We start from the raw sequence: 57,120 nt of genomic DNA, 5'->3' as shown, positions 1-57,120 counted from the left end.
CAGCGCGAAGCCCAGCTCGGTGGGGAACTCCGGCGCGGTCACCGCCCGGGGCAGTTCACCCCAGGCCCGCGCCGAGATGGCGAAGAGCACGGCCACCACGATGAAGAGCAGCACCAGCCCGACCTTGACGAACTCGACCCGTTCGAGGGCGGTGTAGACCACCGGCGCCAGGGTGAGCACCGCGCCGATCACCAGCAGCATGCCGACCGCGATCCAGGTGGCGTTCCCGCCGAACAGGTACGTCACCATGGTCGCCGAGCTGGACGCCCATCCGGGCCAGAGGTTGGCGAAGTAGACCATGACGGCGAAGACCAGTCCCCAGTGGCGCCAGAAACGGGAGAACCCGGTCAGCGCGGTCTCCCCGGTGGCCAGGGTGTACCGCTCGATCTCCATGTTGAGGAACCACTGGGTGACGATGCCGACGGCGGCGGCCCAGAGGAAGACCAGCCCCACCTGCGAGGCGATGTACGGGAAGAGGATGAACTCACCCGACGCCAGCCCCACCCCGGCGGCGATCACCCCGGGTCCGGTGATCCGCCACGCGGAGCCGGGCGGTGGCGGCAGTTCCCGGACGGTGACCCCGGGCAGATGTCTGGTGGGAAAGCGGTCGGCGGCGGTCGGCGACATCGTGGCCTCCTCGGACGGGGGGTGCGGAGGGCTGCGCTCCTGACCTGTTTCCCTGCGGTGACGATGGTGAATCCGGTTCTGTCACCATGGACGGCGTGGGGAGCGACGACGAGTTGACGGTGCGGTCGGGTGGGCCCGGAGACGTCCCGGCGGTGCTCGCCCTGCTCGACGGGGCGACCCGGTGGCTGGTCGCCCGGGGCCGGGTCGACCAGTGGGGCAGCGCGCCGCATTCGACCAACCCGCGCCGGCTCGCCCAGGTGCGCCGCTGGGCCGCGGACGGCGAGCTGTACCTTGCCGAATTGGCCGGCACCCCGGTCGGCGCGCTGGTGGTCGGCGGGGCCGTGCCGCACGTCCCTCCGGCGGACGAGCCCGAACTGTACGTGAACCTGCTGGTCACCCACCGGGCCCACGCCGGGCGTCGGATCGGCGCCGGACTGCTCGCGTACGCCGAGCGGCTCGCCCGGGAACGCGGCCTCGACCTGCTCCGGGTCGACTGCTACGCGGGCGGCGACGGCGCGCTGATCCGCTACTACGAGAGCCAGGGCTTCACCAGGACCGCGCCCTTCACGGTCCAGCTGCCGGACCGACGCTGGCCCGGTCAGCTGCTGGAGCGCCGGTTGAGCTGACGCCGGACCCGGTCGTGACCATGGCGGCTCCGGCTCCGGTCGGGCCGCCGAGCCGGCCGGATGACATGACGCCGTCGGGATCGGACGCCAGGAGCGGAGAATCGTCTCGTACCGGTCCCTCCGGTTCGGCCGGAAAGGTCGACTGCGGCCGCGGATCCGCTCCGACGACGAGGTCCACGACCTGTGCGCGGCGGCCCGCCGGCTCTGAGCGGGCGTCAGCGACGCAGCTCCGGCAGGACCTTGGCGCCGAACGTGTCCACGAAGGCGTCCTGTTCCTGGCCGACGTGGTGCAGGTAGATCTCGTCGAAGCCGAGTTCGACGTACTCCCGCAGCCAGGCCGCCTGCCGACCCAGGTCGGCGGAGATGTTCACCACCTCGGCGACCTGCTCCGCCGGCACGTTCGCGGAGACCGCGTCGAAGTGTTCGGCCGTCTCCAGGTCCCAGCAGACCGGCGGGGCGAAGACGTTGCTGCGCCACTGTTCGTACGCGATCCGCGCCGCCTCCCCCTCGGTGGCCGCCCAGCTCAGGTGGACCTGGAGACACAGCCGTCCACGCCCACCGGCCTCCCGGTACGCGTCGATCATCCGACGCAGTCGGTCGACCGGGGCGTTGACCGTGATGAGCCCGTCCGCCCACTCGGCGCACCACCGTGCGGTCGCCTCCGAGACGGCCGCTCCGACCAGCGGGGGTGACTGCTCCGGCCGGGTCCAGAGCCGGGCCCGGTCCACGGTGACCAGCCCGTCGTGGCTGACCTCCTCGCCGGCCAGCAGTGCCCGGATCACGTCGACGCACTCCCGCAGCCGGGCGGTCCGGACCTCCTTGCGCGGCCAACCGTCCCCGGTGATGTGCTCGTTGCTCGCCTCGCCGGTGCCGAGCGCCGCCCAGAACCGGCCCGGATACATCGCGGCGAGGGTGCCGACCGCCTGCGCGATGATCGCCGGGTGGTACCGCTGGCCGGGCGCGTTCACCACCCCGAGCGGCAGCGACGTCGCCTGCAACGCGGCGCCGAGCCAGGACCAGGCGAAGCCGGAGTGCCCCTGCCGGGCGCTCCACGGCGAGAAGTGGTCCGACGACATGGCCGCGTCGAAACCCGCCTCCTCGGCCCGTACGACGGCCCGGAGCAGCGCGGCGGGATGGATCTGTTCGTGGGACGCGTGGATACCGAAGACCGTCATGGCGGTCATCCGTACCCAGTCCGCGCCCTCGTCAATACCGGGCGGCCACCCGGGAAGGATCCGGCGAGCGGGTCACTCGCTGTGCGAGCCGGCACCGGCGCCGGCGCTTCCCTCGCCGATCCAGACCGCCTTCAGGTCGCAGAACTCCCGGATGCCCTGGGCGGAGAGTTCCCGGCCGTAGCCGGAGTTGCGTACCCCGCCGAACGGCAGTTCCGGATAGGAGGTGGTCATCCCGTTGATGAAGACGAGTCCGGCGTCGAGGTCGGCGACGAACCGCTCCTGTTCCGCCGGGTCCCGGGTCCAGGCGTTCGAGCCCAGCCCGTAGTTGGTGCCGTTGGCCAGCGCGATCGCCTCCTCGTACGAGGAGACCCGGTAGAGTCCCGCCACCGGTCCGAAGACCTCCTCGGCGTACATCCGCATCTCCGGGGTGAGGTCGGCGACCACGGTCGGCGGGTACCACCAGCCGGCCCGGTCGGGGCGCTGCCCGCCGCAGAGCACACTGGCTCCCTTGTCGGCGGCGTCCCGCACCTGCTCCTCGACCTCGGCGCGGCCGCGTTCGGTGGCCAGCGGGCCGATGTCGGTCCCGTCCGCCATCGGGTCGCCGACGGTCAACGCCGCCATCCGGGCCACGAACGCGTCGGCGAACGCGTCGTAGACGTCGGCGTGCACGATGAACCGCTTGGCGGCGATGCAGGACTGGCCGTTGTTCTGGCAGCGGGCGACGGTGGCGACCTCGGCGGCCTGTTCGACGTCGGCGGAGGGCATCACCACGAACGGGTCGCTGCCGCCCAGTTCGAGGACGGTCTTCTTCAGGTACCTGCCGGCGCTGGCCCCGATCGACCGTCCGGCGCCCTCACTGCCGGTCAGCGTGGCGGCCCGGACCCGGGGGTCGGCGAGCACCCGGTCGACCTGTGCGGATCCGATCAGCAGGGTCTGGAAGGCGCCGGCCGGGAAGCCCGCGCGCCGGAACAACTCGTCCAGGTAGAGGGCGGTCTGCGGCACGTTGGAGGCGTGCTTGAGCAGGCCGACGTTGCCGGCCATCAGCGCCGGCGCGGCGAACCGCATGACCTGCCAGAGCGGGAAGTTCCACGGCATCACCGCAAGCACCGGTCCCATCGGCTGGTACCGGCCGTACGCCCGGGTGGCGCCGACCGCCGCCGCGTCCGCCGGCTCGTCGGCGAGGAAACCCTCGGCGTGCGCGGCGTAGTAGCGGCAGGCGGCGGCGCACTTGACCACCTCGGCCTTTGCCGACGCGTACGTCTTGCCCATCTCCGTCGTCATCGTCCGGGCCACGTCGTCGCGCTCGGCGTCGAGCAGGTCCGCCGCCGCGGTCATCCACCTGGCCCGCTCGGCGAAACCCGTGGTACGCAGCCGCGCGAAGCCGTCCGCCGCCCGGGTGAGCGCGGCCTCCAGCTGCTGATCGGTCATCTCGTCGAAGGTCTTGAGCACCTGCCCGTTGGTCGGGTCGATGGTGGCGATCGACATGACGTCGTACCCCCTGTGGTCGGCGGGAAGGGCGGCCGCGCCGGACGCCGACCCGGGGCGCGGCCACCGTGTGGATCACTCGAACATCGAATGGCGGGTGCCCGGAGGTTCCTCCCGCCGCCGCGCGGCCCGGCGGCGCTGCACCACCACCAGGTCGACCACGGCCACCGCGGCGAGCACGAAGAGGATCACCGCCAGCACCAGGAGGTCGGCCCGTAACGCCAGCACCCCCAGCACCACGCAGACCACCAGGCCGAAGGAGGCCAGCAGTAGGCGTAGGTTCAGTGCGCTGTAGGCGTGCCCGACCGTCCCTTTTCGCCCGCGGGGCTGCGATCTCGTGGCCATTTCGGCGAACTACCCGTTACCCGGCTCCGTTAACCTGCCCGCCCTCGCCGGGCGCGCGGGACGGCGGGCGGTGACGACCCGCCGCCCACCCTGCTGGATGCCCGGCCGGCTGGCGGGTAGGAAAGAGGAATGACAGCTGAGCATGTGCCGCCAGAGAGCCACGCCGACCTGCTGACCCGTCCGCTCTTCGCCAACCTGGCCACCCTGCGCCCGGACGGCGCGCCGCAGAGCAACGTGATGTGGTTCGACTGGGACGGCGAGCGGATCAGGATGACCCACACCAGGACCCGGCAGAAGTTCCGCAACCTCCAGCGTGATCCCCGGGTGGCCCTGTCGATCACCGACCCGGACGACCCGTACCGGTTCCTGGAGGTCCGGGGCGTGGTGGAGAAGGTCGAGGACGACGACGCGCAGGCTTCGTTCTACCGGTCACTGCAGGAGCGTTACGACAACGTGTACGACATCAAGGACGCCCCGGTCCGGGTCGTCGTCACCATCCGGCCGCAGGTCTTCGTGGCGGTCACCGGCGGCCAGCCGGCGCCCCGGCGCTGATCGACGACGCCTGTCGGCGGCCCGACAGTGGCGGTGCGAGGGTTCCTGGCCGACTCCGACACCCCGTAGAGTGACGAGGCGATTTCTTTCCGCTCCGCTTGTCCGGGGAGAAGCATTGGCCAGTCGATGGACCGCCACTGTCACCGCCGTCCTCGCCGCTCTCGCCCTGGCCTGCGAGGGCGGAGCCGAGGGAGGTCAACCCCCTGCCCCACCCGGTTCGCCCCGCCCCGGGCTGCCGAGCTCGATGGCCGCCCTCGGCGACTCGATCACCGCCGGTTTCGGCTCCTGCCTGACCCTGGCCGCCTGCCAGCGCAACTCCTGGGCCACCGGAAGTTCGAGCCGGGTGGACAGTCTCTACCGACGCCTGTTGGAGGCCAACCCCGCGATCCGTGGCAACGCCCGCAACGAGGCGTCGGGCGGGGCCCGGGTGGGCGGCCTGGCCGACCAGGCGGCCGACGCGGTACGACGCAAGGCCGACTACGTGACGGTGCTGATCGGCGCGAACGACGCCTGCCGGAGCCGGATCGAGGACATGACGGAGGTCGAGACCTTCCGGGCGGGTCTCGACCGGGCACTGCGGGTGGTGAAGGAGGGCCGCCCCCGGGCCCAGATTCTGGTGGTCAGCATTCCGGACCTGTACCGGCTGTGGGAGATCGGGCACGGCGACAGTCGGGCGGTCCGGGCCTGGGGCAACCGGATCTGCCCCGCCCTGTTGGCGAATCCGACGTCGACGGCGGAGGCCGACCGGACCCGGCGTTCGACGTTCCGGGCCCGGATCGACGCCTACAACAAGGAACTCTCCGCCGCCTGCCGGGCGTACGGGTCACGCTGCCGCTACGACGGCGGGGCGGTGCACCGGGTGCGGTTCAGCCTGGACATGGTCAACCGGTTGGACTACTTCCACCCCAATGTGGACGGCCAGAACAAGCTGGCCGAGGTGGCGTGGCGGGCGTCGGGCCTGGCCCGGCGAGCCGACTGAGCGACTGGCCCGACGGGCCGACCGAGCGACCGGGTCGGTCCCGAGCCGGCCGGGCGACCACGGCCGTACCCGGTCGGCGGGGCGGCGGCTGTCTCACCGGGTCAGCGGGGGCGGCGGCATGATGGCCCGGGGCCGGTAGAGCTCCTGGGTGCGGGCCGCCAGATCCGTGGTGGCCGACGAGTTCGCCCAGGTGCCGAGGATGATCGCGGCACCCGGCACGGCCTTGGCGAAAAGCCGCTTCGCAGCCCGGATCCCCGCCATCTGGGCCAGTTTCAGCCCCAGCTTCAGCATCGCCTGCCGCATCGGTGTGTTCGACCGGCCCAGCAGGGCACCGGCCCGCTCGTGGCCGGCCGCCACGCCGAGTGCCAGCCGCGCCGTCTGGGCGATCTTGTGGACACGCTGCAGGACCAGCAGGTCGGTCGCCCGGTCCGGGTGCGTCGGATCATGGCCGTACGCGGCGGCGACGTGCAGCACCATCCGGGCCTGGGTCCAGGCCAGCACGCCGACGTCGGCCACCGCGCCGGGCAGACCGGCCGCCCCGGAGATGGCCCCGGAGAGCCGGGCCCGGATCACGAACTTCCGGATCGCGAGCTGCGCGATCTCGTCCGGGGAGAGCTGCGGGTACCAGGTCCGAATCCGTTCGACCCAGTCCCGGGCCTGCGGGCCGAGTCGGCGGACCGCCTCCAGCGCGAGATGCTCCGGGGCGTACTGCGGGTCCGCCTTCATCCGGTCCCAGAGCCCGCCCGGCGGCATCGCCGAGGCATCCGTGTCCTCCGGCTCCACCGGAAGGCCGTCCGGCCCCACCTCGGCAGCCGTGGCCAGCCGGCCCGACGGGCCGGCCGGCGCCGAGGCGCCCACCGAGCCACCGACCGGGGCGACGCCCGGACCGGAGCTGGGTCCCGACGCGGCGGCTCCGCCAGCGTCGGGAGGCGGCACCGGCGGGGTCGCCCGGCCGGTGGCCGGCGGCGGGGTGACCCGGGCAGCCTCGGGTGGGGCGGCCCGCCCGGCGGCTGACTGCGGCGTCGTCACCTCCGTCGACAGGTTGGCGTCGTCATCGGCGGGGAACGGTGCGGACTCCGTCAAGAGACACTCCGAATGCGTGGGATGGGGACGAGGTTCGGAGGCGGACAGCGGGACGGGTTCGGCTCAGCGTCGGCCGCGAAGCCGGCCGACGATCCGTTGCAACCGCTGCCTGTTGGCGGGCTTGGCCATCTCGCGCTGCCCGCGGGCGATGAACTGCCGCCCCTGGGGCGATCTGAGGAACATCTGGATCCGGTGCATCAGCGACGCCATCTTGGTCCTCCTGTGGTGGTCGTGCCCCAGGTTTACCCGATCCCGGGTCCCGCCACACCGATCAGCGCCGATCCGGGTCACGGAGTTCCATCATGGCGCGTCGGGACAAGGCACCGCCCCTCGGCCACCGGGTACGCGTCGGGACACCCTGTCGGATCTCTAGTGGAGCCTGGGCACCAGCGCGTCGACCACCTCGGTCGCGTTGCCCTCGTGCTTGGCGTAGTGCTCCGGATAGGCGGAGACCTGCACCGCCTGGGCCGCCTCGGTGAGCCGCATCCGCTGCCAACCGGGTACCCGCCGAAGCGCCTCGAAGAACCGCGCCGTGGCGTACGCCGGGTCCATCAGCCGGTTCACCGGGCCCCAGCCGCTGCTGCTGCGCTGCTGGAACAGTCCGACGGAGTCGTGGTCCCAGCCGGTCCCCTGGTGCGGGTACCGCTTGGACTCCGGCACCACCTCGCTGGCCCGGTTGAGCAGGTTGCTCTCCTGCATCGCGGTGGCCACCCCGATGACCAGCGCGCGGCGCGGCATGCCCATGTCCCGTCCGGTCCGGACGATCGCCCGCGCGTTGTCCATCTGGACCTGGGTCAGGCCGGCCACCGGCCCCGAGTCGACCAGCGGCGGCGACTGACCCGGGTCGTCGGCCTCCGGCGTCGCCGAACCGGCACCGGTACCGGCCCGCTTCTCCGCCTTGCCGCCGGCCGCCGCACCGCCGTTCGACTGGTCCGGCCGGGAGAGCGCGACCCGGTCGTCCGGGTTCGGCGCGGTCGCGGCGGTCGGATCCGCCGTCGGATCCGCCGACCCGGCGCCACTGGTGACGGCGGCCACCAGGCCGAGGCAGCAGAGCACACCGGCCGCCGCCGCGTACCAGGCCGGGTGGCCGCCGCGCCGCTGTCCCAGACCCGCCCGGGCCGCGAGGACGGCCGTCCGGGCGCCGAACCGCCGAGCGTGCACCGCCGCCGGGGCCGCCCAACGACGTACCAGGGCCTCGCAGGTGCGGAAGGTGGCCCAGCGTCGTGCCCAGGCCAGCAGCGCCGCGGCTGCGCGCCGCAGTCGTGGCGCGTGGGCGCGTACCCGGATCACCGCCGCGCGGAGCCGGGCCGCTCCGGGCCGGGCCGCCGCCCGCAGCGGGTCGAGGCCGCGCCGGGCCGGTGGACCGAGCAGGGCCCGGCCGCGTCCGGCGGCACTGCCCAGCCAGGCCAGGACGCCCAGGACCACCGCCCACGGCGTGGCCCGGCCCGGTCGGCCGGTCTCCGCCAACCCGTTGGACGGTACGGACGAGGGGACATCATCCGATCGGACAGTGCGCCGTACGGCGTCGTTCTCGAACTCAGGAAGGTCGTCGTCACGCATCCGACGAGGCTAGGCAGGCGAAATGCCAACTACGGGCAGTGACCGAGTGGCCCTGGCCACATCTGGTGACTGAGTAACCGGTCAGCGGTCGGCAGGCGTGAACGGCAATGGTCAACCCGGACAAACATGGCAAGTCAGGCTCAGCACTCGATGCGTCTCAATTGCCTAGTTACCGCCCATCGTTCGGCACCGACGGTGATCGGAAACCACTCCACCGATCGGCCGATCCGGCCCATGGCCGACCGGCCCACCACCCGATCCCGTTCGGAGCCGGAGCGTGAGACTGTGGGTCATGACCCAGGTCACCGGCGGCCGGGCCCGACCCGATCTCCGCCGCCTCCCCAAGGCGAACCTGCACCTGCACCTCACCGGTTCGATGCGCCCGGGCACCCTCGCCGAGCTGACGGACCGCTACGGGTTGCCGGTGCCCGATCCGCTGCCGACCGGCGCCGTGCACGGCTGGTCGGCGTTCCAGAGCCGCTACGACCTGGCCCGGGCGGCGCTGCGTACCGCCGACGACCTCGGTCGGGTGGTTGCCGAAGCCGTCGCGGACACCGCCGTCGACGGGGGCGGCTGGCTGGAGATCCAGGTTGACCCGACGACGTACGCCGCCCGGCTCGGCGGGCTGGAACCGGTGGTGGAGGCGGTCCTCGCCGGAGCCGCCGGTGGCCGTACCGGGGTGGTGCTGGCCGCGAGTTGGGCCGGACCGCCGGACCAGGCACTCCGGGTGGCCCGGCTCGCCGCCCGGTACGCCGACCGTGGCGTCGTCGGCTTCGGGCTCTCCAACGACGAGCGACGGGGCCGGATCGCCGACTTCGTCCCGGCGTTCCGGGTCGCGACCGGGGCCGGGCTGCTCGCGGTGCCGCACGGCGGCTTCTACGAGGGCGCCTGGCACGTCCGGGACTGCGTGACCCTGCTCGGTGCGCACCGGGTCGGTCACGGACTCACCGCCACCGCCGACCCGGCGACCCTCGACCTGCTGGCCGCCCGCGGGGTGGCGCTCGAGGTGTGCCCCAGCTCATACCCGCCGTTCGGGGTCACCGCCGACCTGGCCTCGACACCGCTGCGTGCCCTGCTGACGGCCGGCGTGCCGGTGGCGTTGGGCACCGACGACCCGCTGCTGTTCGGCACCGGCCTGCTCGACCAGTACCTGCTGGCCCGGGACGTGCTGGGCTGCACCGACGCCGAGCTGGCGGCGCTCGCCACCGGCTCCATCGACGCCTCTGCCGCTCCCCCGGCGGTCAAGACCACGATGCGGGCGGGCGTCGCCGGATGGCTCGGCGGAATGGACCAAGATAGCGGCAGCGTTTGCTACATCGGGGCGCCGTTCGACACGAACGCGTCCCGGCGTACCCCGTTGAGGAGGTCCTGACCGGTGCTCGATCCGAACGAGCTCTACCAACTCGCCGACGATCTGCCCGAACTGGGGCAGCCGGTGCTGATTCAGGCGCTTTCCGGCTTCGTCGACGCCGGGAACGCGACCCGGCTCGCCCGGGAACACCTGATGTCGACGCTCGACTGCCGGACGATCGCGACCTTCGACGTCGACCAGTTGCTCGACTACCGCTCCCGCCGCCCGACGATGATCTTCGTTGAGGACCACTGGGAGCACTACGAGCAACCGAAACTGGAGCTGCACCTGCTCCACGACGACGCGGGTACGCCGTTCCTGATGCTCTCCGGCCCGGAGCCCGACTTCCAGTGGGAACGGTTCATCACGGCGCTGACCGGGCTGATCGAGCGCCTGGGCGTACGGCTCACCGTGGGGCTCAACGCGATTCCGATGGCGGTACCGCACACCCGCCCGACCGGGGTGACCGCGCACGCCACCCGACCGGAGCTGATCATCGGTTACGAGTCCTGGCTGCAGCGCATCCAGGTTCCGGGTGGTGCCGGCAACCTGCTGGAGTTCCGCCTCGGGCAGCGCGGGCGGGACGCGGCCGGGTTCGCGGTGCACGTACCGCACTACGTGGCGCAGTCCGAGTACCCCGGGGCGGCCGAGGTCCTGCTGACCTCCATCTCCCGGGCGACCGGCCTGCTGCTTCCGACCGACCAGCTCCGGTCGGCCGCCGAGGCGGTACGCGTCGAGATCGACCAGCAGGTGACCCAGACCGACGAGGCCGCCTCGCTGGTACGCGCCCTGGAGGAGCAGTACGACGCGTTCACCCGGGGCCGGACCGGTCCCAACCTGCTCGCCAACCCCTCCGGCCCGTTGCCCACCGCCGACGAACTCGGCGCCGAACTGGAACGCTTCCTCGCCGAGCACGGACGCCCCGGGGAGACACCCGGCACCTGAACCACCGCACCGGCCGACACGCCCTCGGGCCGGGTGTCCGACGCGCGTACCGCCGGGCCATCCGGCAGGCTGGGCGTATGCGTCTGGCTACCTGGAACGTCAACTCGGTCAAGGCCCGGCTGCCCCGGCTGCTCGGCTGGCTCGCCGACACCCGGCCCGATGTCGTCTGCCTGCAGGAGACCAAGTGCCCGGACGGGGCTTTTCCGGTTCCCGAGGTCGGTGAGCTGGGCTACACGGTGGCCAGCCACAGCGACGGCCGGTGGAACGGGGTGGCGATCCTGTCCCGGGTCGGGCTGGCGGACGTGACGGTGGGGTTCGCCGACGAACCCGGGTTCCCGGAACCGGAGGCGAGGGCGATCTCGGCGACCTGCGCCGGTCTGCGGGTCTGGTCGATCTACGTGCCCAACGGCCGCACCCCGGACTCGCCGCACTACGAGTACAAGCTGGCCTGGCTGTCGGTGCTACGCGACGCGCTCGCCGTCGAGGTGCGGACCGGGCGTCCCCTGGCGGTCTGCGGCGACTACAACGTCGCGCCGACCGACGCGGACGTGTGGGATCCGACGCTGTTCGTCGGCTCGACCCACGTGACACCGCCCGAACGGCAGGCCCTGGCCGATTTTCGGGCCCTGGGCCTGGTCGACGTGGTACCGACGCCGATGAAGGGGCCGCACCCGTTCACCTACTGGGACTACCGCGCCGGGATGTTCCACCAGAACAAGGGCATGCGGATCGACCTGGTGTACGCCACGGAGTCCTTTGCCGGCACGGTCCGCTCGGCGTACGTCGACCGGGAGGCCCGCAAGGGCAAGGGTCCCTCGGACCACGCCCCGATCGTGGTGGACGCGGACCTCGGGTCCGGTCCGGCCGCCGCCGGACAACCGTAAGGTGGAGCCATGGCAGTGGTGAAGATCAACGCGATCGAGGTGCCGCCCGGTGCCGGCGCCGACCTGGAACGCCGGTTCGCCGCCCGACAGGGCGCGGTCGAGAACGCGCCCGGGTTCCTGGGTTTTGAACTGCTCCGGCCGGTGGGCGGCGAATCCCGGTACTTCGTGTACACGAGGTGGGAGAACGAGGAGGCCTACCAGGCGTGGGCGGCCGGACCGGCCCGGGAGGCGCACGCGCGTACCGGAGCCGAGGGCGAACGACCGAAACCGGTCGCCACCGGGGCCACCCTGCTGGAGTTCGAGGTGGTGCAGCAGGCCGGGCCGACCGGGTAGCTGGCGGCCAGCGCGACGTCGACCACCGTGGCCCGGAGGGGCCCGGGACTCCCGGCGTCGGGAACGCCGGTTTCAGGGTTTGCGGGAGTCGACAAGCGAGGCGAACGCGACGATGTTGTCCGCGTAGCCGGTGCTGCCGCCCACCCAGCGGCCGCCACAGGTGATCAACCGCAGCCAGGGGCGCTGGTAGTCGCCGTACACCCGTTCGACCGGGAGGGCGTCCTTGTCGAACCGCTCGACCGAGTTGACCTCGAAGATCGCCACCGAGCGGTCCTGCCGGACCACCTCGATGCGCGCACCCGCGCGGAGTTTCCCCAGGTCGTGGAAGACCGACGGACCGGTCCGGGTGTCGGCGTGACCGACGATGATCGCCGGCCCGAACTGGCCGGGCGTCGGCCCCCGGTCATACCAGCCGGCCTCGTTGTGCCGGTCCAGGTCGGGGACGGCGATCGAGCCGTCCCCGGCCAGACCCACCCGGTGCACCGGAGCCTCCACCCCGATCGAGGGAATCTCCAGACGCACCGGTCGGCTCGGGGCCAGCACCGGAAACTCCCGGGGCGGCTCCCGGCTGCCGCTGTTCAGGAACCACCACGGTCCGTCCGCCGACCGGCCGAGCCCGGCGCCGGTGGCGAAGACCCCGATCAGGACGAGCAGTACCGCGAGCGGGCCGACCGCACTCCGGCGCTGTCGACCGGCGGGTCCGCCCCGGGCGGCAGGGTGCAGCAGGTGTGCCGCCGGGCGTCGACCGCCGAGGCGCGGTCGGCGGGGGGCGGCGGTGCGGGACATCGGATGCCGGCTCAGATCCCGCCGGGTGCCGCCGGGCGGCGCCGGCGGCGTACCGCGACCAGGCCGAGCAGCGCGCCGAGAGTGGTGGTGACCAGTCCACCGACGACCAGCAGCCGCCCCGGGTCGTCCCCGGCGGTGCCGCCGAACCCGGTCGCCGGGCCCCGACTCGGGCGGGTCGCCCCCACCACCATGAGCCGGGTCGAGGCGCTGCCACCGTCGGGGCAGCTCAACCGGACCCGGTAGGTGTCGGCGCTGGTCTTCTCCGGCACGGTCACCACCGCGGTGAGGAATCCGGCCTGCGGCTGCACGGTGACGCTGCCGAACGCGGGCGACTCGACCGTCGCCGGCTGGGTGTTGGTCCGGCAGCTGGCCTTGATCCCGACCATGAACCCGGCCTCCACCGTGCTCGGGTTCACCTGCACGAAGACGTCGGCGGCGCGGGCCGGGGCGGCGCCGAGGAGTATCCCGGCGAGCGCGACCGACGCGGCGGACACCACGGCCGACAGCGCGACCCGGAGTCGACGGCTGGACACGATCCCCCTTCCCGGCGCCTCGGGCAGGGCCGGACGCGGGGGGCCACCGGGCCTGCCGTACGGAGAAATCCTCTCATCTGACGGCCTCGGGCACACCCGGTCGCGGGTTATCGGTCAAGATCAGCTGTGCCGGCCGGCCATCGCGTAGGCTCAGGTACCCGTGACCGTCACCAGCCAGGACCAGACCAGCCGGAATCCCGCGGAACGCCCCGACCGGGCCACCGCGACACCCGGCGACCAGCCGGCGGCCGGCCACCGCGCCCAGATCCGCACCTTCCATCCGCGTCGTGGGCGGCTCGGCACCCGGCAACACGACGCGCTCGACCGGCTGTGGCCGACGTACGGGCTGGTTGTCCCGCCGGGACCGACCACCGCGCCGCCGCCCGCCGAGCCACCCACCCCGCTCGACCTGGGCACACTGTTCGGCCGCCGGGCGCCGGTGGTGCTGGAGATCGGGTTCGGGATGGGCGACGCCACGGCGGAGATGGCCGCAGCCGACCCGGGCCGGGACTACCTCGGCGTCGAGGTGCACACGCCGGGCATCGCCAACCTGCTCTCCCTCGTCGAGCGGCTCGGGCTGACCAACGTCCGGATCGCCCGGGGGGACGCCCTCGATCTTCTCCGGCACCAGCTCCCGCCGGACCGGCTCGACGCGATCCACGTGTTCTTTCCCGATCCGTGGCCGAAGCCCCGGCACCACAAGCGCCGGTTGATCCAGCCCGCGCACGTCGCGCTGCTCCGGTCCCGGCTGGCTCCCGGCGGGGTCCTGCACTGCGCCACCGACTGGGCCGAGTACGCCGAGGCGATGCTGAGCACACTGACCGCCGATCCGGGCCTGGTCAACATGTTTCCCGACTACGCGCCCCGGCCGGCGGGCAGGCCGGTCACCAAGTTCGAGCGCCGGGCGACCCGCGCCGACCGGCCCGCCTTCGACCTGATCTTCCGCCGCCGCTGACCGTACGCGCCGAGGGTGCCACCCACCGGCGCGACGGTGGGCCCTGTACCGGGACCGGCGTCGGGCCGAACGTGGAATCGGTGCCGCGCCGGGAAAGGGACCGTGGTCGGACCGGGAGCGGGATGGGAGTGGAATGGGCGCGGGCCGGGGGCGGATTGGCGTTGCCGTGATCGGCCAGGCACCATGGACCGGCCATGACGCTCACTGACCAGCTGCCGGGCAGCGCCGAACCCGACGTCCTCTTCGACGCGTTCGCCGGTTGGGCGCTGGAGCGCGGACTCGCCCTCTATCCCCACCAGGAAGAGGCGCTGATCGAGATCGTCTCGGGCGCCAACCTGATCCTGAGCACCCCGACCGGTTCCGGCAAGAGTTTGGTCGCCACCGGTGCCCACTTCGCCGCCCTCGCCGACAACCGGGTGAGTTTCTACACCGCGCCGATCAAGGCGCTGGTGTCGGAGAAGTTCTTCGCGCTCTGCGAGATCTTCGGCGCGGAGAACGTCGGCATGCTGACCGGGGACGCCAGCGTCAACGAGGACGCCCCGATCATCTGCTGCACCGCCGAGATCCTGGCCAACATCGCGCTGCGGGACGGCGCCCGGGCCGACGTCGGCCTGGTGATCATGGACGAGTTCCACTTCTACTCCGAGCCGGACCGCGGCTGGGCCTGGCAGGTGCCACTGATCGAGCTGCCCCAGGCGCAGTTCCTGCTGATGTCCGCCACGCTGGGCGACGTGACCCGGTTCGTCGACGACCTGGCCCGGCGTACCGGGCGGCCGACCGCGGTGGTGAAGAACGCGGAACGGCCGGTGCCGCTGATGTTCTCGTACGCCATGACGCCGCTGCACGAGACACTGGAGGAACTGCTCGGTACGAAGCAGGCGCCGATCTACGTCGTGCACTTCACCCAGGCCGCCGCGCTGGAACGGGCCCAGGCGCTGATGAGCGTCAACGTCGCCACCCGGGCCGAGAAGGACATGATCGCCGAGGCGATCGGCAACTTCCGGTTCACCTCCGGCTTCGGGCGTACGCTGTCCCGCCTGGTCCGGCACGGCATCGGCGTACACCACGCCGGGATGCTGCCGAAGTACCGGCGCCTCGTGGAGACCCTGGCCCAGGCCGGCCTGCTCAAGGTCATCTGTGGCACCGACACCCTCGGCGTCGGGATCAACGTGCCGATCCGGACCGTGCTCTTCACCGGCCTGTCGAAGTACGACGGGGTCCGGACCCGACTGCTCAAGGCGCGGGAGTTCCACCAGATCGCCGGCCGGGCCGGCCGGGCCGGCTTCGACACCCTCGGCCGGGTGGTGGTGCAGGCGCCGGAGCACGTGATCGAGAACGAGAAGGCCCTGGCGAAGGCGGGCGACGACCCGAAGAAGCGCCGCAAGGTGGTCCGGAAGAAGCCGCCGGAGGGGTCGATCGGCTGGGGGCAGCCCACCTTCGACCGTCTCGTCGAGGCCGAGCCGGAACCGCTCACCTCCAGCTTCCACGTCAGCCACGCGATGCTGCTCAACGTCATCGCCCGGCCCGGTGACGCGTTCGCCGCGATGCGGCACCTGCTCACCGACAACCACGAGGATCCGGCCGCGCAGCGCCGGCACATCCGCCGGGCCATCGCGATCTACCGGGCGCTGCTGGCCGGCGGCGTGGTCGAACAACTGCCGGAGCCGGACGAGACCGGTCGGCGGGTACGCCTCACCGTCGACCTGCAGCTCGACTTCGCGCTCAACCAGCCACTGTCGCCGTTCGCGCTGGCCGCGATCGAACTGCTGGACGCGGAGTCCCCGACCTACGCCCTGGACGTGCTGTCGGTGATCGAGTCCACGCTGGACGATCCCCGGCAGATCCTGTCGGCCCAGCAGTTCAAGGCACGTGGCGAGGCGATCGCCGCGATGAAGGCCGAAGGCATCGAGTACGAGGCCCGGCTCGAACTGCTCGACGAGGTCACCCACCCGAAGCCGCTGGCCGAACTGCTGGACGCCGCGTACGAGATGTACCGCCGGGGGCACCCGTGGGTCGCCGACTACGAGCTGCGCCCGAAGGCCGTGGTCCGGGACATGTACGAACGGGCGATGACCTTCACCGAGTACGTCAGCTTCTACGGGCTGTCCCGCTCTGAGGGGCTGGTGCTGCGCTACCTGGCGGACGCGTACCGGACGCTGCGGCAGACCGTTCCGGAGAACGCCAAGACCGAGGAACTCGTCGACCTGATCGAGTGGCTCGGCGAACTGGTCCGCCAGGTCGACTCCAGCCTGATCGACGAGTGGGAGCGGCTGCGCAACCCCGGCGCGGTGGCGGAGAAGGTGCTCGACGAGCGTCCTCCGGCGGTCACCGGCAACGTGCGGGCGTTCCGGGTGCTGGTCCGCAACGCCCTGTTCCGCCGGGTCGAGTTGGCGGCCCTGCGCCGCTGGGACGAGCTCGGCGAACTCGACAGCGCCGACGGTTGGGACGCCGACGCCTGGGCGGACGCGTTGCAGCCGTACTTCGAGGCGTACGACGAGATCGGCACCGGCCCGGCGGCCCGGGGTCCGGCGTTGCTCATGATCGACCAGGGCCGGGAACGCTGGACGGTCCGGCAGATCTTCGATGACCCGGACGGCGACCACGACTGGGGGATCAGCGCGGAGGTCGACCTGGCGGCCTCCGACGCGGCCGGTGCCGCGGTACTGCGGATCACCGAGGTCGGCCAGCTCTAGCCGGTCCCTCTCCCGAGTAGACGGTCGGGTACGTGGTCCCGCCGGAGAGCCATCCTGACCTGCTGCGGCGGTGTGCTGCCGTCGGCGGGGAGCGAGCCGTGATCGTCTGGTCTCCCAGGTGCTGCTCGTGGCTTCCGACAGACGGTGGGTACAGGCGTCAGTGTCGGGCGACCACGTCGGGCAGGGCGGGTTCGCGCAGCGGGCGCAGGAGGAGCCAGCCGACCGCGGGTAACACGATCAACGGGACGAGAGCCGCCCGCAGCGAGGTGGCGTCGGCGAGTGCCCCGATCGCGGGACTGACCAGGCCGCCGATGCTCACCGCGAGTCCCAGGGTGACGCCGCTGGCCGCGCCGACATGGCGGGGCAGGTAGTCCTGGCCCAGGGTGATGTGCAGCGAGAACGGCGCGTAGAGCGCGCCCGAGGCGAGGACGACGAAGACGAACAGCAGCGGCCCGGGCACCAGAACGACCCCCGCGACAGCAACGACGCTCAACGCGTACGACCACCGCGTCACGGGGAGCCGGCCGTGGCGGGCGGCGAGGCTGCCGCCGACGACGGTCCCGACCGCACCACCGATGTAGAGCATGAACAACGCGGCCGTACCAACCGTCTCGCCGCCGCCCACCCGCTGGACGGCGAACAGCGACACGAACGAACTCAGCGCGACGAAGACGATCGACCGGCAGACGACGGCCCCGGACAGCAGCAGGAACGAGCGACGGTCGTCGCGGCCCGCGGGTGCCGCGGCGGCCGGGGAGACCGCGGCGGCGATTCTCACCGAACGCAGCGCCGCGACGCACAACGCGGCACCCACCAGCGCCGGGACGACCAGCAGCGGTGACGCGTGCAACCCGCCGGTGGCAACGACCCCGGCGACGAGTAGCGGCGCGGTCGCGAAGCCGAGGTTGCCACCGAGGGAGAACCAGCCCATCGCCTGGTGGCTGTGCCCGGCGGCCAGGCGCGCGACGCGTGCGGCCTCCGGGTGGTACGCGGCGACGCCGATCCCGGACACCGCGACGACCACGAGAGTGAGCGTGTAGCTGCCGGTCACCCCGGCCAGGGCCACGCCTGTCCCGCCCACGACAGTGCTCACCGGCAGCAGCCACGGCATCGCCCACCGATCGGTGAGCGCGCCGAACAACGGCTGCACGATCGAGGACAGCAGCGACGCGGCGAGCACGATGCCCCCGGCAGCGGCGTAGCCGTAGCCGTGCTCCGTGACGAAGAACGGCACCAGCGCGGCCACCGCGCCCTGGTAGACGTCCACACACGCGTGGCCGAGGGACAACAGCAGGATCGCCGGAGAACGTTTGGACACATCATGATCGTGTGCCGGATCGTCATGGCGCGCTTCCGATAAGATGCCAAACGATGTCGGAAAACCGCCACCAGCCCCAAGCGCCCACCCGGGTCCAAGCCATGGCGCCCGGCGAACAGATCACCGCCCATCACCACGACGACCACCAGATCGTCTATGCCGGCTCGGGCGTTCTGGCCGTCACCACGGAGGCGGGGACGTGGGTCGCGCCCGGCACGCGGGCGATCTGGGTACCAGCCGGCTGCGTACACGCCCACCGTGCCCACGGGGCGCTGGAACTCCACCTGCTCGGGCTGCCCACCTCGGCCGATCCGCTCAGCGTCGACGCGCCCACCGTGCTGAACGTCAGCCCGTTGCTACGCGAACTCATCCTCGTCTGCACCCGCGACCCGGACGACGACAGCCCCGAACGCCGCCGGCTACGCGCGGTCCTGCTCGACCAGCTACGCGCCTCCCCGCAACAACCCGTCCAACTCCCCACGCCCAGCGACCCTCGGGTACGGGCGGTGTGCGACCTCCTCCTCGACGATCCGGCTGACAGCCGCACCCTCGCCGAGCTCGGTCGCCAGGTCGGCGCGGGAGACCGCACCCTGAGCCGCCGGTTCCGCACCGACCTCGGCATGACGTTTCCCCAGTGGCGCACGCAACTGCGTCTCTACCACGCGTTGCACCTACTGGCCGGCGACGAACCGGTCACCACCGTCGCCCACCGCTGCGGCTGGTCCTCGACCAGCGCGTTCATCGACGCCTTCCGCCGCGCCTTCGGCGAGACACCCGGAGCGCACCGCCGGCATTGACCGCGTCGGCCGGCGACGAATCACTGGTCACGGTTCACCCTTCGAAGGCTCAGGGCCGACACCTCACCGGATGGCCACCTATCGCGGTTTCGGAGGGATCGTCCGGCCAGTCGGGATCGACGTTGCAGGCCGGGGACCGACTTTTCTCGGAGACGTCCCGCACCCTCGCATCGTCATATCGTGGCAGAGCGATGCCGGGGGGCGACAGGCGAAGTGTCCTCAATGTCGTCGCCCTGTTGCCGGCGGCCTCCACGCGTACTGCTCGTCGCGTACCGCATCGGCCACACCCCGGCATGGTGCAGCCGCAGCTCGGCGATCTCGCTCACCGGAGCGCCGGTCAGTCTGTCCGTGGCATCCGGCCACGGGGCCCGCACAGAAACACGTTTGGCTGATCACGGCGCCCGCTGCTAGATTTCCGGAGGCCGTGCGAGAGACCGAGGAGGTGGTACCCGTGAACGTTTCGACATGGGTGCTCCCCTCTGGGGTCACGGTCGGACGATAGGTCGTCCGGGAGCGCCGTTCACGAGCACTCCCGAAAGGCACGACCATGCGATTCACTTCTGAACAGCGCCTCGATGACGGCGTCCTCGAACGCGAATTCACCCTCGGCGAGATCCCCGGCATCCTGTGGACGCCCGCATCCGCATCCGCACCGGTCCCGCTGATCCTGCTCGGCCACCCCCCGCTCGGACTGCACAAGATGTACCCCCGCCTGGTGGCGCGGGCCCGGCGCGCCGCGGCGGATGGCTTCGCTGCGGCCACCATCGAGCTCCCCGGGAGCGGTGACCGGCCCCGTTGGGCCGCCGCCGAGCAGGCCCGCGCCGACCTGCGCCGGGCCATGGATGCCGGCGAGCCGGTCAGCTCCGAGATCATCGACGCCCTCATCCTCCCGCTCGTCGACAGGGCGGTCCCGGAATCGCAGGCCGCCCTGGACGCCCTCCTTACGCTGCCCGAGGTCGGCGGCCCGGTCGCGTACTCGGGGGGAGTGATCTCCGTCGGCACTCGGCTGGCGGTGGTCGAGCCGCGCATCGTGGCCGCCGGCTTCTTCGCTGGGAGTTTCGTACCTCGCGCCATATTCGAGGAGGCCCGCCGGGTCACCATTCCGCTGCATGTCCTGCTGCAGTGGGATGATGAGCGGAACGACCGACAGGCGGCCCTGGACCTGTTCGACGCCTTCGGTTCCCAGGAGAAGACGCTGCACGCCAACATGGGCGGACACACCGGTGTCCCGCAGTTCGCCGGGGAGGACGCGGCCGGGTTCTTCGCCCGGCATCTGCGCTAGCCGCGGGCCGGGGCCCCGCCGCCAGGCCGGCGGCAGGCGGTAGGCGGCGCCGGCCAGCACTCCGCCATCGCGGACAGACCCCGTCGAGGACCACCACGGACCCGAAAAGTGTCGCTGCGGACTGGCCACCTTCGACCGGACAGGACTGTCGCGTCCGGCCGAAGATTGCGGATGATCAAGGCGCTGACCAGGGGCTCGCAAGGTAGGTCCGGACAACCGGGTCCGCCGCAGTCCGGACCTACCTTGCGGATTCCGGGTGGAGCCGGCACCTGGCGAGCCGGAGCCGCCTGCAAACGTCCTGGTCATTGCCGCCCCGAGGAACGCTCGCACGGTTCGAGCGGACGCGACAGCCACTGTCCGGTCCGGTTGGATCTGGCACGGCCGGTTGCTCGCGAACTGCGGTGATGCCAGACAACTCGGACGGCCCTGCGCGATGCTGCCCGGACCTACTTGGCACTTTCGGGGAGGGCCACCCCGAGCGCCCGCTCTTCGGGTGGCGATCGCCGGTCATGCTACCGATATGACGGCCTATCCCTGGCAGCGCGAGCTGCGCACGCGGTGCGAGGCCGAGTTCGACTTCCTGGTGGTCGAGCACGGCTGCCGGCGACGGGGCCGGTTCTGTCGTGGCGGGTTCGAGATCTTCTACTGGAACAGGACGACAGGTGTCCGGGTCACGGTTGAATTCCGGGAAGAGTTCGTGGTCCACCTCTGTCCGTTACCGGAAGGCCGGTTCCCACCCCGGGTCGACGAGCACGGCGGGCGGCGGCGCATCGAGTGGTATGACGCGTTCGACGCGGTCAAGCTGGTCACCAAGCGCCGGCCTCGGTTCGACCAGCGCCAGCTCTTTGAGAATCACCCGGCGGTCATTGCTGCCTACGCGGACGCCCTGCGAGGGCCCTGCCAGTCCCTGCTGCGTGGCGAGGAAGAGATGTGGGCGCGGCTGCGCCGCCAGATCCGGGCCCGGATCGGGTACTGGAACAAACGATGGGACGGCGTGGACCCAGTGGGGGGCGTTGTCCGGCGCGATCGGGGGCGACCACCGCCGCAGCCCCACCCCTGAACCTGTCGAAAGTCGGCCTGAAGACTCCACACGACGTGCGGCACTTCAGGCGTCCTGCCGAAGCTGGTGCCAAGCACCATGGACGTTGCCAACATCACGCGGGCCGGACAGCGACGACAACCACCATTGTCGCGCCCGCCTGAAGTTTGCGGATGACGACCGCGCTGGCCAGCGGTCCGCAAGGTAGGTCCGGACGTTTCTGTGCCCGGTTGTCCGGATGTATCTTGCGGTTTCCGCCGGGGTCAGAGTCGGGCGGGCTGGCGAGGCGAGGTTCGACGGCCGCCTTCCTGCCTCCGGTGAGTCGGCGTTCGCTGGCGAGCATCGGGCGCCCACCGCGCGGGTGCCGGCGTGTGGTCCAGGTGGGGCTCGTCAGCTTGGCAGGGTCAGGTCGGCTGTGGCCGCTGCCGCACCAGATCGCGCTCTTGACCTCAAGCCGTCTCGAGGTTGCAGGATCCAAGCCAGGACCACGTTCTCTGACATTCCATCCACGGGAGAGCACATGAGTACCGACACCAGCTTCTACTCGATCATCGACTACACGGTCGATGGGCCTGAAACGCAGCGTGAACTCGTGGCCGCCTTCGCCGATATTCAAGAGCAGTGGGTACGCTTCTATCCCGGCTACCTGTCGGCCCGGTTCCACGTCAGCAACGACGGCACCCGCGTCTACAACATCGTGCACTGGGCAAGCGAGGCGGACTACCGCAACTTTGTGGCGACCTCCGACACCGAAGGCCGGATGGCGGCCATCGGCAAGGCCCTGGGCGGCTTGTCCGGCAAGGCCGAACCTCGCATGAGCGGCAACCCCACTTACGTCGTCGTCCGTGAGGTCGGTCCCGGCCCGCAGCAGACCGATGCCTGAACCCGACTCACCCGAGCGTGTGCAGCGATCTGACGCTGCCCGTCGAATGAAGGAACCCATGAAGGTCGAGATATACGCGGACATTCTGTGCCCGTGGTGCTATATCGGCAAGCGGCGCCTCGCCGCCGCCCTAGCCAAGATCACCGACCGCGACCGGATACAGATCGTCTGGCGTAGCTACGAACTCGCTCCGGAGGAAGGCAAAGTCCCGGGCCTGACGGCCGCTGAGGCGATGGTGGGCTGGTGGGGAGAGCAGGCTCCCGCCAGGATCACGCGTATCCGCGCGCTGGGTAAGGCAGAAGGCTTGGAACTCAACCTGCACCGTGCGCAGCCGGTGAATACGTTCGACGCCCACCGGCTGTGTCACCTCGCCGCCGACCACGGTGTCGCGGACAGGATGATGGAGCGCCTGCTCCACGCCTACCACACCGAAGGTCTCAACGTCGCCGAGCCGCAGACCCTCGAACGGCTGGGCAACGAGGCCGGGCTAGACCCGACCGACGTACGTACCCTGCTCGGCAGTGACGACTACGCCGAGCATGTGCGGGCCGACGAACGCCGGGCCGCGGAACGCGGCGTGACGGGCGTCCCGTCGCTGGTGATCGACGGCCAACGCCCGGTTTCCGGTGTCCAGACCCCTGAAGAGCTACACCACCTGTTCGTCAATGCCTGCTCTTCTTCGCCCACAGGGTAAGTCCGGATCCTACAAAATCATCTACAAGGTAGGTCCGGACTCCACCGCCCCGACCAGCCGCGCGTCCGCCCGGCCAAGACCGTCCAGCGTCCGCGCGGTGCGCTGGTCGGCTAAGGCGTGTTTCAAAAGCCGGTCAGAGCCACTCGGTGATGGTGGTGATGGCCAGGACGGCTTGGAAGCGGACTGCCAACTTGTCGTATCGGGTGGCGACGCCGGGATGGCGTTTGAGCCGGTTGATGCTGTTCTCGACGGCGTGGCGTAGCCGGTAGAGGTCCCTTCGAACGCGGGTGGCCGCCCGCCCTTGGAGCCTCTGGCCTTGCGGTGGGCGTCCTGGTCGGTCTTACTGGGGATGCAGGCCTTGATCCCGCAGGACCGTAGATGGGTGCGGTTGCCGCGGCTGGTGTAGGCCTTGTCGGCCAGGACCAGGTCGGGACGGGTACGGGGTCGGCCCACCCCGAGGCGGGTCACCCGGATACGGCGCAGGACGGGGATGAACTGCGGACTGTCACCACGGTGCCCGGCGGTCACGATCAGGGAGAGGACCTTTTGTCCCTGCTCACAGGCCAGGTGAGTCTTGGTGGTCAGCCCGCCGCGTGACCGCCCAGCGCGTGGTCGGCTGGTTCGTCGTACACGCCGCCGGGTGGTTCCTTCTGCAGGTGCCCGTCGGTGCGGGCGCCTGCGGCGTGTTGGTGGGCGCGGCTGGTCATCGAGTCCACGCTCACCGTCCAGCCGATCCGGCCGGCCGCGTCGCCGGCGGCCTGCAACGCGGTCAGGATTTTGTCGCAGGTGCCGTCACGCTGCCAGCGGCGGAACAGGCCGTAGACGGTGGGCCAGGGCGCGTACTCGGCCGGGATGTCGCGCCATGGGGCGCCGATCCGGATCCGCCAGCGGATCCCGATGAGCTGCCGTTTTTCCCACTTCGGCGGACGCCCCGTCGTCGATGCGGCAGGTAGAAGCGGAGCCAGAACAGCCCACTGCCTGTCGGTCAGGTCGTGCCGCCTCGTCACCGCCACGCTGGGCACGAGGTCTCCGGTATGAAGTTTCGGCTTGGTCGCAGAACCAGATACCGGAGACCTCTTCAGTCGTCGATCACCGCCACGCCGTGACCTCGGACGGCTCGCAAGATCACTCGCAGACTTTCCCGGACACTCGCAGGGTTCAGCCGGACGCGACAACTGTCGCGTCCAGTTCCAGGTTGCGGATGATCAAGGCGCTGACCGGCGGCTCGCAAAGTAGGTCCGGACGCCGGCGAGCCGAATCGTCCGGACCTACTTTGCGGATTTCCCGGCCGGACGGTGACGAGCCGGCACGTCCCCCGCCGAACACCGGAACCGCGGCACGCACGAGGGGCGCGCGGGGAGCCTGAACGGCATGCCGGCGAAGCCAGCCCACCAACGCGACCAGACCGCCGGCGAGGGCGACGAGCGCGACTCCCCGATAGCCGATCGAGTTGCTGAACAGGTTGAAGAACATCGACCCGGTGGCGGTACCCAGCAGAAACCCTGCACCCTGCCGGTACCAATCCCGAGGCCCCACACCCGAGCCAGCCGGCGCACTCCCGCCTGCATCCACCGGCCCGATCCGCTGCACACGGTCATCATCCACGCGCCCAGCGTGGACCGAGCCGAAAAGGACCCGGTACTGAGCCACCGCCGACGGTCGGCCCTCGCGGACGGTGGTCGACCGGTCGGAAATGATCTTGTAGTGCTCAGGGACTCGCAAGGTAATCCGGACGGCTCGCAAGATCGCTCGCAAGGTACTCCGGACTCTCGCAAGGTTCGAGCGGACGCCACAACAGCTGTCGCGTCCGGTTGGAGGTTGCGGATGACGACGATGGTGACCAGCGGTTCGCAAGGTCGGTGCGGACGTTCCCGCCTGCGATCGTCCGGAAGTACTTTGCGGTTCCCCCGGTGTGGGTTCGGCGTACAGGTCCGAGTACGTGGGGAGGTATCCGTACAGAACACGGCGCCGTGTGGTGTGCACGCGCGTGGTCCCGGCATTGCGGCTGTGGCGGCGACGGGCCGGGAAGGCTCAGTTGCCGCCAACCTGGCTCAGCGCGGTCGCCAGTCCGGTCAGCGCCAGGGCGGTGCACAGGAGTACGGCGACGTCGCGCGCGAAACGGCGAGCGACGGCGCCGGCGCGACCCTGCGCTGTTCCGTTCGGCCAGTCGTCCCCGTCCAGGAACACCACTCTCGGGTCGCCGTCCGCCGCCACCACCCCGGCCGCGACGACCGGTCGGTCCGCCGGGACGATGAACTCCTGTTCGATCCGCTGGTCGTGGAAGTCGTTGCGGGGATCCTCGTCCCGCGCACTGAGGACCATCATCGCGCTGTTGAAGAGGAACAGCTTGCGGGTGCGGACCGGACGAGCGAGGTGGATCGGCGCGTCGCCGACGTCGCCGTGCAGCCTCGTGTCGCCGCTTTCGGCATCGGCGTCCGTGGTGGTCTCCGTGTAGTTGTCGTTGACCACGTGGTCGTGGCTGCGGACGGACTGGTACCCGACGCAGGCCCGGCCGCTGCGAGCCGCGGTGATCACCGGCCCGGCGGCTGTCCGTCCGACAACCACCACGCGGGTGCCGGGCCGGGCGGACGCGAACTCGGCGCAGGTCAGCACCGGCCGGCGACCGATCAGCCACCACCGCAGCGCCACCCGCGCCGCCGCGATGCCCGAGGACAACGCGCCGACCCAGATCCACCAGACCAGGAGCCTCACGGCGTCGGCCGCGACCACAGCCGAATGGCCGACGCGGATGGCAGCACCACCAGACATGTCATGGATACATCATCACCGATGCCGGCCAGCAAGATTCATGCCGACCAGCGCCGAGTTCGCGGCGACGCGTCACACCGGACCCGCAACCTACTCCGGACAGCTCGCAAGATCGCTCGCGGTGGCGCCCGGACACTCGCAAGCGTCGAGCGGACTCGACAAGTCGCCTGTCGCGTCCGGTTCTAGACCGTGTTTCATAGGTGGGTCGGCTGGTCGGCGCAGGCTGTACCTGATCGGCGTGTCGATGATCGATAAATAGTGAGGTCTCCGGTAGATGGTTCATCGACGAAGAAGACCATCAGTCCGGAGACCTCGTGGCCACCATACCGGTGACGAGGCGGCACGACCTGACCGACGCGCAGTGGGCGGCGCTGAAGCCGTTGCTGCCCAGGGGCAAGAAGCCAGGTCGGCCGCCGAAGTGGAGTAAGCGGCAGCTCATCGACGGGATTCGGTGGCGGGTCCGGGTCGGCTCGCCGTGGCGGGACGTGCCTGTGGCGTACGGCCCCTGGCAGACGGTGTACGGGCTGTTCCGCCGATGGCAGAGTGACGGTACCTGGGCGCGGATCGTGACCGGGCTACAAGCCCGGGCGGACGCCGCTGGGCTTATCGCCTGGGACGTCAGCGTGGATTCCACCATCGCCCGAGCACACCAGCACGCGGCTGGTGCCCGCACCGCCCGCCGGTAGCAGGCGGAGTCGCCGGGCGGGGTCCAGGATGAGCCCGCTGACCACGCGTTGGGTCGTTCTCGCGGCGGGTTGACCACGAAACTGCACCTGGCGTGCGAGCAGGGCCAGAAGCCGCTGTCGATGGTGGTGACGGCCGGGCAGCGCGGCGACAGTCCGCAGTTCGTACCGGTCCTGGCGGGCATCCGCGTTCCCCGCATCGGGGTGGGCCGGGCCCGTATTCGACCGGACCGGGTGCTCGCGGACAAGGCGTACACGGGCAAGGCCAACCGGGACCACCTAACCAGACGCGGGATCCGCGCCACCATCCCGATCAAGGCCGACCGAGCGGCGAGCCGGCGTAGGAAGGGGTCGAAGGGCGGCCGGCCACCGGCCTTCGACCCCGAGACGTACAAGCAACGACACGCTGTCGAGTGCGGTATCAACCGGCTCAAACGCCACCGCGGAGTCGCCACCCGGTACGACAAGCTCGCCGTCCGCTACCTCGCCACCCTGCACATCGTCGCGATCAACGAGTGGCTGTAACTAACCTCTGAACACGGCCTAGCCACAGAACCCACGGGAGACCCATGGAAGTCATCGATTTCTACCGGCTGAGCCGCCGGATCACCGATCAGCTCGCACCCAAGATCAGCCCGAAGTACCGGCCGATCGTCTTGGAATCCGGAGGCGCCGGGGCCTGGGACCTGGCGATCACGGAGCTCGTCGGCGCCCTGTCGGAGGAGGACGTTGTGATCACCACGGCGGAGAAGGACGCGCTGCGGGAGCTCATGGAGTTCCGCCGGGAGCCTCTGACGTACCTGGAGCAGATCCGGACCTCGGACTGACAACCGAAGCGTAGATCGGGCCCCTCGAACCCTGCACCGTGTCGACCAGCGGGCGTCCCAGACCTGGCCCGATCTCGGCGAGCATGTCGATGGCGACATTCACCGAACGGTAGATCTCGGGATCCGACTGCGGAAGGTGTCAAGATTTTTGAGGCGGGTTGATCAGGGATTCTTTGAGTGAATCTGCTGGTCGTCCTGCTCCTGAGCGGGGTGGGTTGATCCATGCCGCTGCGGGCAGGACTGCTGGTTCGGGGTGTTTACCGACGAATCGTTCGGGGTGGCGCTGGTAGGCGGCGGTCAGGACCTCGGCGCGGACCGCGTGGACGGTGCCGGCGTCGCTGTACGGGTTGTCGTTGCTGGCATGCGGCCGCGAGTGGCTCTTGGTCACGCCGAGGTCGGCGAGTAGGAACGCCACCGGTTTGGCTGTGGGACCGGCCCTGGCAGACCGTGTATGGGCTGTTCCGCCGCTGGCAGCGCGGCGGGGTCTGGCAGCAGATCCTCACCGGCCTGCAAACTGACGCCGACGCGGCGGGGCTGATCGACTGGGACGTCAGCGTCGACTCCCCGATCACCCGCGCTCACCAGCACGCCGCCGGCGCCCGGACCCGGCCGCAGGAGCAGGAGGAGCCGCCCGGCGGCGTCGAGGACGAACCCGCCGACCACGCCCTGGGCCGTTCCCGGGGCGGCTTGACCACCAAACTGCACTTGGCCTGCGAGCAGGGTCAAAAGCCCTTCGCTGTGGTGTTGACCGGTGGGCAGCGCGGCGATAGCCCGCAGTTTGCGAAGGTCCTGGCTCGCGTCCGGGTACCACGCCCAGGCGTCGGGCGTCCGCGTACCCGTCCGGACCGGGTCCTGGCCGATAAGGCGCACGGCTCGGCCGCCAACCGAGAGCACCTACGGCGACGCGGGATCAAGGCGACGATCCCGATCAAAGACGACCAGGCCGCCAACCGGCGCAAGAAGGGGCCGAAGGGCGGACGACCGCCGACCTTCGACCCCGAGATCTACAAGCAGCGCCACTCTGTGGAGTGCGGCATCAACCGGCTCAAGCTGCAAACGCGGCCTGGCCACGCGCTACGACAAGCTCGCCGTCCGCTACCAGGCCACCTACAACGTCGCCGCGATCAACGAATGGCTCTGAGCTCACTTACGAAACACGCGCTAGGTTGCGGATGATCAAGGCGCTGACCAGCGACTTGCAAGGCAGGTTCGGACGCCGAGAGCCCAATCGTCCGAACCTGCCTTGCGGATTTCGGCCCCCAGGCGTCCACGGTCGAGTCATGCTGAGGCGGTGAGCAGCGGCTCGCAAGGTGACCCGGACGGCTCGCACGATCATCCGCAAGGTAGGTCCGGATTCCGCAAGATTCGCGTAGACGGCGCTTGAGGACTAACGTTCGGGAAAGTCACGCTAAGCCAGTTCGAGCGATAACTCTCGATTGTGGTGATCGTTGACATGGCGTGAAAGGTCTTCTGACGGCCGTCGAAGAGGCGGTCTACGGTCGGCTTGCTGGCGTTCTCTGCAATGGAACGTTGCCAGAGTGCGCGACCACGCGGCGGAGGCTCCTCAACCAAGATCACCGTTAGCGTGACTTTCCCGAACGTTGGTCCTCAATCGCCGAGTGGCAGTGGTCCCAGGCGTAGCCGAACCGATCACAGCTCCAGCAGGCGTTGGTCTGGCGCGGCACCCGGGGCATCTTCCCGGCCACGTAGGCCACCAGCTTCCCTGCGCGCAGCAGCGCGGCCAGCCTGGTGTACGTCCGCTATTTTTCGGACCGTACTACTGGGACACCCCAAGTAGACCCTCGTTGCTACCGTCCACTGTGTGGCGGTGCAGCGGAAGACATGGGCAGAAACACTCAAGGAGGCCGCCGGGATCGGCCTGATGCTCAACATCCTGGCCCTCCCGGCGGCCTTCGGCGTCTTGGCCGAGACGGACCACTGGTACCTCGCGTTTCTCGCGATCCCGGCCTTGGCGGTGCTGTGCGTCGTTATCGCCGTGATCGCCCGGCTGATCGGCTCGATCCGCCCTCCGCGCGACTTCTACCGGGAGCCGCGGCCTCCCGGCCAGGCACGCGTGATCCTCACCCGCACCGCCGCCGTCGTCGGACTGCTCGCCGCCGCAGCCGCCGGGATCGCCCTGATGGGCGTGGGCATCCAGGTCGCCACCGACTCCCCGGTCTGCGACCCGGAGGTTAGCCGGTGCGTCCTGGTCGTCGACGGCGTCGCACGGGGTGAGACGAACACGTCCGTCGAGAGCCAGCAGACCGGCAACTTCCTGGCCGGCATGATCGCGTTCTTCCCGGGCCTGTGCCTGCTGGTCGCGACCTACTTCGGGGCCAAGGCGCTCACCAGGTCGATCACCGCCGCCCGGGAGTAAATTCACCCAGGGGTGGGTGCCGGCCACACGCTGTTTTCCAGCCGGGTACCCACGAGGCCGGACCGATTCGACTCGATGGTGCTGACCTTGGCCGAGCTGTTAAGCGGGCGGGTTGAGGTGTTCGACACCCGCCAGTGAGGTCGATGCCTGCCAGGGCAGCAAGCCCGTCGTGGGCGACGCCAGAGCGGGCTCCGCCTCGGATGCCGAAACGCCCGTCGTGTCCGGTCCGCTCGAAGTTGGCCACTGCCTATGAGGCTGATCTGGGGCGGGACAAGTCTGTCCGGAGGGCCTCGGAGACGGGGTAGTGCCGCCATTGTTTCCAGTCCGGCGCAGGGTCGCGTAGTTCGGGTAGTGCGTGTTCGAGGGCAGTGGCCGGGTGGCCGGTGGTGGCGACGAGTCGGTCGAGCACGATCAAACGTCGGCTGCTGGACCCCGTTGGTGCGCCGAGGCAGGTCCATAGCTCTTCGTGGGGCAGGGCGTGGACGGCGGCGAGCCTGGCGACGTAGGAGACCAGCGTCTCGTGGTGTGCAGGCCGCAGCGGGATGGGCAGCCGGGGCAGCCGGGATCTCAAGCGGTCGCGGCCGCGCCGGCCGAGGTCGCTGGGCTGGGGCGGGTGCTGGCGTAGGTTTCGGCGGCATGGTCGAGCCGGATCGCGGCAAGATGTGCCCGAGTGATGTGTTCGGTGCCGTCGAGGATCGCGTCTATGGCGGCGCCTCGGATCAGGTGCGACAGGCTACCGATCATTCCGGCAGTGCGCCGGTGCAGGTATTCGTCCAGCTTGGCGAGGCTGCCGGCCGGATGCTTGCGCAGCGGCAAGGTGGTTTCGATCCCGGAAACCAGGGCCCGCCAGGTAGCGCGCTGTTCCGGTGTGCCGTAGGCGAATCCGGCGGTCGGGATCGTGGTGAACCGACTGGCGATCTGCCGCCCGCGGGGGCCGGCGAACAGGCCGGCGCGTTCGACGTCGACGCCGGCGTAGACGAACGTCGCGGGCAGCCGTTCGGCGAAGTATTTGAGCTGGTCGGAGACTTCCGCCCCGGACCGGGTCGCGAGGTTGAGGTTGTGGACCTCATCGACGAGGACCAGGTCGACGCCGACGTGAGTCGCGGTGACACAAACGGCGTTGACGACCTCGGTGAGGTTCGCGCGGTTGGTCAGCGGCAGGCCGAGGAAGCGAGCGAACTCGACGGCCAGCATGCGTGGGGTGGCCGCGGGTGGGACGGTGACGTAGATGACCGGCAGCCGCCCGAGTTCACGGGGGTGTTTGCGCCGGATCGCGAGTTCGTGGGTGCGTCCCAGCGCGGTGATGGCAGTGGTCTTGCCGGTGCCCGGGACGCCCGTGACGATCAGTCCGCGGCGTGCGGAGACCTGTCGCCGCTTGAGCATGACCAGCCGGCGGGCGCAGGCGATCACCTCGATGATCGTCGGGGTGTTGACCATGACCAGTTCGGACAGGTATTCGATGCGGGCGTCGTCGTCGCCGGTGGGTGGCGTAGGCCGATGGCCGACGAAGCGGGCCCAGCCTTCCTTGGTGGTCAGCGGCTCATCGGCTGCCTCGCCGGAGTCGTCGAGGGCGGGGTCGAGACGTAGGTGCTGAAGTTGGCTCATGGCCACCTTTCGGCTTCGGCGTCGGCGTCGAAGATGCCGAACGGAATGACTTCGGCGCCGGCCTGTTCGTCGCCGTTCGGTGGGGTAGGCAGCACTTCCGCGGTTCTCGACGCGGCGGACGGGAACCTGCTGATCGCCCGGGACGCCGGCGGCTGGGCCTCAGCCGCCACGGTGAACGAGGTCTACGGACACGTCGACATCCACGACCCGGCTTTCGACGCCGCGCTTCGCACAGTCTGGGGTGAGACGAAGTGACCGCGATAGCTCTGGCCCCGGTGCGGGATGCCCGGCAGGGGCGCGACCGGTTCGAGATCATGGCCGCGCTGATCAACGCACCGTCGTTCGACCCCGTGTTCCGCTCGGAGATCGTCGAGATCCCGCCGGAGCACCCCGTCTATCGATGGGTCTGCCTGGTCACCGATTGCGAGCGGCCGAGGGCAGGCCGGGGAGATCTCTGCGGAGCCCACGAGACCGCATGGCGGCAGCTTCGGCATGAGCAGTCCCGGGTCGACTTCCTGGGCACCGCCGATCTGGTCGGGCACGGCGAGGAGTTGCGTGAGCGACCGTGCCGGCTCTGCCCCGGGCGGCCTTCCCGCCAGTTGACCTTGGGACTGTGTCACCACCACCAGTTCAGCTGGTATCACTACCGTGATCGACACGGTGACGCCGCCGACTTCGACACCTGGCTGGCCAGGCAGTCGCCCCGGCCCGGCTACGGACGCTGCAAAGCCGTGGTCTGCCCCGATCTCGCCGAATCGCCCCTGGGTCTCTGCTACCGGCACTACCGGCGCTACCTGCGAGAGGGAAGACCCGGCGGGGCCCTGCTGCCGACGCAGTGGGGCAACCGCTACGAACGGGCCGGTACGCCGGTGCCAGTCGCCTACAGCAACGAGGCGGACTTTCGGCGGTGGTGTTCAAAGACGGCGCCGGTGTCTCGGCCGGGCCAGGTCAACCTCCGCGGCCTGCACCCGCTGCTGCGGGCCGAGATCCAGTGGGGACTGTTTGTCCATGCCCGCGGGTCGGGCCGGCGCTGGGGCTCGCTCAGATCCAGAGCCTGGCGGACTACTGCCGCGAGCACGGATTTCACTCGCTCACCGAGCTGACCACCGGCGGCCTGGACCCAGACGCAAAAAGGGGTCTGGTGGCTGCGGCCGGCCGGGACGCCGCCTACCTCGCTCGGATGCTCATCAGCCTGCTCATTCCGCTCTATGTGACTCCGGAGCAAACCCGCGAGCAGGGGTACCTGAACACCGAGCACTTCGGCCGCAGACTCAACAACCGGTCGGCACGCATCGAGCTGACCCGGATCTCTCAGCGGTGGCTGCGCGACCTGGCCTGGGACCACTTCGCCGGCATACTGCGATCACCGAAGTGCCCACGCTCGGGCCACACCTTCGATGGCACCCGCAGGGCTTGCATCGAGCTCAGCGCCTTCCTGGAGACCCGCGCTCCTGGGAGTGGTCACGACCCGAGACTGCTACGTCCTCACCATGTCCACGAGTTCGCCGCCGACCAGCGGCTCCGCGAACTGGACGAGCTACCGTCGCTGGGGATGAAGGGCCTGCACGGCAAACCGTCATCGTGACCGCCTACACCCGCCAGATGGTCTTCACCCGCACCCGGCGCATTCTGCTGGAAGCCCTGGAGTCCGGCGAAGCCGAACGGCTTGGCCTCGACCGGGCCTTCGTCACCGCCATGCCCTCTCCGGAACGGATCATCACGCGGACACGAACCCCGTTCTCCGACGAAGTCGCCCAAGCCCTCGCCGCGGAAACGAACCTGCAGGCGCTCGCCGCCCCCCACGACCCGGCCGACCCCGGACTGCGGGACGCCTGGGAGACGATCATCGTGACCGGACGGCGTTGCAGCGAGGTGATCAAACTGCGTCTGGACTGCCTGGGCCGCTACGGCGGGCTTCCTATGCTCTGGCACGACCAGACGAAGGCCGGCAACCACGACGCCGCGATCCGCATCCCCGAGCACCTCCACCAGCGGCTGGAAGCCCGACAACGCAAGACCCTGGCGCTGTTCGCCGCCCGCCACAACCTTCTCGAGCGGGTCTGAACCGCCGACTCGGTCTTGGTGCCCGACCGTCTGCGGCAGCCGGGCCCCAAGACCAACATCATCGAGGGGAAACGGCGTCCGGACCGGCTCAGCTTGCACTGGAAGGAGGGGCAGCCATGGTTGCGCTCGGCGCCAGTTGGAAATGCCAGATGATCTGGCTCGGTGTTCCGTCCCAGGCGGCACCAGCGGCCGCCGGGACGATGCCCAGCAGCGACCAAGGCCAGACGTCCCACGGCCCTGTCACGATCTCCCCGGGCATGTCCTTGCTGGCATCGCCGGACATCCGAGGTTCCTCGCAACGCCGTAGCTGCAGACCCAAGGGCAAGGCGACGCGGAGATAGTCACTAGCCCGATGGCGGAACGCCGGCAGCAGCCCAGGATCACCGTCGGCAGAGCGAACGCGCGGCACCGACCCCAACGCCACCAGCTCGTGGTGCACGTCAGTGATCACCAGATGGCCGCCAGGACGCAGGACCCGGGCGAACTCGGTGAGCGCCGGCGCGACATCGGGAAGGTGGGTCAGTGCCAAAGCGCACACGACGACGTCGACGTGGTCGTCGGGCAGCGGAAGCTGATGCAGGTCCCCCCGCCGCAACTCGGCGTTCGGAACGCGCGTACGAGCGTGAGCCAGCATGTCCGGGGAACTGTCCACACCGATCACCCTGTAGCCGTGCTTGGCGAGGTACTCGGCATATCGTCCGGTGCCGCAAGCCGCGTCCAAGGCCACCCCCGGAGACAGAGGACCAAGGATCTCGCGCACGATGGGTTCTTCGATCTCGAACAGCCCGTTACCCGGTTGATCATACGTCGCGGACCACACCTGGTAGCCATTCACCGTGTCGACCTGCGCCGCGGTCACTCCGTCGCCCTTCAACGCAGGGCTGTCCAGAAGGCGCCGGACCTCGCTGATCCGCGCCTCGATGAAGTCTCGGTCATAGTCGCCGGCGAAGGCACGCAGCAACGCCACGCCCTCCAGCCCCAACGTGTAAGCGAGCGGATGCTGGTATGCCACAACGCGACCGTAACGACAACGTGCGGATCCGACTATCCAATTTCCTCACGGCTCAGCGCTGCGACTGGGCCCCACGGCCGGAACCAAGACTCCGGACAGGAAAATCGACCTAGATCCAGTCGTAATGGACAAGACCTTTAACCGGTGCTCAAAGCCGTGGGATAGATAGTCCGGCCAGGTGTTGAAACGCCGTTGCGAACATGTATTCTATGTGTTGTCACAGCTCAGAGCCGGTATCCGAGTTCCTGCGGTCGGTAAAGCACGCGACGATCCACTCGTCGAGCAGGTCCTGCAGTTCGGCGAGGCTCCAGACCGCTTCGTCGGCCACCCGGTCGCCGCGCCGGGTGACGTTGGCCCCGGTGCCTACGCCGAGGGCTTCGAGCTGCTCAGCACCCCGGGACGGCCGGCACCGCTGTAGCCTGCGACGTGCTGGCAGAACAAGGTGTTGATCGAGGAAAACTGCCGCTCGACGATTGGCTTGTCGGTCGGGCTTGGCCGCCGCCAGTTCCAGCCGTGCGTCAACGCCGACGAGCCGGGCGTGAGGCTGCCTGGACGCAGACATACGCAGCGCCGTTGACCAGCCGGGCCGCATCGGTTCCGGGACGAGCATCCGAGCCAGGAGCAGCGCCGCGTCAACGGCCTTGGTGCCGGACGGGCGCAGCACTGCCGCGGCGATGGTGCGGGTGGCGACGTCGATGACCATCGTCAGCTCGGGCCGACCGAGCACCCCAGAATCCAGCACGACCATCACGTCCAGCACCGTGGAGTCGATCTGCACCAGCTGACCCGGCCGGGTGGCGGTCGTCGGTGTGAACGGCCCATCGGGCCGGTTCGCCAACGACCGGCGGGTAGTCGCCGCGCCGAACGAGTGCCGACCCACCGACAACGCCGCGATCAGTTCGTAGAAGGCGCTGCGAGCCGGAACCGGCACCACGGCGTCGCCGTGTTCGGCGGCCAGCGCGGCGACGACCCGCAGCATCAACCGTTCCCGGGTGCCGGTCGAGGCATGCGTCTGCGCATCCAACTCCGCGCGGATCACCGCGACAAGACGCGGATCCGCTCTGCCAACGATGTCTCTCGTCCTGATGGCGCGCTGGTCGACCAGGCCCCAGAGTCCCTGCTTGGCATAGCGAACACGCATCCGGCGCACCGTACGCGCCGAAACCGGCCTGCCGGCGGCAGTCAACTCCTCCGCCTTGGCCTGCTCGCGCTGCGCCAGGGTCGAAATCGCTGGGTCGAATCCGGGCCGCGGGAGGCTGCGTGGCTCCGCGCCGGACGGTAGGCCGGTCATCACCTCGACCACGTGCCGCTGCCACCAGCGGGCCCGTTCCGCCACGTCATCCGGCAAGCTGTCAAGCAGCCCGAACGGCTCCACCACCGGTGTTGCAGGTCCATCGACAAGCTCAAAGTCCGGCGCGGCAAGCAGGAACGGCAAGAGCACGACTTGTGCCGCTCCGGACCTGGACTGCAGCCGCACCGAGGTGCCCGCCAACGCGACCACCTGGTGCTCATCGCCGTCGAAGCGCACCCATTCACCGATGCGTAGCATCGGCATCCGTCCGGATGCCATCACCGCGCTCCAACAGTGGTCACCGGCGTGGCGTCGTGCAGCACCGTGCCCAGGCCGGCGGTGAGGTCACCACACCACAGCAGGTGAAACAGAACCGGCAGGACCACGATCGGATCACCGGCCTCTTCCGCCCCGGCCATCAGTGGCGCGGTATTGACGAACACCTCGCGCAGCGCCGCCACGATGCCGGGCACACGGTAACGCGGATGCCGGTAACCGGCTAGCCAGCGCACGTTGGTACTGAGCACAGGATCAGGCACTCCAACGAGGCGATAGTCCCATCCGACCAGCTCACATGCCCGCCGCATCGCATCGAACGCTACGGCGTCGCGCGGCTTGATCCGCTCTGCTGGACGGCAGTCGACAACCATCGCACGGCCTCCGACGAGACGAGCGAAGTAGTCCGGCGCGTGCGAACGACGGCGGCCATTTTCGTCCCAGAACAGCCAGAACGGCTGCGAAGCGATGCCGACCACCGCAGGATCGAAATCCAACAACATCAGGTGGTCCCGCTCCAGCCAGGACTCATAGCCGACATGCCCACCGGTCGTTGACGACCACCACAGGCCCGGGAAGTGCCGCTGCCGCTTACGCGATGAGAAGACTCGCACCGGCTTACCCAGCTCAAACCGCACCTCAGTTGAGTTGATCAAGATGGCACGAGGCTCGGCTCCGTCGGCGCCCACGTAGCCGATTTCGAACTCAGCCGTCAGCGGACCACCAGAGCCAGGCACCGCGCGAAGCATCCCGGCACCGTACCGCTGGCCATCTTCAGCCGGACGTGGCCACGCCGTTGGCCAACTTCCCGTGGACTGGACACGTCGCCAATCGCGACTTGTTGCCCCGAGCGGCGAAAATCGATTAGAATGTGTGTACTAAAACGGCCTTTGATCTGGGAGGACAGCCGTGACGACGTCCGCCTCCACCGCTCCCGCTCCCACCCCCGCGCCGCTACCCTACGCCACCCTGCTCGCCTTCACCCGCTACGTCGACCGGACCGGTCCGGCCAAGGCCACGTTCGTCGGCGGGCTGCGCAAGCAGCGGACGAGCAGGTCCGGCTTCAACCCGCACGGCCAGCTGGTCAAAGCACTCAAGGCGGACATCGCATTCCGCACCGGCGGCCGGCACCTGTCGGAGATCGCCGGCACCGTCAAGCCGCGCTGGCGCCCGCTCTACGAGGCCCTGGTTCCGGGCGCGGTGAGCTACCTGCACTCGCTCGGTGACCTGTCGGCGGTGCAGCTCGCCCAGACCCACGACGCTCTCGGCATGATCGGCGACCTGCCGGTGAAGATCAATCCGCACCTCGGCCTGCGCTACGACGACGGCCGGCGGGAGGCCGTCCGACTGCACTTCGACGAGCAGCCACCCAGCCAGGAGGCTCTGCTCGCCACCCTGCACCTGATGGGCCGCCAGATGGCGCAGGTGCTGCCCGGCGCCGAGCCGGTGCTGGTCGACGTACGCCGCGGGCTCGTGCACCGACCCGATTCGGCGGTCCGGGGCGACCAGGTCGAGCGCTGGCTGGCCGGCGAGGCCGCCGCGTTCACCGCCATCTGGTCCACCGCCGCCTGACCACCGCCCGGTCCGGGGCCGCACCGCGCCGGTGGTGCGGTGCGGCCCCGCCGGCTACCGCCGGCGCCGTACCGGACGCGGCCAGGGGTGGCACTCCCCCGGCAACCGCGTGACCACGCGATCCCGGGTGTTCGCCGGGGTGGCGAAGCGTGGGTGGGCGGCCCGGCGGGCTGGCAGGCTGGGGAGATGGCGGTCGACATCGTCTACGAGACGCCCGCGGTGACCACCGACGACGAGGCGGGCATCGCCACCGGCTGGCTGCCCGGCCAACTCTCCGAGTACGGCCGGCGGGCCGCCCACGAACTGGGCGCACGCCGCCGGACCAACGGACTGAACATCGTCTTCTGCTCCGACCTCCCCCGGGCGGTCGAGACGGTGCAGATCGCCTTCCCGCTGCGCGAGCTTCCGGTGCACTTCGACACCCGGCTACGGGAGTGCGACTACGGCAGACTGACCGGCGCTCCGGTGAGCGAGATCGCCGAGCTGCGGCTACGCCACCTCGACGAGCCGTTTCCGGGCGGACAGAGCTACCGGCAGGTGGTCGAGCAGACCATCGGCTTCCTGCGGGACCTCTCCGCCGCCTGGAACGGCGCCCGGGTGCTGGTCGTGGCACACAGCGCCAACCGCTGGGCACTGGAGCACCTGCTGAACGGCGCCGACCTGGCCGACCTGCTCCGCTCTCCGGACGAGTGGCAGCCGGGCTGGTCGTACCGCCTTCCGTCGGACTGGCGACGGCGGAATCCCCGGCCGGCCCGGCACCAGCCCGGGCGCCCGACCCGACAAGGCGGGTAACTCGCGGGCGGTCCCGGCCCCGGCCTGCCTATTCTTGGCGGCGACATGCAGACTCCATCATCCGCCCCCGCCGTACCCGCCAGCGCCGACCTCGCCGCCCTGCGGGCCCGGCTGCCGGAGCTGATCTTCCGTGACCAGCGCCGGATCCAACGCCGGATCGACGGCCTGGCCAAGGTCCGCGACCCGCAGCGGCGCCAGGTGGGGCTCACCGAGATCGCGGCCGAGATCACCCGCGCCGAGGAACGGCTGGCCCACCGGCTGGCGGCGGTCCCGGTGATCACGTACCCGGCCGGTCTGCCGGTGAGCGAGAAGAAGGACGACCTGCTCGCCGCGATCCGGGACCACCAGGTGGTGATCGTGGCCGGCGAGACCGGTTCGGGAAAGACCACCCAGCTGCCCAAAATCTGTCTCGAACTGGGTCGGGGTGTCCGAGGGCTGATCGGGCACACCCAGCCCCGACGGCTGGCGGCCCGGACCGTCGCCGACCGGATCGCCGAGGAACTCGGCACCGAGCTGGGCGGAGTGGTCGGTTACAAGGTCCGCTTCACCGACCAGGTCGGCGACGGGACGCTGGTCAAGCTGATGACCGACGGCATCCTGCTCGCCGAGCTCCAGCACGACCGGATGCTCCGCCAGTACGACACGCTGATCATCGACGAGGCCCACGAGCGGAGCCTCAACATCGACTTCATCCTCGGGTACCTGAAACAGCTCCTCCCCCGCCGCCCGGACCTGAAGGTGATCATCACCTCGGCGACCATCGACCCGGAACGTTTCGCCCGGCACTTCGCCCGGCCGGCCGACAGCACCGACGGCGAACCCCGGCCGGCACCGGTGCTGGAGGTCTCCGGCCGGACGTACCCGGTGGAGGTGCGGTACCGGCCGCTGATCGAGGTGACCGAGGCCGACGACGACGGCGACGAGGACGGGGAGAACGTCCGCGATCAGATCCAGGCGATCGGCGACGCGGTGCAGGAACTCGCCGCCGAGGGGCCCGGTGACATCCTGGTCTTCCTCAGCGGCGAGCGGGAGATCCGGGACACCGCCGACGCGCTCAACCGACTGGTGCAGAACCGCCCCGCGCTGCGGGACACCGAGATCCTCCCGCTCTACGCCCGGCTCTCCACCGCCGAACAGCACCGGGTGTTCCAGCCGCACCGGAACCGTCGGGTGGTGCTGGCCACCAACGTCGCCGAGACCTCCCTCACCGTCCCCGGGATCAAGTACGTCATCGACCCCGGCACCGCCCGGATCTCCCGGTACAGTCACCGGCTGAAGGTGCAGCGGCTGCCGATCGAACCGGTCTCCCAGGCGTCGGCGAACCAGCGCAAGGGTCGGTGCGGGCGTACCTCGGCCGGCATCTGCGTCCGGCTCTACGACGAGAACGACTTCCTCGGCCGACCCGAGTTCACCGACCCGGAGATCCTGCGGACCAATCTCGCCTCGGTCATCCTGCAGATGACCGCGATCGGCCTGGGCGACATCGCCGCCTTCCCGTTCATCGACCCGCCGGACCGACGCAACATCGCCGACGGCGTCAACCTGCTCCAGGAGTTGGGCGCCCTGGAGGCGACGACCGCGGCCGACCCGGACCGCCGGCTGACCCCGCTGGGGCGGCGGCTGGCCCAGCTGCCGGTCGACCCACGACTGGCCCGGATGGTGCTGGAGGGCGAGCGTAACGGCTGCGCGGACCACGTGGCGGTGATCGCCGGCGCGCTCTCCATCCAGGATCCCCGGGAACGGCCCGCGGAGAAGCAGGCCCAGGCCGACCAGGCGCACGCCCGCTTCGTCGACAAGGAGTCGGACTTCGCGGCACTGCTCAACCTCTGGCGCTATCTGCAGGAGCAGCAGCGGGCGCTGTCGTCTAGCGCGTTCCGGCGGATGTGCAAGGCGGAGTACCTCAACTACCTGCGGGTCCGGGAGTGGCAGGACATCTACAGCCAGCTCCGCCAGGTGCTGCGGACGATGTCGGACGGTTCGACGGGCCGCCCCGACCGGCGCCGGGGCGAGCGCGCCGAACGGCGGGTCGACGTACCCGGGCGGGTGGCGGCGGGCCGGGCCGCTGAGGTGACCGGACGCGGCACCGACCGGCGCGACGGTGGTGCCGACGGCGCGGACGGGACCGCCGAACCGCGCCGGACCGACGACGAGCCGACCCCGACCGATGAGATCGACACCGAGCGGATCCACCAGTCCCTGCTGGCCGGGCTGCTCTCCCACGTCGGGCTGCGGGACACCCAGAAGAACGACTACCTCGGCGCCCGGGGAGCCCGGTTCGCGCTCTTCCCCGGCTCGGCACTGTTCAGGAAGCCGCCGCGCTGGGTGATGGCCGCCGAACTGGTCGAGACCTCCCGGCTCTGGGGCCGGGTCGCCGCCCGGGTCGAGCCGGAGTGGGTCGAGGCGCTCGCCCCGCACCTGGTCAAACGCAGCTACAGCGAGCCGCACTGGGAGAAGAAGCAGGCCGCCGTGCTGGCGTACGAGAAGGTGACCCTGTACGGCATCCCGCTGGTCAGCGGCCGTAAGGTCAACTTCGGGCGGATCGACCCGGCGTTGAGCCGTGACCTCTTCATCCGGCACGCGCTGGTCGAGGGCGACTGGCAGACCCACCACCGGTTCTTCTCCGACAACCGGAAACTGCTCGACGAGATCGAGGAGTTGGAGCACCGGGCCCGCCGCCGGGACATCATGGTCGACGACGAGACCGTCTACGCCTTCTACGACGCCCGGATCCCCGCCGAGGTGGTCTCCGGCCGGCACTTCGACGCCTGGTGGAAACGGACCCGTCGGGACCAGCCCGACCTGCTCACCTTCGACCGCGAGATGCTGGTCAACGAGGGCAGGGGCGGAGTCGACCCCGCGGACTACCCGGACGAGTGGCACTCCGAAGGCGTGGCACTGCCGTTGACGTACCGGTTCGAGCCGGGGACGACCACGGACGGGGTGACCGTCGACATCCCGCTGCCGGTGCTGAACCGGGTCGACGCGGAGAGTTTCGACTGGCAGGTGCCGGGGTTGCGCGAGGAACTGGTGATCGCGCTGATCCGGTCGCTGCCGAAGGCCGTACGCCGGAACTTTGTCCCGGCGCCGGACTACGCGCGGGCGGTGCTGGCCGCGATCACACCGGGGCGGGAGCCACTGCTCGACGCGGTGACCCACCAGCTGCGTCGGCTGACCGGGGTGACCGTGCCCCGGGAGGCGTGGGACCTGGAGAAGCTGCCGGCACACCTGCGCCCCACCTTCCGGGTGGTCGACGACGACGGGCAGCGGACGGTCGCCGAGGGCAAGAGCCTGCCGGCGCTGCAACGGCAGCTGACCACCCAGGTACGGCAGATGGTCGCGGCCGCCGCGCCCGACGTGGAGCGGACCGGACTGCGGGAGTGGAGCATCGGCACCCTGCCCCGCTCGATAGAGCAGGTCCGGGGCGGCTACCTGGTGACGGCGTTTCCGGCGCTGGCGGACGAGGGCGAGACCGTCGCGGTACGGGTCTTCGAGACCGAGGGCGAGCAGCAGCGCCAGATGTGGGCCGGCACCCGGCGGCTGCTCCGGCTCAGCCTCGGCTCCCCGGCGAAGTTCCTGCAGGGACGGCTGAGCAACGAGGCCAAGCTGGCGCTCAGCCGCAACCCGCACCGCAACGTGCAGGACCTGCTCGACGACGCGGCCGACGCGGCGGTCGACAAGCTGGTCGCCGACGCCGGCGGGCCGGCCTGGGACGCCGAGGGCTTCGCCGCACTCCGTGACCGGGTCCGGGCGGACCTGATCGACACCACCTTCGCGGTGGTCGACCGGGTACGCCGGGTGCTGGCCGCCGCGTACACGGTCGAGCAGCGGCTGGGCCGGACCAACAGCCTGGCCCTGGTGTCCGCGCTCGCCGACATCCGGGCCCAGCTCTCCGGCCTGGTGCACCGGGGCTTCGTCACCCAGACCGGCTACGCCCGCCTCGGCGACCTGCCCCGCTACCTGACCGCGATCGAGCGACGCCTCGACCGGCTGCCACAGAATCCGGGGCGGGACCGGGAGCAGCAGGCCCGGATAGCCCAGGTCCAGAAGGAGTACCAGGAGATGTTGGCCGCCCTTCCCCCGGCACGCCAGGGCGAGGAGGCGGTCCGGGAGATCCGCTGGATGATCGAGGAACTGCGGGTCAACGTCTTCGCCCAGGCGCTCGGTACGCCGTACCCGATCTCCGAGCAGCGGATCTACCGGGCGATGGATCTGGTGGAGGGCCGCTGACCGGTGAGGAAGGGCCCCTTCTTATCGCTTTTGGTAGAGGAAGGGGCCCTTCCTCACACTTCTGCCGTGTCACGAGCGCCACAGCTGCCCCGATCAGGTGGAATGTCCGGGGGGCGGTTGAGTACGCTGACCGGCGACCATCCAGAGCGACTGAGAGACCTGGCTCGACGACGTCGCAGCAACCCCCCACCGGTGGGTGCGGGTGCTACCGCCAGGACCGATGGAGGAACCGAAGTGCGTGCCACCCACCCCGAGCGGACGAGCCGGCTGCACGTCACCTGGCACCGGTGGCGTCGACACGTCGACCTCTGCCGGACCAGCACCATGCTCTGTCGCGACCGCGACTGATCCGGTCCGCCACGGCGTCGCCGTCATGGCCCTGACCGACCACGACCGCCGGTCGGCGGATCTCCGACCGTCTTTCCCACCCCTCTGAGCCGGGCCGTGTCGCCGCCTGTGGCTGTTGTGCCACGGGTCGCGGCCGCACGCGTCCCGCCGGACATTTCATGGAGTTTCCGCACATGCGCAACAGTCCTCTGCTCACCCGCCTGTTCTCCGGTGTCGCCGCCGTCGCCCTGCTGGGTGCCGTCGCGGCCTGCGGCGGATCGTCGTCCGCAGACGCCGCCGACAACCCCTACGACCTGCTCCAGCCGGGCACCCTGCGGGTCGGCACGCTGACCGACGCCCCGCCGAACGTCTTCCTCAAGGACGGGAAGTTCACCGGCTTCGACAACGACCTGATGACCGCCGTGGCGGAGAAGCTGGGCCTGAAGGTCGAGTTCGTGGGCACCGAGTTCTCCGCGCTGCTCGCCCAGGTCAACAACCACAAGTACGACGTCGGCAGTTCGTCCATCACCATCACCGAGGCACGGAAGAAGACGGTCGACTTCACCAACGGGTACGACTTCGGCTACTTCGGACTCGACGTGCCGGCCGGCTCGCCGATCACCAGTTTCACCCAGCTCAAGGGCAAGCGGGTGGTCGTGGTCCAGGGCACCGTCCAGGACGACTACGCCACCAAGGAGGGGCTCGACCCGGTCCGGGTGCCGGACTACAACGGCGCGATCAACCAGCTCAAGGCGAAGACCGCCGACGCGTGGATCTCGCCCGCCGAGATCGGCGAGAAGTCCGCTCAGGACAGTGGCGGAAAGATCGTGCTGGCCGAGAAGCAGCTCAGCTCGGCGCCGACGGCGTTCGCCGTGGCCAAGGGGAACGATCCGCTGCGGGAGGCGCTGAACAAGGCACTCGACCAGGTGATCCAGGACGGCACCTGGACCCGGCTCCAGGAGCAGTACTACCCGGGACGGCCGGTGCCGGAGACTTTCAAGCCGGGCAGCGGCACCGTGACGTACCCGCCGGTGAAGGCGGGATCCGGCGCGACGCCGACCGCCCCGGCGGGCCAGGGCGCGTCCGCCAGCCCGACCGGTACGCCGGCAGCCTGACCGCCACCCCGCCGGTGGCCCCGACGCGCACCGGACGGCGGTCCGGTGGCGGAGACCGGGCCGCCGGCGGGGCGGACGGACGTGTGACGGAGAGCCGATGACGGACCAGAGACAGGTGAGGCGATGGAGACCCTGAGGACGTTGTGGGAGACGTTCTTCGACCTTGAGTCGATGCGCGAGGCACTGCCCGAGATGCTCACGGTCGGGCTGCGCAACACCCTCCTGCTGGCACTGGTCTCGGCCATCCTGGGGACCCTGTTCGGCATGCTGCTGGCCGTGGCGGGCCTGGCCCGGTCCCGTTGGCTGCGCTGGCCGGCGCGGATCTACACGGACGTGTTCCGGGGACTGCCGGCCGCCGTCACCATCCTGTTGATCGGGGTCGGGTTGGCACCCCTCGGGCTCGCCTGGTGGGGGCCCAACCCGTACCCGCTCGGCATCCTGGCGCTGTCGCTGATCGCGGCGGCGTACATCGGGGAGATCTTCCGGTCCGGCATCCAGAGCGTGGAGGCCAGCCAGCTGGAGGCGACCCGCGCCCTGGGTCTCTCGCACGCCGCCGCGATGCGCCTGGTGATCATCCCGCAGGGTGTGCGTCGGGTCCTGCCGGCCTGGGTCAACCAGCTGATCGCCCTGATCAAGGACTCCAGCCTGGTCTACTTCCTCGGCCTGGTGGCCAGTCAGCGGGATCTGTTCCGGATCGGCCAGGACTACGCCGCGAACACCGGCAACGAGTCGGCGCTGCTGCTCGCCGGCCTGTGCTACCTGGCCATCACGGTGCCGCTCACCCACCTGGTCAACTGGGTCGACCGGCGGCTGCGGGACGGCCGGGCCGGTGGACCGGATCCCGAGGATCCGCTGGCACTGGCCGGCGAGACCCCACTACCCACTTCGACGGAGGGAGCGTCCGATGTCCGGAGGTGACCGACACGGCGACGATCGTTCCGGTGCGGACATCGGCGCGATGACACTGACCACCGCGACCGGGGTGCCGTCCGCCCCGGCGACACCACCGGCCGGTCGGGCCTTCGAGTCGGTGAGTGTCGCCACCCGGGACGTGCACCTGGCCTTCGGACGCAACAAGGTGCTGCACGGTGTCGACCTGGACGTCGCGCGCGGCGACACCGCCTGTGTGATCGGGCCGTCCGGCTCCGGGAAGTCCACCCTGCTCCGGACGATCAACCGGCTGCTGGAGCCCGACCGCGGCGACGTCCTGCTGGACGGCGAGAGCGTGCTGACCCGTGACCCCGATGAGCTGCGCCAGCAGATCGGGATGGTGTTCCAGCAGTTCAACCTCTTTCCGCACATGACCGTGCTGCGCAACGTGACCCTCGCCCTCCGGCAGCTCAGAGGGCTGTCCCGGGACGAGGCGGACGAGGTGGCGCTGCGCCAGCTCGACCTGGTCGGCCTGCGTCACAAGGCGGACGTACGTCCGGGGCGGCTCTCCGGCGGTCAGCAGCAGCGGGTGGCGATCGCCCGGGCCCTGGCCATGTCGCCCCGGGTGATGCTCTTCGACGAGGCGACCTCGGCGCTCGACCCCGAACTGGTCAAGGGGGTGCTGTCGCTGATGGCGGACCTGGCCGGTCAGGGCATGACGATGGTGGTCGTCACGCACGAGATGGGGTTCGCCCGACAGGTCGCCGACCAGGTCGTCTTCATGGACCGTGGCCGGGTGGTCGAGGCCGGCCCGCCGGCCGAACTCTTCGAGACGCCGCGCAGTCCCCGGCTCCAGGGGTTCCTCTCCCAGGTGCTGTAGGACACCGTCTCCGGTACGCGGGCGGGCGTCGCACCGGTTCCGGCGACCCCGGCCGGCCGTCCCGGGTACGTAGACTGGGCCGATGAGCGGGGTGTCCGAGGAGTTCGCCGATCCCCGGCTGGTGGCCCTCCACGACAGTTGGGATCCGGTCCGGGCCGACATCCCGTTCCTGGTCGACCTCGCCGCCCAACTGCCCGCGAGGTCCATCGTGGACCTGGGCTGCGGCACCGGTCGACTCGCGGTCGAGTTGGCGCTCCGGGGCCACCAGGTGACCGCCGTGGACCCGTCCCCGGCGATGCTCGAGCACGCCCGGCACCGTCCCGGTGCCAGCCTGGTGCGCTGGACGGAGGGGGACGCCTCGTGTCTCGGCGTCGCCGAGTACGACCTGGCGGTGCTGGCCGGGCAGGTCGTCGAGGTGATCACCGACGACCGGGACCTGCTCGCCACCTTCACCGCCCTCCGACGCGCGCTCCGGCCCGGGGGCACGCTGTCGTTCGACAGCCGCAACCCGATCACCCGGTGCTGGCTGGCCTGGACTCCGCGGACCACCCGCCGGCTCCTCGCCGACGGGGTTGAGGCGTGGTTCCAGGACGTCCACGCGGAGGGCGACCGGGTGCGCTACCAGACCCACTACCGTTTTCCGGACGGGACGGAACGGGTGTCGCACAACGAGCGGCGGTTCCGCTCCTACGCCTGGCTGGTGCACGCGCTCGCGGACGTCGGCTTCGCGGTCGACCCGATGGACTACGACGACCCGAACCTGGTCTTCCTCGCGTCCGCCACGCCACCCCGACCGGCGGTCGCGCTCCGGTTCGAGGGTACGCCGCCGGCGGACTGGCGGGCGGTGATCCGGTACGACCCGAACGACTCCGTGACCGTCGCGCTGGCCGACCTGGACACGGTCGAGGTACTCGCCCGGCTGCGTCGGCTGCGGGTGCCGGCGGAGATGGTCTACCGGGAGGCCCGTCGTCTCGGACTCGACTGGGATCCCGAGCGGGAGGTGCACCGGCGTTCGGAGGCGGACATGTCCGCCTGGCGGCAGCGTGACCGGGAGCACCGCGAGCGACTCAAACACGACTTCCTGCGCCGGCGGTCCGAGGACTGACCGCCGGACGCCCAGCCCGTCGCCCGGCCGTACCGCGCCGGCGGCCGGAGCCGGCTGCGGGCGGACGTGTCGACGCACGGGAACGTGCTCCCGACGCGCGGTGCGTCGGGAGCACGTCACCCGGCCGGTCGACCGACCGGAGGCGGGGTCAACCGCCGTTGATCACGAAACTCGACCCGGGTTGGACCACGATGTTGCCGGTGGCCGAGTTGGTGATGGTCACGTTCGTCAGGGTCGCGCTGCCGCGGGCACCGCTCATCGCGAGGATGCCGGCACCGTTGTTGGAGCGGTCGATCCGGACGTTGCTGATCACCACCCCCGGCATGTTGCCGCCACCCGTCTTGAACTGGATGCCGTCGTACGTCGAGTCGTGGATCTCGGTGTCCCGGATGGTGACCCCGACGATGTCCCGGGTCGCCGCGAACAGCGTGATCGCGCCGAACTCCTGATCCTCGTTCCAGAAGGCTCCGCCGGTGCGGTAGAGGGCGTTGTTGGCGATCAGCGTCTGCCCGGAGAAGGGCAGTGGATCGTGGTCGGTCGCCAACATGATGCCCGGGTAGTTCATCGTGTCGTAGATGAGGTTGTTCTCGATCCGGTTGCCGTAGCCGCCGTAGATCGCGATGCCGTTCGCCCGCCACGGCAACTGGATGGTGTTGTTGACGAAGTGGTTGTCGTGGGCGATGTCGACGGACTGGTCCTTGACGTACTGGTTGGCCCAGACCGCCAGGGAGTCGTCGCCGGTGGTCCGGAACGACGAGTTGAAGACCCGCGAGTTCCGGGTGCCGTTGGTGAAGTTGACGCCGTCGGCGTACGTGTTGCGGATCCGCATGCCGGTGAACTCCAGGCCGTCGCCGGGGCCCCACAGCTCCGGAATGTTGCTGTAGTCGCGGCCGACCCAGGCCCCGACGTTGGCGTGCTCGATCCAGACGTTGCTGATCCTGGTGTTGCGGCCGAACCGCCCGTTCAGTCCGACGCCGCCCTCGGCACCACCCGGTCCGCCCCGGATCCGCCCCGAACCGAAGATCGCGATGTCGGAGATCTGGGTGTTGTCGTCGATGTCGAAACCGAAGTTGCCCTCGTGCGGGTGGTTGATGCCACCGACCACCAGGTGCGGCTCGGTCAGGGTGTAGAGCTGGGAGTGCCACATCCCGGCGCCGCGGATGGTGACGTTACGGATGCCGACCTGGTTGTGCTGTCCCCGGTTCAGCGGGTCGTCGGTCAGGATCTTCTGCTCCTGCCGCCACTGCCCGGCCGGGATCCACACGCAGCCGATCACCCCGTTCTGGTCGTCGGTCACCGCCCGCTGGATGGCCGCGGTGTCGTCGATCCCGTCACCCGGCACCGCGCCGTACGCGGTGATCGAGGTGCAGCCGGCCGGCTGGCTCGCCGCCGGTGCCACCTGCTCCAGGTCGATCAGGTCGATGACGTGGAAGGCCGCCGTGTCGGACGCGTCCCGTTGCAGCCGGAACCGGGTGCCGGCCGGGTACGACTGGGACAGCAGGGCCTGGGACTCGTCGAAGAGCCGCCGGGCGTCGCCCTGGGGCGTGTTGGTCAGCCCCTCCGGGTCGTCCGTGGTGCCGTAGAGCCAGCTGTGCCGGGAGGAGAGCGTCAGCTTCCGGACGAAGGTGTCGTTGACGTAGAGGCTGATGGTGGCCTCGGTACCGCCGCCGCCCGGTGCGTCCGGGATCGAGTTGCGGACCACGATGGCGTTGGCCGGGCTGGTCGAGGTGACCTCGACGAACTGGCCGGTGCCGGTGAGCCGTACCGATCTGCGGCCGGAGGACTCGGTGGCGAAGTTGGTGTGCCCGAAGGTCCGCAGCGGGTCGGTCTCCAGCAGCGTGCCCTGGTAACGGCCGTCCTCCGCCTCGTACGACACCCACGGCACCGCCGCGCCGCGACCGACCACGATGGACCGGGTACCGACGTTGTTGCCCTCGTTGGTCTCGGCGACGGCGTTGGTCGCGTCGGCGGTGGCGGTGATGGTGGCACCGCCGCTGGTCGCCGTCCAGGCACCGCTGACGGGCACGTTGGCGGTGGAGCCGGCGGGGATCGACGGGGTGTTGGTGTTGAGCGTGGTGTTACCCACCACGAGCCGGGTGACCGTGGTCGCGCCGCTCGCGGCGGTGCCCCGGTTGTTCACCGCCACCGTGAAGGTGACCGCCGCGCCGACGGCCGGGTTCGACGGGTTGACGGTGATGCCGAGGACCTGCAGGTCGGGCCCGGGTGCCTGGGCGACGACCAGGGGTGAGGTCGCGGTGAAGCTGTTGTTGCCGTTGTCCTGCTCGATGATCGTGTCGGTCGGGTCGACCACCACCGCGACGGGGTAGCTGCCCTGTGGCCGGGTGCCGACCAGGTGGGTGACGGTGGCCGAGGCTCCGGCGGCCAGCGCGGCGACCGGCGCGCTGCCGACGACCGCGCCGCCCAGGCTGAAGTTGACGGTGGTCGCGGCGGCCGCCGCGGACCCGGTGTTGCGTACCGTGGCCGAGAGCGTGATCGGCGTGGTCTCGGTCGGCGCCGTGGGCGTCCAGGTCGCCGTGCTGACGACCAGGTCCGGGTTGGGTGCCGGGGTGCCGCAGACCTCCAGCTCGGCCACCTGCCCGGACGGGGCGCCGGTGTTGCTGTTGAACCGCAGCTGCACGGCGGCGGTGGTCGCGTTGACCGGGACCGTCACCACGTTGCTGCCCTGGACGAACTGGTAGTTCGCCGCGGACACCAGGTTGGTGAAGGTGCCCGAGGCCTGGTCACGGCCGAGGATCTGGAAGTTCTGGGTACGACTGCCCCACGCCGGGTCCGGGTTCAGCTTGACGTTGACGCCGGTGATCGCGTGGTTCGCACCGAGGGCGACGGTCAGGCTCTGGGGGTAGCCGGCGGCCCCCTCCCAGTACGTGTCGAGCGCGCCGTCGTTGGCCTTGTCCGGGGTGTAGACGAAGGCGGAGCCGGTCGCGGTCATCGGCTTTCCCCGGGCGATGTTCTGACATCCCGGAGGTTGGCTGCCGGTACGGGTGACGGTGTTGCCGGGATCGGAGAGGTTGCCCGCGACGTCGCGCGCCCGTACCTGGTAGGAGACCGTCGCCGAGAGCGGGGGGTTGTCCTCGAACGTGGTCACCGGGCCGACCGGCTGCAGCAGCGCGCCGTTGCGGTAGATGTGGTACCCGGCGAGGCCACTGCCGCCGGTGTTGTCGGTGGACGCGCCCCAGCTGAGCCGGATCGTCGTACCGGACTGGGTGTAGGACAGGGTGCCGGGAACGCTGGGCGGGGTGGTGTCGGTGGTACCGCCGCTGGGGCCGTACACCTCTAGTTCGGAGACCTGCCCCGCCGGCCATCCGCTGTTGGCGCTGATGTTGACCCGTACGTAGCGGGCGGCGGTGGCGGTGAAGGTGACCGTGACCGAGTTCCCGTCGACCGCCGGGTTGAAGGTGTACGCCCGCGAGCCCGCCAGGTCGGCGAAGGACGACCCGTTGGTGCTGCCCTGCACGCTCAGGGTCTGGCTCCGGGTGCCCCAACCGGACGTCGGCAGCCGCAGTACGACCCGGTTGACGCTCACCGACGAGCCGAGGTCGACCTGCAGCCAGTTGGGGAACGCGTGGTTGACGCCCTCCCAGTAGCTGGCCTGGTCACCGTCGACGGCCCGGGACGGGGCGTAGACGTCGGCGTGGCCGCTGGCCTGGGTGGGGCGTCCCTGGGCGAGGTTGCCCTCGGCGAGGATCCGCACCGGTAGGTCGGCCGGAAGGTCCGGCCGGGCGGCCGCGGTGGCGGCTGGTGCCCAGAGTCCGACGGTGGCGACCACGGCGGCCGCGACGACCGTCGCCACCCCCGAGCCACGTCTGGATCGTCTCATCGCTGTTCCTTCCGGAGCGGACGGTGCCCGGGGTGGTGGTCCCACGAGCGCAGGCGGGTCGACCCCGATGGGGTCATCGGGGCGGAAGTTGCGCGCGACAGTCGAGAAAAGAGCAGAAGGTTGTTTAGTTCTTGCGGGGAGTTGTCCAGAGGTTACCGACGTGCTACAGGGGCGTCAATACTTCCAACCCGATCGATGCCAGGACCGGCGCCCTGACCAGGCTGGTCGCCGAATACCACGCACGGTGGGCAGGCCACGCCGGTACAGTCCAACGGTGATCTTCCACATCGCCGAGGAATCGGACTGGACGGCCGCCCGGGCCGCCGGCGACTACCGGGTCTCGACCCGCGGTCGCACCCTTGCCGAGGAGGGGTTCATCCACGCCTCCCGCCGGGACCAGGTCCTCGGGGTCGCCGAGGCGTTCTACGCCGACGCGGGCCCGCTGCTGCTGTTGAGCATCGACCCGACCCGGCTCTCCGCACCGGTCCGCGACGACGAGGTGGCACCGGGGGTGGTCTTTCCGCACATCTACGGGCCGATCGACCTCGACGCCGTGGTGGCCGTGACACCACTGGACCGGGGAGCCGACGGCAGTTACAGACTGCCGCCGTCCTGACCCGCACCCGGGCCCGCTGAGCTGCGCCTCCTCGTCCGACCGGACCGGGACGACCCAGACAGGCAGCGACAGCGATGGATGAGAACGTCACCGACTGCGTACACTGCGGCACGTGGCGGGGCAGATCGCAGAAGGGCCACGGCGTGGACGTCGACGGGGAGAACCGACCGTGGCGACCATCGCCGAGTTGGCCGGGGTGTCGAAGCCGACCGTGTCCAAAGTGCTCAACGGACGGTCGGGTGTGGCGTTGGAGACTCGGCGCCGGGTGGAGGCGCTGCTCCGCGAGCACGGCTACCGGCGTCCGGACAAGACTCCGGCCAGCGCCACGCTCGAGGTGGTGTTCTACGGCCTGGAGAGCCACCTGGCGATCCAGATCATGCGCGGGGTGGAGCAGGTGGCCCGCCGGCACGAGCTCGCCGTCGGCTTCATCGAGGCGAACGGCCGGACCGCGCCAGGCCGTTCCTGGGCGGAGCAGCTGCTGGCCCGACACCCGGTCGGTGTGATCGCCGCATTCTCGCGGTTCACCCCGGAGCAGCACGCGCAACTCGCCGCCAGCGGGATTCCGCTGGTCGCACTGGATCCCACCGGGGAACCGATGCACACCATCCCGTCGGTCGGCGCGACCAACTGGAGCGGTGGCATCGCCGCCACCCGCCACCTGCTCGAACTCGGCCACCGCCGGATCGGCGTGGTCAGCGGGCCGCCCGACTACGTGGCCGCCCGGGCCAGGTTGGAGGGCTGCCGGGCGGCGATGGAGATCGCCGGGTTGCGGCTCGACGAACGGCTGGTCCGCAGCGGCCGCTTCTTCTTCGAACGCGGCCGGGACTTCGGTCTCGAACTGCTGCGCCTGCCGCACCCGCCGACCGCCCTGGTGTGCGGCAACGATCTGCAGGCACTCGGCGTCTACACGGCGGCCTGGCAACTCGGCCTGCGGATCCCGCAGGACCTCAGCGTGATCGGGTTCGACGACATCGACAACACCCGCTGGTGCTCCCCGCCGCTGACCACGGTCCGGCAACCGCTCACCGAGATGGGCACCGCCGCCGCCGAGATGGTGCTGGCGCTGGCGGCGGGTGAGACCCTCCTCCAGCCCCGGGTCGAACTCAGCACCACGCTGGTCGTACGCGAGAGCACCGCGCCGCCGGCCGGCGCCTGACACACCGTTGGTCCGCGCCGGGCCAGGTGCCGGTCCGGGCGTGTCGACGCGACCGCGGGCCGTCCGGGTCGGGTCAGGCGTACCTGATGTCCAGGTGGGTGAAACGCGCGTTCCGGAAGCCCGCCCCGATCCCCCTACGGAACGGGTTACCGCAGTTCACGACGCTGAGGTGGGAGAGTTTCCGGCAGTCGAGCAAAGCCTCGACATTGATGGTCCTCTTGCTGTTCAGGATGGTGAGGTCCACCAACTCCGGCAGGGCCTGGAAGAGGGCGCAGTCGATCTCGGCCCGTAGCCCGTTCAGCCGCAGTGCCGTCAGGTACGGGCAGGAGCGCCGGCAGCCTCGGGTTCCGCAGCTGCGCGCGGGACGGGAGCACGTCCAGGCGCCGCACCCTGGCGGCGTCCTCCGCCGCAAGCGTGCCACCCCACGGGATCCGTACCGCGCCGTCCTCGGTGTAGTCGTGGCACTCGTCGACGTTGCCGACGCAGTAGCTTCCGTCCTCCAGCGGCGGCAGATGGAGGTACCGGCACCGGCTCGCGGCGAAGCCGTCCGCCGGTTCGTTCCCACTCACCGCGCGGCACCCGGTCGTCCGGCGCTGGCCATCGCGCCGTCAGCCCCGGGACTGGTTGTCGACCAACGCCAGCAGGGCGGCGTGTGTCTTTCGGTCCGCCGCCACCAGCAGCCCGCCCACGCCGGTGTGCAGCGGCTGCCCCTCGATGCCGGTCACCACACAGCCCGCGGCCCGGCACAGCGCGATGCCGCTGGCGAAGTGCACGCTGTCCCGCAGGTCGCCTTCGGTCACGTAGGCCGCCCGCCGGCCGGCCGCGACCCAGGCCACGCCGAGCGTCGTGGAGAGGACCCGGGGCCGGAACCGCTCGGTGAACCCCTTGTCGGACAGCAGTCGTACCGCCCGCACGTCCGGAAAGGGCGGGTCGAGGTTGAGGTCCACCAGCCGGGACCCACCCGACGGGGTCAGCTTCTCGTCCACCCCGTCCCGTCGGACGTACGCCTGGTCACCGTCGGTCCAGAACACCTCACCGGCGAAGGGATCGGCGCTGGCCGCCGCCGTGGTGTCGGCTCCGACCCGGAGCGCGACGTTGACCGCGACCAACGGGGTCCGGGCGGCGTAGTTGAGCGTGCCGCAGAGCGGATCGACGAGCCAGGTCCGGTCGGCGTCACCCGCGCCGGTACGTCCACTCTCCTCACCCAGCACGGCGTCCTCCGGCCGGGCGGACCGGAGGAGGTCGAGGATGACCTGTTCCGCCTCCAGGTCGGCGGCGGTGGCGAAGTCCCCCGGGGACTTCTCGAAGCGGTCCAGCGGGGCGCCGTACCGGGCGCGGACAACCTGGGCACCGGCCTGCGCCGCCGCGACGGCCAGTTCCGGATCGGTGAGCGACATGGCTGGACGATACCGGCGGGCGGCCCGTTTCCTTGATCGGGCACCACCTCGGCCGGGCGCCGGCGTCCTCACAGGCGGGCAGCCACCACGACGTCGTCCCCGGGGGACCGGACCGGCTCGTGGTGGTCGGTGAGGTCGCGTAGCCGCCTGACCGGCGAGGCGAGCAGGACCAGCGGTATGCAGACGGCGGCGCCGACAAAAATCAACAGCGTGGTCCGGCCGCTGAGCACACTGGCCAGGATTCCGGCGAGCAGCCCGCCGATCGGGATCGCCCCCCAGGAGACGAACCGCACCGTCGCCATCACCCGGGGCAACAGCTCGGGTGGGCTGGCGATCTGACGGTAGGTACGGGTGACCACGCTGAGTACCACCACACCGATCGAGAAGACCACATTGCCGACCGCGAACGCGAGCAGGGCCGGCCAGCCGGTGCCGAGTGGCACGACAACGGCCCCGACGACCGCGACAAATCCCGCCACGATCAGGGCCCGGGCGGTGCCGAGCCGGTTGGTGATCCGGTTGGTCAGGGTCGCGCCGACCAGCGTACCGACGCCGTCGGCGGCCAGCAGCACACCGGCCACGCCGGGCGTAAGGTGCAGTTCACGGACCAGGTAGAGCGCGTAGAGGGCGTGCTGTGCGCCGCAGACGGTGTTGGCCGCGGTGGCGGCCCACATGCACGGACCCATCACCGGATGCCGGACGACAAAGCGCCAGCCCTCCCGGATCATGGCGCGGACCGGCGGCCACCGGTCCGGCACCTTCGACCGACGCTCGGGCAGGGTACGCAGCAGCAGCGCGGAGACGAGGTAACTGGCGGCGTCGACGAGCAGGGTCGGCACCGCACCGATCACCTGGACGGCCAGACCGCCGACGGACGGACCGCCGAGCTGGGTGGTGGCGTGGGTTCCGGAGGTCAGACTGTTCCGGGCCTGCAGCTGGTCCGGGCTGACGATCGAGGCCAGGAACGTCGAGTTGGCGACGTCGAAGAGGACGTCCGCGACGCTGATCACGAGCGCGGTGACCACCAACTGGGCCACGGTCAGGTGACCCGACCACCAGGTCAGCGGGATCGACACGACCGCCGCCGCCCGGGCCAGGTCGGCGACCACCTGCACTCTGCGCATCGGCAGTCGTTGCACGATCGCGCCGGCGGGCAGACCGATGACGATCCAGGCCACGTAGCTGGCGGCGGCGATCAGGCCCATCTCGAACGCGGAGGCGTGCAGCACCGTCAACGCGGTCAGCGGCAGCGCGACGGCGCCGACCGCCGAGCCGAGCCCGCTGGTCGTACCGGCCGTCCACCACCGCCAGAAGACGCTCGCGCCGCGCGCACCGTCCGTCGTCACCTGAGGTCCTCCACGCGTCGGCCTGTCGCACCGCCGTCGGCGACGCGACTCCAGTGAGTTCCAAAACGAAACGCACTATACTTGACCTCGTGAAACGGTCTGACCTCGGCGACGCCGACTGCGGTATCGCCCAGGCGCTGGGGGTGATCGGCGACTGGTGGACGTTCCTGGTGATTCGCGACGTCGCGGGCGGAAACACCCGGTTCGACGGCCTGCAACGTGAACTCGGGGTCAGCCGCAGGGCGCTGACCGAACGCCTCGCCGGCCTCGTCGAGCACGGCGTACTGGAGAAGCGGGCCTACTCCGCCCGGCCGCCGCGCTACGACTACGTACTCACGGCGAAGGGCGAGGGGCTGCTGCCCACCCTCATCGCGCTGCAGGACTGGGGCACCCGACACGTGATGGGCGACGGCGCGCTGACCGCGACCACGGAGGACGGCTCGGCCGAGAGCCGTCGGGTGCACGAACTGGTCGGCCGGAAGCTGCCGGACGTCGTCCTGCGTCGGCACGACAACACGCCGGTCCCGCTCACCGCACCGGACGGCCGGTGGACCGTGCTCTACTTCTTCCCCGGCGCCTTCGCACCCGGCGCCCAGGGCTATCCGCCCGGCTGGACGGAGATCCCGGGTGCCCGGGGATGCACCCTGGAGTCCCTCACCTACGCGTCCCGCTCCGCCGACTTCGCCGCCGCCGGCGCCGAGATCCGGGGCGTCAGCACCCAACGCCCCGACGAACTGGCCGCCTTCGCCGCGCACGCCCGGCTGCCGTATCCGCTCCTGTCCGACCAGGACAGCAGGCTCGCGGCCGGGTTGCTGCTGCCGACCTTCCGGGCGGCCGGCGTCGACCGATTCAAGCGACTGTCGCTACTGGTCGATCCGGGCGCGGTGATCCGGGCGACCCAGTTCCCGATCACGGACCCGGCCGGCTCGGTGGACGAGATGCTCACCCTGCTCCCCCGCCGGTAGGCGGCACGGCGTCAAGCTCCTCCACTACTCCATTGCTGTCGGATTGCGAGCAGGTTGTCAGAGAACAAGCAGCCTTGTCAGGGTTCCCCGAACAACCGTAGCGTCGCTGACGGACATCGATCCCTCAGCCCTCGGTGCCCGGCCTCCGATCCTGTGGGCGGCCAGGATCACCTGGGCGAACCCCACGGTCGGAGGACAGGCATGGCAAGGACGCGTCCACGCACCCGTCGTACGGCAATCGGACTGGGTCTGGCGGTGACCCTCTCCACCCTGCTGGCCGGCGTGCCGGCGTCCCCCGCCGCGGCCGCCGTCGTGTTCGCCGACGGTTTCGAGAACCCGGTCATCAACAACGACTTCACCACCTTCGTCGAGGGCGATCAGCTGGGACCGTGGAGCGTCACCAGCGGCACCGTCGACCTGACCCGCGACTGGCAGCACGCCGAGGGGAACCAGTCACTCGACCTCAACGGCTACAGCCCGGGTGCGGTCGCCCGCACCCTGTCCACCCGGCCGCTCACCACCTACCGGGTCAGCTACGCCCTCGCCGGCAATCCCGACAGCGGGCCCATCGTCGCCACAGGCCAGGTCACCGTCAACGGACACACCGTCGACAGCTTCAGTTTCGACACCACCGGCCAGACACCGTCCGACATGGGGTACGTCCGCCGGACCTTCTACTTCACCAACGTCCTCTCCCCCTCCACCACCCTGCGGTTCGCCAGCACCACCGCCAACGCACACGGACCCGTCATCGACGACGTACGGGTGGAGAGCTGCCTGCTAGTGCTCTGCCCGGCCGGCGCCCGCACCACCAACCGGCTCCCCTAGGGCGGATCTCGGGGATGTCGGTGGGCGAGGCGGTGTCCGGGCGGTCCGGCAAGGCGGAGGTCCGCTCGGACACCGGTGTCGTGCCCGGGCGAGCCGACAACTCTCCCGGGCGTCGTCCGGGCCCGCCGGAGCCCGCCAGCAGATCCGCGAGACGCGCCCCGGCCGCCGGGGGGGGGGGGGGCCCCCCCCCCCCGCCCCCCCCCCCCCGGGGGGGGGGCGCGCGGGGGCGCCCCCCCCCCCCCCCCGGGGGGCCCCGA

The 57,120-nt window shown here is 70.5% G+C and carries 52 protein-coding genes, 5 pseudogenes and 1 riboswitch (1 of these 58 only partly in view); of the genes and pseudogenes, 33 read left to right on the top strand and 24 right to left on the bottom strand.

The window, feature by feature from the left end; genetic code table 11:
* On the bottom strand, positions 1–627 hold the 5' portion of the coding sequence (locus V1633_RS11610) for an Nramp family divalent metal transporter (RefSeq protein ID WP_331214259.1). 798 nt of this gene lie to the left of the window's left edge; 627 of the gene's 1,425 nt are visible here — the first part of the coding sequence; the start codon lies at positions 625–627; its stop codon lies beyond the left edge, outside the window.
* 95 nt (positions 628–722) lie between these two features.
* Here V1633_RS11610 and V1633_RS11605 point away from each other — a divergent pair, with 95 nt between their 5' ends.
* Positions 723–1,253: a GNAT family N-acetyltransferase gene (locus V1633_RS11605; RefSeq protein ID WP_331214258.1), complete on the top strand. Its 531-nt coding sequence runs from the start codon at positions 723–725 to the stop codon at positions 1,251–1,253.
* 215 nt (positions 1,254–1,468) lie between these two features.
* Here V1633_RS11605 and V1633_RS11600 read toward each other — a convergent pair whose 3' ends face one another.
* The 3 genes from V1633_RS11600 to V1633_RS11590 all read right to left on the bottom strand — a co-directional run bounded on the left by V1633_RS11600 (position 1,469) and on the right by V1633_RS11590 (position 4,258).
* Positions 1,469–2,428, bottom strand: coding sequence for a TIGR03885 family FMN-dependent LLM class oxidoreductase (locus V1633_RS11600; protein WP_331214257.1), 960 nt, complete (start codon positions 2,426–2,428; stop codon positions 1,469–1,471).
* Between the two features lie 72 nt (positions 2,429–2,500).
* A complete protein-coding gene (locus tag V1633_RS11595) occupies positions 2,501–3,913 on the bottom strand; it encodes an NADP-dependent succinic semialdehyde dehydrogenase (protein WP_331214256.1) in 1,413 nt (470 codons plus the stop codon).
* A 75-nt stretch (positions 3,914–3,988) separates the two neighbouring features.
* A complete protein-coding gene (locus V1633_RS11590) occupies positions 3,989–4,258 on the bottom strand; it encodes a hypothetical protein (protein WP_331214255.1) in 270 nt (89 codons plus the stop codon).
* Between the two features lie 129 nt (positions 4,259–4,387).
* Here V1633_RS11590 and V1633_RS11585 point away from each other — a divergent pair, with 129 nt between their 5' ends.
* Complete coding sequence (locus V1633_RS11585; protein ID WP_331214254.1) at positions 4,388–4,810, top strand: PPOX class F420-dependent oxidoreductase; 423 nt, start codon at positions 4,388–4,390, stop codon at positions 4,808–4,810.
* Between the two features lie 115 nt (positions 4,811–4,925).
* Complete coding sequence (locus V1633_RS11580; protein WP_331214253.1) at positions 4,926–5,789, top strand: SGNH/GDSL hydrolase family protein; 864 nt, start codon at positions 4,926–4,928, stop codon at positions 5,787–5,789.
* Between the two features lie 93 nt (positions 5,790–5,882).
* Here the strand turns inward: V1633_RS11580 and V1633_RS11575 are convergent, their stop codons facing one another.
* The 3 genes from V1633_RS11575 to V1633_RS11565 all read right to left on the bottom strand — a co-directional run bounded on the left by V1633_RS11575 (position 5,883) and on the right by V1633_RS11565 (position 8,432).
* Positions 5,883–6,542 (bottom strand): EcsC family protein, encoded by a 660-nt coding sequence (locus V1633_RS11575; RefSeq protein WP_331214275.1) that lies wholly within the window; start codon positions 6,540–6,542, stop codon positions 5,883–5,885.
* A 393-nt stretch (positions 6,543–6,935) separates the two neighbouring features.
* Positions 6,936–7,082 carry a hypothetical protein gene (locus tag V1633_RS11570; protein ID WP_331214252.1) on the bottom strand — a complete coding sequence of 49 codons (147 nt, stop codon included), beginning with the start codon at positions 7,080–7,082 and terminating at the stop codon, positions 6,936–6,938.
* Between the two features lie 159 nt (positions 7,083–7,241).
* Entirely contained in the window at positions 7,242–8,432 is a 1,191-nt protein-coding gene (locus V1633_RS11565) for a hypothetical protein (protein ID WP_331214251.1), read from the bottom strand.
* Between the two features lie 292 nt (positions 8,433–8,724).
* Between V1633_RS11565 and add the strand changes: the two genes are divergently transcribed.
* From add to V1633_RS11545, 4 genes are all read left to right on the top strand, one after another.
* On the top strand, positions 8,725–9,804 hold the full coding sequence (gene add / locus V1633_RS11560) for an adenosine deaminase (RefSeq protein WP_331214250.1): 1,080 nt from the start codon (positions 8,725–8,727) through the stop codon (positions 9,802–9,804).
* A 3-nt stretch (positions 9,805–9,807) separates the two neighbouring features.
* Positions 9,808–10,728 carry a proteasome assembly chaperone family protein gene (locus V1633_RS11555; RefSeq protein WP_331214249.1) on the top strand — a complete coding sequence of 307 codons (921 nt, stop codon included), beginning with the start codon at positions 9,808–9,810 and terminating at the stop codon, positions 10,726–10,728.
* A gap of 77 nt (positions 10,729–10,805) precedes the next feature.
* On the top strand, positions 10,806–11,612 hold the full coding sequence (locus tag V1633_RS11550) for an exodeoxyribonuclease III (protein ID WP_331214248.1): 807 nt from the start codon (positions 10,806–10,808) through the stop codon (positions 11,610–11,612).
* 9 nt (positions 11,613–11,621) lie between these two features.
* Entirely contained in the window at positions 11,622–11,945 is a 324-nt protein-coding gene (locus tag V1633_RS11545; protein ID WP_331214247.1) for an antibiotic biosynthesis monooxygenase family protein, read from the top strand.
* A 72-nt stretch (positions 11,946–12,017) separates the two neighbouring features.
* On the opposite strand, the gene V1633_RS11540 is transcribed toward V1633_RS11545, so the two are convergent.
* Both V1633_RS11540 and V1633_RS11535 read right to left on the bottom strand, forming a co-directional pair.
* The gene (locus V1633_RS11540; RefSeq protein ID WP_331214246.1) at positions 12,018–12,731 is read right to left on the bottom strand and encodes a class F sortase; all 714 of its coding nucleotides are present in this window, start codon (positions 12,729–12,731) and stop codon (positions 12,018–12,020) included.
* An 11-nt stretch (positions 12,732–12,742) separates the two neighbouring features.
* Positions 12,743–13,264 (bottom strand): hypothetical protein, encoded by a 522-nt coding sequence (locus V1633_RS11535; protein ID WP_331214245.1) that lies wholly within the window; start codon positions 13,262–13,264, stop codon positions 12,743–12,745.
* A 265-nt stretch (positions 13,265–13,529) separates the two neighbouring features.
* On the opposite strand from V1633_RS11535, the gene trmB reads away from it, so the two are divergent.
* Together trmB and V1633_RS11525 are read left to right on the top strand one after the other, a co-directional pair.
* Positions 13,530–14,219, top strand: coding sequence for a tRNA (guanosine(46)-N7)-methyltransferase TrmB (trmB, locus tag V1633_RS11530; protein WP_331214274.1), 690 nt, complete (start codon positions 13,530–13,532; stop codon positions 14,217–14,219).
* Between the two features lie 194 nt (positions 14,220–14,413).
* Positions 14,414–16,912, top strand: coding sequence for a DEAD/DEAH box helicase (locus V1633_RS11525; protein WP_331214244.1), 2,499 nt, complete (start codon positions 14,414–14,416; stop codon positions 16,910–16,912).
* 157 nt (positions 16,913–17,069) lie between these two features.
* Here V1633_RS11525 and V1633_RS11520 read toward each other — a convergent pair whose 3' ends face one another.
* Entirely contained in the window at positions 17,070–18,230 is a 1,161-nt protein-coding gene (locus tag V1633_RS11520) for an MFS transporter (RefSeq protein WP_331214243.1), read from the bottom strand.
* 53 nt (positions 18,231–18,283) lie between these two features.
* On the opposite strand from V1633_RS11520, the gene V1633_RS11515 reads away from it, so the two are divergent.
* The 5 genes from V1633_RS11515 (at position 18,284) to V1633_RS11495 (ending at position 22,925) form a co-directional block, all read left to right on the top strand.
* Positions 18,284–19,027 (top strand): AraC family transcriptional regulator, encoded by a 744-nt coding sequence (locus V1633_RS11515; protein ID WP_331214242.1) that lies wholly within the window; start codon positions 18,284–18,286, stop codon positions 19,025–19,027.
* 547 nt (positions 19,028–19,574) lie between these two features.
* A complete protein-coding gene (locus V1633_RS11510) occupies positions 19,575–20,309 on the top strand; it encodes an alpha/beta hydrolase (protein WP_331214241.1) in 735 nt (244 codons plus the stop codon).
* Positions 20,310–20,829: 520 nt separating this feature from the next.
* Positions 20,830–21,369 carry a hypothetical protein gene (locus V1633_RS11505; RefSeq protein WP_331214240.1) on the top strand — a complete coding sequence of 180 codons (540 nt, stop codon included), beginning with the start codon at positions 20,830–20,832 and terminating at the stop codon, positions 21,367–21,369.
* 499 nt (positions 21,370–21,868) lie between these two features.
* Entirely contained in the window at positions 21,869–22,231 is a 363-nt protein-coding gene (locus V1633_RS11500) for an antibiotic biosynthesis monooxygenase (protein WP_331214239.1), read from the top strand.
* A 58-nt stretch (positions 22,232–22,289) separates the two neighbouring features.
* A complete protein-coding gene (locus V1633_RS11495; RefSeq protein WP_331214238.1) occupies positions 22,290–22,925 on the top strand; it encodes a DsbA family oxidoreductase in 636 nt (211 codons plus the stop codon).
* A 133-nt stretch (positions 22,926–23,058) separates the two neighbouring features.
* On the opposite strand, the pseudogene V1633_RS11490 reads toward V1633_RS11495, so the two are convergent.
* From V1633_RS11490 to V1633_RS11480, 3 genes and pseudogenes are all read right to left on the bottom strand, one after another.
* Positions 23,059–23,947: pseudogene (locus V1633_RS11490) on the bottom strand (IS5 family transposase).
* 136 nt (positions 23,948–24,083) lie between these two features.
* On the bottom strand, positions 24,084–24,530 hold the full coding sequence (locus V1633_RS11485; protein WP_331214237.1) for a hypothetical protein: 447 nt from the start codon (positions 24,528–24,530) through the stop codon (positions 24,084–24,086).
* A gap of 426 nt (positions 24,531–24,956) precedes the next feature.
* Positions 24,957–25,637 carry a hypothetical protein gene (locus V1633_RS11480; protein WP_331214236.1) on the bottom strand — a complete coding sequence of 227 codons (681 nt, stop codon included), beginning with the start codon at positions 25,635–25,637 and terminating at the stop codon, positions 24,957–24,959.
* 371 nt (positions 25,638–26,008) lie between these two features.
* Between V1633_RS11480 and V1633_RS11475 the strand changes: the two are divergent.
* Together V1633_RS11475 and V1633_RS11470 are read left to right on the top strand one after the other, a co-directional pair.
* Positions 26,009–26,902, top strand: a pseudogene (locus V1633_RS11475) (IS5 family transposase).
* A 44-nt stretch (positions 26,903–26,946) separates the two neighbouring features.
* Entirely contained in the window at positions 26,947–27,204 is a 258-nt protein-coding gene (locus V1633_RS11470; RefSeq protein WP_331214235.1) for a hypothetical protein, read from the top strand.
* A gap of 25 nt (positions 27,205–27,229) precedes the next feature.
* Here the strand turns inward: V1633_RS11470 and V1633_RS36945 are convergent.
* Both V1633_RS36945 and V1633_RS11465 read right to left on the bottom strand, forming a co-directional pair.
* A pseudogene (locus V1633_RS36945) lies at positions 27,230–27,307 on the bottom strand (type II toxin-antitoxin system RelE/ParE family toxin); the annotation flags it as partial.
* A 36-nt stretch (positions 27,308–27,343) separates the two neighbouring features.
* Positions 27,344–27,628 (bottom strand): annotated as a pseudogene (locus tag V1633_RS11465) (hypothetical protein); the annotation flags it as partial.
* An 11-nt stretch (positions 27,629–27,639) separates the two neighbouring features.
* Between V1633_RS11465 and V1633_RS11460 the strand changes: the two are divergent.
* Both V1633_RS11460 and V1633_RS11455 read left to right on the top strand, forming a co-directional pair.
* A pseudogene (locus tag V1633_RS11460) lies at positions 27,640–28,345 on the top strand (IS5 family transposase); the annotation flags it as partial.
* 681 nt (positions 28,346–29,026) lie between these two features.
* Positions 29,027–29,581: a hypothetical protein gene (locus tag V1633_RS11455; protein WP_331214234.1), complete on the top strand. Its 555-nt coding sequence runs from the start codon at positions 29,027–29,029 to the stop codon at positions 29,579–29,581.
* 247 nt (positions 29,582–29,828) lie between these two features.
* Here V1633_RS11455 and V1633_RS36940 read toward each other — a convergent pair whose 3' ends face one another.
* Positions 29,829–30,152: a TniQ family protein gene (locus tag V1633_RS36940; protein WP_407951999.1), complete on the bottom strand. Its 324-nt coding sequence runs from the start codon at positions 30,150–30,152 to the stop codon at positions 29,829–29,831.
* Entirely contained in the window at positions 30,149–31,186 is a 1,038-nt protein-coding gene (locus V1633_RS11450) for an ATP-binding protein (protein WP_331214273.1), read from the bottom strand. The genes V1633_RS36940 and V1633_RS11450 overlap by 4 nt, the downstream gene beginning before the upstream one ends.
* Between V1633_RS11450 and V1633_RS11445 the strand changes: the two genes are divergently transcribed.
* From V1633_RS11445 to V1633_RS11430, 4 genes are all read left to right on the top strand, one after another.
* On the top strand, positions 31,169–31,441 hold the full coding sequence (locus V1633_RS11445; protein WP_331214233.1) for a hypothetical protein: 273 nt from the start codon (positions 31,169–31,171) through the stop codon (positions 31,439–31,441). The genes V1633_RS11450 and V1633_RS11445 overlap by 18 nt on opposite strands.
* 59 nt (positions 31,442–31,500) lie before the next feature.
* A complete protein-coding gene (locus tag V1633_RS11440; RefSeq protein WP_331214232.1) occupies positions 31,501–32,289 on the top strand; it encodes a hypothetical protein in 789 nt (262 codons plus the stop codon).
* A gap of 77 nt (positions 32,290–32,366) precedes the next feature.
* Positions 32,367–32,771: a hypothetical protein gene (locus V1633_RS11435; RefSeq protein ID WP_331214231.1), complete on the top strand. Its 405-nt coding sequence runs from the start codon at positions 32,367–32,369 to the stop codon at positions 32,769–32,771.
* Positions 32,768–33,250 (top strand): hypothetical protein, encoded by a 483-nt coding sequence (locus V1633_RS11430; RefSeq protein ID WP_331214230.1) that lies wholly within the window; start codon positions 32,768–32,770, stop codon positions 33,248–33,250. Before V1633_RS11435 ends, V1633_RS11430 begins: the two co-directional genes overlap by 4 nt.
* A gap of 88 nt (positions 33,251–33,338) precedes the next feature.
* Here V1633_RS11430 and V1633_RS11425 read toward each other — a convergent pair whose 3' ends face one another.
* From V1633_RS11425 to V1633_RS11415, 3 genes are all read right to left on the bottom strand, one after another.
* Entirely contained in the window at positions 33,339–34,262 is a 924-nt protein-coding gene (locus V1633_RS11425) for a class I SAM-dependent methyltransferase (protein WP_331214229.1), read from the bottom strand.
* Positions 34,263–34,479: 217 nt separating this feature from the next.
* Positions 34,480–35,817 (bottom strand): hypothetical protein, encoded by a 1,338-nt coding sequence (locus V1633_RS11420; protein WP_331214228.1) that lies wholly within the window; start codon positions 35,815–35,817, stop codon positions 34,480–34,482.
* 14 nt (positions 35,818–35,831) lie between these two features.
* Positions 35,832–36,578, bottom strand: coding sequence for a TnsA-like heteromeric transposase endonuclease subunit (locus tag V1633_RS11415; RefSeq protein WP_331214227.1), 747 nt, complete (start codon positions 36,576–36,578; stop codon positions 35,832–35,834).
* Positions 36,579–36,738: 160 nt separating this feature from the next.
* Between V1633_RS11415 and V1633_RS11410 the strand changes: the two genes are divergently transcribed.
* From V1633_RS11410 to V1633_RS11380, 7 genes are all read left to right on the top strand, one after another.
* On the top strand, positions 36,739–37,401 hold the full coding sequence (locus V1633_RS11410; protein WP_331214226.1) for a hypothetical protein: 663 nt from the start codon (positions 36,739–36,741) through the stop codon (positions 37,399–37,401).
* Positions 37,402–37,587: 186 nt separating this feature from the next.
* Positions 37,588–38,193, top strand: a complete 606-nt coding sequence (locus V1633_RS11405) for a histidine phosphatase family protein (RefSeq protein ID WP_331214225.1) — start codon at positions 37,588–37,590, stop codon at positions 38,191–38,193.
* A 45-nt stretch (positions 38,194–38,238) separates the two neighbouring features.
* Complete coding sequence (gene hrpA / locus V1633_RS11400; RefSeq protein WP_331214224.1) at positions 38,239–42,420, top strand: ATP-dependent RNA helicase HrpA; 4,182 nt, start codon at positions 38,239–38,241, stop codon at positions 42,418–42,420.
* Positions 42,421–42,554: 134 nt separating this feature from the next.
* Positions 42,555–42,647: riboswitch (SAM riboswitch) on the top strand.
* A 294-nt stretch (positions 42,648–42,941) separates the two neighbouring features.
* Positions 42,942–43,862, top strand: coding sequence for an ABC transporter substrate-binding protein (locus V1633_RS11395; RefSeq protein WP_331214223.1), 921 nt, complete (start codon positions 42,942–42,944; stop codon positions 43,860–43,862).
* A gap of 123 nt (positions 43,863–43,985) precedes the next feature.
* The gene (locus V1633_RS11390) at positions 43,986–44,780 is read left to right on the top strand and encodes an amino acid ABC transporter permease (RefSeq protein ID WP_331214222.1); all 795 of its coding nucleotides are present in this window, start codon (positions 43,986–43,988) and stop codon (positions 44,778–44,780) included.
* Positions 44,767–45,612, top strand: a complete 846-nt coding sequence (locus V1633_RS11385) for an amino acid ABC transporter ATP-binding protein (protein WP_331214221.1) — start codon at positions 44,767–44,769, stop codon at positions 45,610–45,612. The genes V1633_RS11390 and V1633_RS11385 overlap by 14 nt, the downstream gene beginning before the upstream one ends.
* Positions 45,613–45,694: 82 nt before the next feature.
* Complete coding sequence (locus V1633_RS11380) at positions 45,695–46,717, top strand: class I SAM-dependent methyltransferase (protein ID WP_331214220.1); 1,023 nt, start codon at positions 45,695–45,697, stop codon at positions 46,715–46,717.
* 148 nt (positions 46,718–46,865) lie between these two features.
* Here the strand turns inward: V1633_RS11380 and V1633_RS11375 are convergent, their stop codons facing one another.
* Complete coding sequence (locus tag V1633_RS11375; protein ID WP_331214219.1) at positions 46,866–50,555, bottom strand: CARDB domain-containing protein; 3,690 nt, start codon at positions 50,553–50,555, stop codon at positions 46,866–46,868.
* A 274-nt stretch (positions 50,556–50,829) separates the two neighbouring features.
* Between V1633_RS11375 and V1633_RS11370 the strand changes: the two genes are divergently transcribed.
* Together V1633_RS11370 and V1633_RS11365 are read left to right on the top strand one after the other, a co-directional pair.
* Positions 50,830–51,171 carry a DUF952 domain-containing protein gene (locus V1633_RS11370; RefSeq protein ID WP_331214218.1) on the top strand — a complete coding sequence of 114 codons (342 nt, stop codon included), beginning with the start codon at positions 50,830–50,832 and terminating at the stop codon, positions 51,169–51,171.
* Positions 51,172–51,340: 169 nt separating this feature from the next.
* Entirely contained in the window at positions 51,341–52,327 is a 987-nt protein-coding gene (locus tag V1633_RS11365) for a LacI family DNA-binding transcriptional regulator (protein WP_331214217.1), read from the top strand.
* Between the two features lie 73 nt (positions 52,328–52,400).
* Here V1633_RS11365 and V1633_RS11360 read toward each other — a convergent pair whose 3' ends face one another.
* The 3 genes from V1633_RS11360 to V1633_RS11350 all read right to left on the bottom strand — a co-directional run bounded on the left by V1633_RS11360 (position 52,401) and on the right by V1633_RS11350 (position 55,070).
* Positions 52,401–52,739, bottom strand: coding sequence for a hypothetical protein (locus V1633_RS11360; RefSeq protein ID WP_331214216.1), 339 nt, complete (start codon positions 52,737–52,739; stop codon positions 52,401–52,403).
* A gap of 196 nt (positions 52,740–52,935) precedes the next feature.
* Positions 52,936–53,724, bottom strand: a complete 789-nt coding sequence (locus V1633_RS11355; protein WP_331214215.1) for an inositol monophosphatase family protein — start codon at positions 53,722–53,724, stop codon at positions 52,936–52,938.
* Positions 53,725–53,792: 68 nt separating this feature from the next.
* Complete coding sequence (locus V1633_RS11350) at positions 53,793–55,070, bottom strand: MFS transporter (protein WP_331214214.1); 1,278 nt, start codon at positions 55,068–55,070, stop codon at positions 53,793–53,795.
* 89 nt (positions 55,071–55,159) lie between these two features.
* Between V1633_RS11350 and V1633_RS11345 the strand changes: the two genes are divergently transcribed.
* The gene (locus V1633_RS11345; protein WP_331214213.1) at positions 55,160–56,035 is read left to right on the top strand and encodes a winged helix-turn-helix transcriptional regulator; all 876 of its coding nucleotides are present in this window, start codon (positions 55,160–55,162) and stop codon (positions 56,033–56,035) included.
* Positions 56,036–56,236: 201 nt separating this feature from the next.
* Positions 56,237–56,863, top strand: coding sequence for a DUF642 domain-containing protein (locus V1633_RS11340; protein WP_331214212.1), 627 nt, complete (start codon positions 56,237–56,239; stop codon positions 56,861–56,863).
* Positions 56,864–57,120: the final 257 nt, after the last annotated feature.

The sequence above is a fragment of the Plantactinospora sonchi genome (genome assembly GCF_036422035.1).
Classification (GTDB): Bacteria; Actinomycetota; Actinomycetes; order Mycobacteriales; family Micromonosporaceae; genus Plantactinospora; species Plantactinospora sonchi.
This window is presented reverse-complemented; position numbering and strand designations above follow the sequence as displayed.

Coding starts and splice junctions, on each gene's coding strand:
- V1633_RS11600 (WP_331214257.1), bottom strand. CDS start 2,428: ATGACGGTCTTCGGTATCCACGCGTCCCACGAACAGATCCATCCCGCC.
- V1633_RS11595 (WP_331214256.1), bottom strand. CDS start 3,913: ATGTCGATCGCCACCATCGACCCGACCAACGGGCAGGTGCTCAAGACC.
- V1633_RS11590 (WP_331214255.1), bottom strand. CDS start 4,258: ATGGCCACGAGATCGCAGCCCCGCGGGCGAAAAGGGACGGTCGGGCAC.
- V1633_RS11585 (WP_331214254.1), top strand. CDS start 4,388: ATGACAGCTGAGCATGTGCCGCCAGAGAGCCACGCCGACCTGCTGACC.
- V1633_RS11575 (WP_331214275.1), bottom strand. CDS start 6,542: ATGCCGCCGGGCGGGCTCTGGGACCGGATGAAGGCGGACCCGCAGTAC.
- V1633_RS11570 (WP_331214252.1), bottom strand. CDS start 7,082: ATGGCGTCGCTGATGCACCGGATCCAGATGTTCCTCAGATCGCCCCAG.
- V1633_RS11565 (WP_331214251.1), bottom strand. CDS start 8,432: ATGCGTGACGACGACCTTCCTGAGTTCGAGAACGACGCCGTACGGCGC.
- add (WP_331214250.1), top strand. CDS start 8,725: ATGACCCAGGTCACCGGCGGCCGGGCCCGACCCGATCTCCGCCGCCTC.
- V1633_RS11550 (WP_331214248.1), top strand. CDS start 10,806: ATGCGTCTGGCTACCTGGAACGTCAACTCGGTCAAGGCCCGGCTGCCC.
- V1633_RS11545 (WP_331214247.1), top strand. CDS start 11,622: ATGGCAGTGGTGAAGATCAACGCGATCGAGGTGCCGCCCGGTGCCGGC.
- V1633_RS11540 (WP_331214246.1), bottom strand. CDS start 12,731: ATGTCCCGCACCGCCGCCCCCCGCCGACCGCGCCTCGGCGGTCGACGC.
- V1633_RS11525 (WP_331214244.1), top strand. CDS start 14,414: ATGACGCTCACTGACCAGCTGCCGGGCAGCGCCGAACCCGACGTCCTC.
- V1633_RS11515 (WP_331214242.1), top strand. CDS start 18,284: ATGTCGGAAAACCGCCACCAGCCCCAAGCGCCCACCCGGGTCCAAGCC.
- V1633_RS11510 (WP_331214241.1), top strand. CDS start 19,575: ATGCGATTCACTTCTGAACAGCGCCTCGATGACGGCGTCCTCGAACGC.
- V1633_RS11505 (WP_331214240.1), top strand. CDS start 20,830: ATGACGGCCTATCCCTGGCAGCGCGAGCTGCGCACGCGGTGCGAGGCC.
- V1633_RS11500 (WP_331214239.1), top strand. CDS start 21,869: ATGAGTACCGACACCAGCTTCTACTCGATCATCGACTACACGGTCGAT.
- V1633_RS11495 (WP_331214238.1), top strand. CDS start 22,290: ATGAAGGTCGAGATATACGCGGACATTCTGTGCCCGTGGTGCTATATC.
- V1633_RS11470 (WP_331214235.1), top strand. CDS start 26,947: ATGGAAGTCATCGATTTCTACCGGCTGAGCCGCCGGATCACCGATCAG.
- V1633_RS11450 (WP_331214273.1), bottom strand. CDS start 31,186: ATGAGCCAACTTCAGCACCTACGTCTCGACCCCGCCCTCGACGACTCC.
- V1633_RS11440 (WP_331214232.1), top strand. CDS start 31,501: ATGGCCGCGCTGATCAACGCACCGTCGTTCGACCCCGTGTTCCGCTCG.
- V1633_RS11435 (WP_331214231.1), top strand. CDS start 32,367: ATGCTCATCAGCCTGCTCATTCCGCTCTATGTGACTCCGGAGCAAACC.
- V1633_RS11420 (WP_331214228.1), bottom strand. CDS start 35,817: ATGCCGATGCTACGCATCGGTGAATGGGTGCGCTTCGACGGCGATGAG.
- V1633_RS11415 (WP_331214227.1), bottom strand. CDS start 36,578: ATGCTTCGCGCGGTGCCTGGCTCTGGTGGTCCGCTGACGGCTGAGTTC.
- V1633_RS11405 (WP_331214225.1), top strand. CDS start 37,588: ATGGCGGTCGACATCGTCTACGAGACGCCCGCGGTGACCACCGACGAC.
- hrpA (WP_331214224.1), top strand. CDS start 38,239: ATGCAGACTCCATCATCCGCCCCCGCCGTACCCGCCAGCGCCGACCTC.
- V1633_RS11395 (WP_331214223.1), top strand. CDS start 42,942: ATGCGCAACAGTCCTCTGCTCACCCGCCTGTTCTCCGGTGTCGCCGCC.
- V1633_RS11390 (WP_331214222.1), top strand. CDS start 43,986: ATGGAGACCCTGAGGACGTTGTGGGAGACGTTCTTCGACCTTGAGTCG.
- V1633_RS11385 (WP_331214221.1), top strand. CDS start 44,767: ATGTCCGGAGGTGACCGACACGGCGACGATCGTTCCGGTGCGGACATC.
- V1633_RS11380 (WP_331214220.1), top strand. CDS start 45,695: ATGAGCGGGGTGTCCGAGGAGTTCGCCGATCCCCGGCTGGTGGCCCTC.
- V1633_RS11375 (WP_331214219.1), bottom strand. CDS start 50,555: ATGAGACGATCCAGACGTGGCTCGGGGGTGGCGACGGTCGTCGCGGCC.
- V1633_RS11355 (WP_331214215.1), bottom strand. CDS start 53,724: ATGTCGCTCACCGATCCGGAACTGGCCGTCGCGGCGGCGCAGGCCGGT.
- V1633_RS11340 (WP_331214212.1), top strand. CDS start 56,237: ATGGCAAGGACGCGTCCACGCACCCGTCGTACGGCAATCGGACTGGGT.